The organism is Olsenella profusa DSM 13989 (assembly GCF_030811115.1).
GTDB classification, from domain to species: domain Bacteria; phylum Actinomycetota; class Coriobacteriia; order Coriobacteriales; family Atopobiaceae; genus Olsenella_F; species Olsenella_F profusa.
Window position 1 is genome coordinate 630,912 of the sequence record NZ_JAUSQK010000001.1, and the last position, 57,671, is coordinate 688,582.

The window sequence follows — 57,671 nt, forward strand, 5'->3', positions numbered from 1 at the left end:
CACGGCGTTCTCGGGGGCCGTGCCCAGCGACTCCTGCAGCGCGATGCCCTCGTCGGTGAGGCTCAGCTCCAGCGCCTCGCGTGCCGCGCGGTCGGGCACGGCAAAGACCACGGACGAGCCGTCCTGGGTAAGCTGCCGCACGCGACTCAGCAGCTTGGCGTCGGAGCCGGCGATGGAGGGCTGGCGCACCTCAAGCTCGGCCGTGGTCGCAGCGCCCGAGCGCATGAGGGACGAGAGGCTCAGGCGCTGCTGGTGGCCGAAGTCCAACGCGCGCGGGGGCGTGAACAGTCCGTCCGTGCGCTCGTGCGCCGCCGCAGCCGATGCCTCGATCTCGTCCGTGGCCCGCTGGCAGTCATCGAAGAGGGCGCGTGGCTCCGCAAGGATCACAAGCGCGTCCTGGGAGATGTGCTCGATGGGGCTCGCCGAGGAGCCATAGAGCTCGACCAGGTACTTGTCGAGCGATGGGGCCACGGACCCCTGCTCGATGAGCTCGAGATCCGCCGCGACCTTGGTGGAGTCCAGCGCACGATGGTAGAGCGCCTTGCGCGCGGCGCCGATGGTCTCGCTCATGAGGGCGATCTCGCGACAGGGCAGCACCGTGACGCCCTCGAGGTCGCCGATGGTCTGCCCCGTGGATGACACCATCCGGCGCACGCGGTCTATCTCGTCGCCGAAGAACTCGATACGCACCGGTGAGGTCGCCTGCGCGGGAAAGACGTCCACGGCATCGCCGTGGACGTGGAAGCTGCCGGGGGCGTTCACGCTGGCGCTGTCGCCAGCGTCCTCGTAGCCCATGCCCACCAGCAGGCGACTCATGTCCGCAAGCTCCAGCTCGTCACCCACAGAGAAGGTGCTGGAGGCAAAGTAGCCGGACCCGACGGGTGGCACGCGCCTCAGCAGGGCCGCCGCGCTGGCAACGACCAGGCACGCCTCGCCCGCCGCGAGGCGCATGATGGCACTCGTGCGGGCGCCAATGACGGCGTCGTCCGCCGGGACATCCGCCCATGGGCGATCCCTGCGCTGGGGATAGCGGGCGACCACATCCATGCCCAGCCATGCGGCAAGGGCGCGCGCGGTGCGCTCGGCCGCCTCCTCGCCCGAGACCACCATGAGGCAGGGACGGGGGCCGTATGCCCAGAGTGCCGCCGCCATGAGCGGACGGGCGCTCTGGGCCACGGCCAGTGTGGCATCGTGCCCCAAGGAGAGCTCATGGATGAGCGGCGCAAGCTCCGGTGCCGAGAGCAGCTGGTGTGCCACACGGTTTATGAACATCTCAACCCAATCGTACGATGCGGGGTGGCGCCCCCGACGTCGCCCCGCACAGGGTCCACGGAGGACGCCGCCCTGGCAGGACGCCCGCAGGACCCCGCCTAGGCACGGTCGTTCGACTTGGCAAGCTCGGACATCACATGACTTGCGTCAACGAGCGCATCCGGTCTCGCCTGCCAGCCCCAGTTGCCCGTCGCCACGCCCGGCACGTTCATGCGGGCGCTCGCACCCAGCATCAACAGGTCCTGGAGCGGCAGGATCACCACGTCCGCCGGACTCGTGAGGCATTCCCCCACCAGCCGTTCCGCCAGTTCGCACGCCTGACGCATGCCCTCGGGATCGCCCTTGTCGAAGCCAAAGTGCTCCTCCACCCAGCCAAGCAGGGTGTTGGTATCATGCGTGGAGCTATAGACCACCTTGTCTGGGGCCGGATGATACCCCGCACGCACGTCCTCATCGGCAAACTGGATGACGTCCATGCCGGGAAAGCCCGTCTGCTCCAGGAGCGCACGCACGGCAGGCGTGACGCTGCCCAGGTCCTCCGCCACCACGGGCAGGGGGCCGAACTTGCGGTAGGCCGTACGGAAGAGGTCCAGGCCACAGGCAAAGTTCCACTGTCCCGCCCGTGCTGATTGGCCCTTGGGAATGGCGTAGTACGACGAGAACCCCAGGAAGTGATCGAGGCGCACGTAGTCATAGAGCTCAAAGGCCCGCTCCAGGCGACGGAGCCACCACGAGTACCCATCGGCACGCATGAGCGACCAGTTGTAGGTGGGGTTGCCCCAAACCTGGCCCTCCTGGGCAAATGCGTCGGGCGGCGTGCCGGCCAGCACGGCAGGATAGCCCTTGGCGTCCAGCTCGAAGAGCTCGGGGTTGGCCCAGACGTCGGACGAGTCCGTCGAGACGTACATGGGCACGTCACCAATGATCTGAATGCCTCGCCTGTTGGCATAGGCACGGATCTGCAGCCACTGGCGCATGAAGAAGAACTGCAGGGCGCACTCATGCTCGACGGCACCCGCGAGGCGCCTGTCACTGGCGAGGGCGGGCTTCCAGGTACGAAACTTGTTGGGCCACTCCTGCCAGGGCCTGCCCTTCTCCACCTTCTTGATGGCCATGAAGGTGGCATAGGGCAGCAGCCATGACTCGTTCCCCTCCACAAAGCGACGATAGGGCACGGAGTGCTCAAGATCGGAGGGAAGCGATGTGGTGCCATCGGGACTCACGCCCCACATGAGCGAGACGTTGCCCGCAAAGGCGGAGGGGCCCGCATAGGGCGACCCAAAGCCATCCGTGGGGTTGACGGGCAGCACCTGCCAGTAGCGCATATGCCCCTCGGCCAGTCGGTCGACGAAGCGCCGGGCGGGCTCGCCTAGCGTTCCGGGCAGTGACGGTTGGTCCTCGTTGGGCAGCGACGTCACGTGGCAGAGCACCCCCATGCCGCGCCTCATGGGCCTCTGGAGCCGCCGCTCCTGATGGAGCGCGATCACGGAGGTTCCCAGCGGCCAGAGGAAGACCTCGGCCACGCCATCCCTGACCGTGACGACACGCCCGGAGATCACGTCCGTCGCCTCGAGCTCACCTGTGGGGATGCGTATCGTATGGCTCTCGGAGCGCGAGCCGTTGGCCAACACGCACACCTCATCGCTCTCGTCACGGCGCCAGAAGCAGAACACGTCATCATTGGGTGCGAACGGCTCGAAGTCACCATCCACCAGCACAGGAAGGGCCTTACGCAGCGCGATGGCATTGCGGTACACGTTGAAGCAGTCGGCATTCTCCCTGCCCCACGGGAAGGGCGCGCGGCAGTAGGGGTCGGCGTAGCCCTCCAGGCCGGCTTCGTCACCGTAGTAGACGCTCGGCACCCCAGGAAGGCACATCTGCAGGAACGCGGCGACCCACAGCCTGCTCACGGCAAGCCCGTGCGCCCCCTCGTCCAAGCGATAGGTGCGACGCTGGTCGTCCGAGAGACCGTCGGGCAGGGGGGCGCCCCCCAAAAGCGTCAGGAGTCGCATGCGGTCGTGGCTCCCCAGCAGGTTGAGCTCGCTCATGAAGTTCTCGCGTGGGTAGTTCTCGTAGAGTGACTCCAGCGTGTCTGCCAGCGTGTGCGCCGTCCCCTCTCCCCGGAGGAAGCTGATGATGGCATGGCGCAGCGGATAGTTCATGGTGCCATCGAGCTCGAGGCCCAGGAAGTAGCGACGCAGCCTGCCGTAGGCGCGCTTGTTGGAGGCGTCCTCCCACACCTCGCCAATGACCACGGCATCCTCGCGCTCGGCAAGGGCGGCAGCCTTGATGTCCTCGATGAAGCCGTCCGACAGCTCGTCGGCCACGTCGAGACGCCAGCCCCGGGCGCCCAGGCGCAGCCACTTGCGCACGACGCCGTCACGCCCGCAGATGAGCTCTCGAAACTCGGGGCAATCCTCCCGCACGGCAGGGAGGTCGGGATTGCCCCACCATGAGTCGTAGCTCCCGTCCTCGTGGAACGTAAACCAGCTGCGGTAGAGGGAGCCCTCACCCTGCGCGGCCCCCAGATCGGGGAAGAAGCCGGCACGGTTGAAGTAGAGGGAGTCGGCGCCCACGTGGTTGAAGACGCCGTCCAGGATGATCGATATGCCATGCGCCTTGGCATCCGCGCACAGACGCGAGAAGTCCCGCTCCGTGCCGAGCATGCCATCTATGCGCATATAGTCGACCGTGTCATAGCGATGGTTGGACGCCGCGGCAAAGATGGGGTTGAGGTAGATGACGGTGATGCCCAGCCCCTCGAGATAGCCCAGCTTCTCGCGAATGCCCTCGAGGTTGCCACCGTAGAAGTCCCAAGCGACGATGGCACCGTCACCGTCGCGCTCATAGCTGGGAGAGGCGTCCCAGTCCTTGACCAGGCGCCGCTTGGGGCCATTGTAGGATCTGGCCAAATCGTCACCGGAGAGCTTCTCCCAGCCCCTGCCTCGCGCAAAGCGGTCAGGGAAGATCTGGTAGACCACGCCATTCTTGTACCAGTCGGGCAGCACCTCGCGCCCGCGGTCGTACACCGTGATCTGGAAGGAGGCGGGATCGCCGAAGAAAAGGTCCCCCTCGCCACAGCTCACGTCCCCCCTGGCGCCGTAGCGCATCACGGCACCGTCGGAAGCCGTGATGCGAAAGCTGTACCAGATGATCTCAGGCTCTTCGGGCTCGAAGGTCACCGAGAAGTGGACGTGGTCCTCCTCGGGCGCGGCAGCCATGTCGAGCAGGATCTCGCCCTTCTCGTCCACCCAGAGACGCAGCTGTACCGAGGCATCAGGTTCATCCCAAACGTCGATGCCCAAAGTAACGGCGCTGCCAACTCGCACAGCGCCGAAGGGTACTCTATAGGCCGCATCAGACGTAACGTGTCTGGCCCTCAAACAGATCTCCCTCTCACTGCCGTCACCTGTACCGAATGACCTCGGGATGCAGGTCGTGGTAGATGCTCAAGTACTCGCCTGCGGCACGATCCCACGAAAAGTCGACCCGCATCGCCTGCTGCTGTAGCTTACCCCAAGCATCGGGATCGGTCCAAAAGACCTCACAAGCTCCAAGCAGACAGTCGGCCATCTCATCGGCATTCATGTTCGTGAAGCGGAAGCCGGTACCCTCACCCGTGAACTGGTTGTACGGTGTGACGCTGTCAAGCAGGCCACCCGTCTCACGCACCACCGGGAGCGTGCCGTAGCGCATGGCGATCATCTGCGAGAGGCCGCACGGCTCGAACTCCGACGGCATCAGCAGGATGTCTCCGCCCGCATACATGCGATGGCTGAGCGCATTGTCGAAGGCTATGCGCGCGCACATCATGTCACCATAGGTCCAGTCGAAGTAGGAGAACGCATCCTCCTGATCCTTGTCCCCCGTCCCCAGCACGGCCATCTGTATGCCATGCTCCATGAGCCCGCTCATGGCATAGCGCACCAGGCCCAGGCCCTTCTGGTTGGTCAGGCGACCGATCATCACGACGAGCGGGCATCCCGGATCGAGCTTGAGGCCCAGCTCCTGCTGGAGGGCGGCCTTGTTGGCGGCCTTGCCGTCCAGGGTGTCCGCGGAGTATGTCTGGGCGATGAGCCCATCGGTCGCAGGGTTCCAGACGTCGAGGTCGATGCCATTGAGGATGCCGCGCAGCACGTTGGAGCGATTGCGGAAGAGCCCGTCCAGCCCCTCCCCATAGAAGGGCATCTGCAGCTCGTTGGCATAGCTTGGACTCACCGTGGTGATGACGTCAGAGTAGCAGAGGGCCCCCTTCATGAAGTTGATGGTGTCGCGGTTGCAGTACAGCTGGTTGGCGGCGGTGGGGTTGTCCGCGAGGCCCAGCACGTCAGAGAGCACCTTCTCAGAGAACTGGCCCTGGAACTTGACGTTGTGCACGGTGAAGACGGTCTTCACGTTGCAGCAGGCCTTGGATGCCTGATAGAACTCGCGGATGAAGACGGGCGCCATGGCGCACTGCCAGTCGTTGCAGTGGAGGACGTCCACCTGCAGCTCCGGTAGGAGCTCGATGGCCTCGCAGATGGCCTTGGAGAAGAACGCGAAGCGCTCGCCGTCGTCGAAGTAGCCATAGGCGGCGTCACGCTTGAAGTAGGCCTCATTGTCCACGAAGTAGAAGCTCACGCCGTCGTACGTGAGCTTCTCGATGCCGCAGTAGACGCTGCGCCATGCCAGGGGCACGTAGAAGTCGGCGATATGCCGCATCTGCTCCCGGTACTCGGCGGGAATGAAGCCGTACTTGGGCAGAATGACGGAGACCTTGGCGCCAGCCTCCTTGAGCGCGACGGGCAGTGACCCCGCGACATCGCCCAGGCCACCCGTCTTCACAAAGGGCACGGCCTCGGATGCCGCAAAGAGGACCTTGATCTTCCTTCTGACCTTGTCTGCCATGGCCACCCCTATCTTTCTCTGGGATGAGCAAGGGGCCGCCCCTCACAGGGCGACCCCTCGCCATCCGGCCTTGAACTACTCCGCGCCCTTGCCCTTGATGAAGAGGGCGTCGGGCGTGCCCCTCAGCTCCGTGCGTGCAGGAATCCTGTTGTCACGGTCGACGATGGCGTTCTCTATGCGCGCACCGCTTTCGACGACGCAACCCTGCATGACGATGGCGTTGTTGATGGTGGCGCCACTCTCCACGATCACACTGCGCCCGAGAATGGAGTTGGTGACCGACCCGTAGATGCGACAGCTTCCTGAAATGCGGGCGTTGCTCGCACGGGAGCCGGCCTCGAACTTTGCCGGCGCGTTGTCGTGCGCCTTGGTGCGCACTGGACGCTCCACGGGGAAGAGCTCCGCCGAGACCCGGGGGTCGAGCAGGTCCATGTTTGCCGTGAAGTAAGAATCCTTGTTGAAGATGGCGGCAACGTAGCCGGGATAGTCGAGCGTGAGCACCTTGACACGGGCGTAGTCAGCAGCCAGGGCCTCAAAGAGATCGAGGTAGTCGGTCTGCGCATACCACTCCAGCATCTGGAGCAGAAGGTTACGCCCGACCACGAAGCAGTCGAGGAACGCCGTATCGCCGAACTCCACACCATGCTTGACGCCCGTCACGCGGCCCTCCTCCACGGAGAAGCCGGAGACGTCTACGTCCTTGTCCTCGACCCTCTTGGTGAGCACCGTGATGTCGGCGCCAGAGTTCTCGTGCGCCTCGATGATCCTGCGGTAGTCGGCGTTGTAGACGAAGCTCGCGGACGTCGCAACGACGTAATCGGCGCTGCTGCGCTCAAGGTAGGTTCTGTTGTGCGCGAAGTCGCGCAGCAGGAAGCGCGAACCCGTGCGCGAGGTGCCGAAGGCGGAGCCTGGCAGCACGAACAGACCGCCCTTCTTGCGGTTGAGGTCCCACTCGCGACCAGAGCCAACATGGTCGATGAGCGAGCGGTAGTTGTACGGCATGATGATGCCCACGGTCCTGATGCCGCAGTTGACCATGTTGGACAGAGCGAAGTCGACCACGCGGTACCGGCCGAGGAACGGCATGGAAGCCACTGGCCTGGCCTCGGAGAGGATGGTCGGGTACTTGGTGGAATAGTTCGCAGTGATGACGCCAATCGCCTTCATGGGCTACTCCTCCCCCTTTCCAACTACGACGTTGTTACCGATGACGGCCGTGTCCCGCGTCTGATCGACGCTGCCGAGGACGACGTCGTCCTCCACGACGGCGTTCTCGCCGAGGATGGCCCGCACCACATGGGCGCCCGCCTTGACGTAGGCGCCGGGCAGCAGGACGGAGTCCTCCACCACGGCACGCTCGCCGATGTAGGCGTCCGTCGAGATGACGGAGTGCTTGGCCCTGCCAAATATGTCGGCGCCGTTGCCCACGAGACAGTCCTCGATGGAACCATCGGGGCCCACGTACGCGGGCGGCCTCGTGGAGACGTTGCTCATGATGGGAACCCTGGTGTCAAACAGGTCGAAGTCGGGGTTGGTGCCCAGGAGATCCATGCTCGTCTCGTGATAGCTCGAGATGGTGCCCACGTCGCGCCAGAAGCCATTGTACTCGTAGGTGTACAGGCGCTTGCCGTCCGCCAGCAGCTTGGGGATGATGTCGTTGCCGAAGTCGTGCTCGGAGGTCTGGTCGATGGCATCGGCCCTGAGGGTGTCCACCAGCAGCTGAGTATTGAAGACATAGATGCCCATGGAGGCCAGGTTACTGTCGGGCTTGTTGGGCTTCTCAGTGAACTTGAGGATGCGCTCGTCATCGTCCTGCGTGATGATGCCAAAGCGCGAGGCCTCCTCCCAGGGTACGGGCATGACCGCAACCGTGAGGTCGGCGTTGTGACGCTTGTGGTTCTCGAGCATCTTCTGGTAGTCCATGCTATAGAGCTGATCACCCGACAGGATGAGCACATACTCGGGATCGTTCTGCTCGATGAAGCCGATGTTCTGGGTCACGGCGTCCGCCGTGCCGGCATACCACGCGCCACCCGCCTGCGTGGCATACGGCGGCAGGATGGACACGCCACCACCACTCTCGTTGAGGTTCCAGGCATCGCCCGTTCCCAGATAGGAGTGGAGGAGGTACGGACGATACTGCGTGAGCACACCCACCGTGTTGATATCGGAGTTGGCGCAGTTGGACAGTGCAAAGTCGATGATGCGGTACTTCCCGCCGAACGAGACGGCCGGCTTTGCGACGTCCTTGGTGAGCGCGCCGAGCCTGCTCCCCTGGCCGCCCGCAAGAAGCATTGCGATGCATTCCTTCTTGCTCATGACATCTCCCCTCTATCGAGAATACTAGGACCGTTCCTATGCGTGCCAAATCTCGGAGTTGTACTCGCGAACCGTACGATCGCTCGAGAAGAATCCCGATTGCGCCGTGTTATGGATTGATGCGCGAATCCAGCTCCTCCTGTCGCCATACGTCTGGACGAGCTCCTCCCATGCCTTGACATAGGAGTAGAAGTCCGCCAGGACGAGGTCGTGGTCATTGCTCATCATGAGCTCGTCGTGCACGCTCTGGAAGCTGCCCGAGAGCTCCGCGAACGTGCCGTCGTTGAGCTGGTCGATGATACGTCCCAGACGCTCGTGATCCTTGTTGTAGACGTCCCATGCGAACCAGGTGCCCGAGGCGCGCAGGGCGTCTACCTCCTCGGTGCGCAGACCAAAGATCTTGATGCTGTCCTCGCCCACCAGCTTGGCGATCTCGACGTTGGCACCGTCATAGGTGCCCAGCGTGATGGCACCGTTCATCATGAGCTTCATGTTCGAGGTGCCCGATGCCTCGGAGCCGGCCCAGCTGATCTGCTCGGAGATGTCCGCGGCCGGGTAGATGAGCTGGGCGCTGGATACCGCAAAGTTGGGCACGAAGGCGACGCGAATCCTGTCGTTGACGCGCCCGTCCTTGTTGACCACGTCGGCCACCGCGTTGATGAGGCGGATGACCTCCTTTGCGAACGTGTAGCTCTGGGCAGCCTTGCCCGAGAAGACGAAGGCCGTGGGGCGAACCTCGAGGCTGGGATCGTCAAGCAGACGGTTGCGCAGATCCATGACCTTCATGATGTTGAGCAGTTGGCGCTTGTAGGCATGGAAGCGCTTGACCTGCACGTCGAACACCATGGAGCAGTCCAGCTCGACACCCGAGGTCCTCTTGACATAAGAGGCCAGGCGCTCCTTGTTCCACTGGCGTGCCTTGGCGAACTCCTCCTGGAAGGAGGGGTCGTCCTCGTACTGCCCCAGCCTGGAGAGCTGTGTGGCATCCTTGAGCCAACCGTCGCCGATGGTGTCAGTGATGAGCTTGCCGTAGGGCGGGTTGGAGTTGCCCAAAAAGCGCCTGTGGCTGATGCCGTTGGTCTTGTTGTTGAACTTCTCGGGCGTAAGCTCATAGAAGCCATGCAACGTGGTGTCCTCGAGGATGCCCGTATGCAGTGCGGAGACGCCGTTGACGGAGTGGGCGAAGATGACGGAGAGGTTGGCCATGCGCACCTGGCCGTCCCACAGGATGGCCGTCTCTGCCAGGAGGTCCTGCCAGTTGTCCCTGTCATGCGGGAAGGTGTCACGGTAGCGGTGGTCGATCTCCTCAATGAGCATATACAGGCGCGGCAGCAGGTTGCGGAACATGTCGATGGGCCACTTCTCCAGGGCCTCGGGCATGATCGTGTGGTTGGTGTAGGAGATGCAGGCAGACGCTATCTGGAATGCCTCGTCGAAGTCGATGCCCCTCTCGTCGACGAGGATGCGCATGAGCTCGGGGCCGCACATGGCGGGATGCGTGTCGTTGGTGTGGATGGCAACGTAGGTGGGCAGCTCGGACCAGTCGTCCTTCCCGTGGGCGCGCTCGAAGTCACGCAGGACGGTCTGCAGGCCGGCGCTCACGAAGAGGTACTCCTGCTTGAGGCGCAGCAGCCTGCCGTGCTCGCCCGCGTCGTTGGGGTATAGAATCTGGCTGATCGCCTCGACGTCCGCGCGGAAGCGCATCGCCTGTGCGTAGTCGCCGTTGTTGAAGGCTTGGAGGTCAAAGTCCTCGCTCGCGGGCTCTGCGCTCCAGATACGCAGGTTGTTGACCTTGTCCCCGCCGTACCCAACGATGGGGACGTCATAGGGGACGGCCTTCACGATCTGGCCTCCCTCCGTCTCAAACCAGTAGCGGCCATCGTCCTCGTGGCGGACGACATTGCCCCCAAAGCGCACGAGCACGGATGACTCGCCCTTGCGCGCCTCCCAGGAGAAGCCGTTCTCCAGCCAGTTGTCCATCTTCTCGACCTGCCGCCCATGATCGATCTCCTGGCGGAAGAGGCCATAGCGGTAGCGCATGCCGTTGCCATGTCCATTGATGCCAACGGCGGCCATGGAGTCGAGGAAGCATGCGGCGAGACGGCCGAGACCTCCGTTGCCGAGGCCGGGATCGACCTCGCGCTGCTCCAGTTCGTCAAGTGGGGTGCCAAGCTCCCTGCACCCTGCCTTCACCACATCTCGGATGCCAAGGTTGAGCAGATAGTTGTCAAGCAGCGGCCCCAGCAGGAACTCGATGGAGAAGTAGTAGACCTGCTTCTCGTCCTTGAGGTCTGCCGCACTGCTGCGCAGGTCGCGTGCCTTGTGTGCAATCAGGCTCGCAAGCACGAAGTAGCGATCGCGCTCGTTGAGATCCTCGTACCTCTTGCCCAGCATCTTGCGACAGCTGTCGCGATACTGCGCGATGAAATCGTCTTTGTCCTTGAAGAAAGTCTCTGACATGTGCCAATGCCTCTCCGGTGTATGTAGCCAGAACAACCGCTGTGCACCGCTGATATCCTCGCCACTACAGCATCTCACATTGTGACATCAACCACCAGTAATGGTGACAACTTTTTGCCATCGGGTTTCCCCGATGTCATGCATGCCATCCGCGTGCGGGGACGGGCCACGCCTCACGCGCGGATGGCATGGTTTACCCCCTTGCCTTCCTGCGGCCCTTAGCCGACGGGCCGCCCTTGGTCCTTCGTGAGGCCGCTGACGCGGAGGAACTGGTCGTCGATGTCCCCTTGGCCACGGACTGCGCCTCGGTGGATGCCTTCGTGGGAGAGGTCGCCCCCTTGGCCCTAGGGGCCTTCTTGGCCGCAGATTTCGCCTTGGTGGCAGACGTCTTGGGCGTTGCAGCAGCCTCGGCCTTGGTGGCCACCTTCTGTGCGGAGGCAGTCCCCTTCGATGCGGCAGGCTTCTTTGCCCTGGTGACCTTCTTGGCCGCAGGCCGTGCGGTCGCCTTCCGCCTCTTGGCCCTCTTGGTGGGCAGCGGGCCGTCGTACGAGAGGATCAGGCCCGCCAGCGGCGGAACGCGCAGTTCGATCGAGGTGTCACGCATGTTCCACGACTTCTCCTGAGAGGCGAAGCGCACGCCCTCGTTGGTGACGCCCGAACCGCCGAACTCGATGGCATCCGAATTGAATGCCTCACGCCAATAGCCAGGCTTAGGAAGGCCGATGCGGAACTCCTCATGCGGGTTGACATCAAAGTTGATGAGGATGACCAGGTCATCCTTGGGATTGTCGCCCTTGCGCACGAAGCTGATCACCGACTGGTCGGCATTGTCCGCATCGATCCACTCGAAGCCCTCGGAGGAGTAGGCATGCTGCCACAGCGCGGGGTGCTCGTTGTAGAACCCGTTCATGGCCGCAACGAACTTCTGGATGTGGGCGTGGCTCTCGTACTGCTCGGTGAGGAAGTACTGGATGCCCTCGTAGTAGCGCCACTCGATGAACTGCGCGATCTCGTTGCCCATGAAGTTGAGCTTGCCGCCGGCGTGAGTCATCTGGTACAGGTTGAGCGTGCGCATGCCGGCAAACTGGCGCCAGTAGTCACCGGGCTGGCGCGTGATGAGCGAGCACTTGCCGTGCACCACCTCGTCGTGCGAGAGCGGTAGCACGAAGTTCTCGTTGAACTGATACATGGCGGAGAACGTGAGCAGCTTGTGGTTGCCCGGGCGCCACGGGAAGTCGGTCTGCATGTAGTGCAGGGTGTCGTTCATCCAGCCCATGTCCCACTTGAGGTGGAAGCCGAGGCCACCGTCCTTGGTGGGGTACGTCACGAGCGGCCACGCCGTGGACTCCTCGGCGATCATCATGACGTCGGGGTAGTACCTCCCCATCGTGTCGTTGCACTCCTGCACGAACTTGATGGAGACGAAGTCCTCCTCGGTACCCTTCTCGTTGAACTTCTTCTGGCTGGGATCGTCGACGCCAAAGTTGAGGTAGAGCATGGAGGTGACGCCGTCCATGCGCACGCCGTCGGCATGGTACTCGCCCACCCAGTACAGCAGGTTGGAGATGAGGAAGGTGCGCACCTGGGGACGGCTAAGGTCAAACTTGAAGGTGCCCCAGTTGGGGTGCACCTCCTTCTCGTAGAGCTTGCTGCCATTGAAGTGCACCAGGCCGTGCTCGTCCCTGCAGAAGCCGCCCGGCACCCAGTCGAGGATGACGCCGATACCCGCCTGATGGCAGGCGTCCACAAAGTGCTTGAACTGCTTGGCGTCACCATAGCGGCTCGTCGGCGCGTAGTAGCCCGTCACCTGATAGCCCCAGGAGCCATCGAACGGATGCTCCATGACCGGCAGGACCTCGATGTGCGAGTAGCCCATCCTCTTGACGTAGTCCACCAGTTCGACGGAGAGCTCGTCGTAGGTGAGATAGGAGCCGCTCGTATCGTCGCTGTCGGGGTCGCCGTTGCCGGCCAGGCCATCGTCGTGACGCCGCCAGCTGCCCAGATGCACCTCGAAGATGTTGAGGGGCCTCTTGAACATGTCTTGTCCGGCGCGCTCCCTGAGATAGGCGGCGTCCTTCCACTCGTAGCCGCTGATGTCCGCCGTGCGCGACGCGGTGCCGGGAGGACACTCGGCCTGGAAGGCATAGGGGTCTGCCTTGTAGAGGAAGTCCCCCTGGGCGGTCTCCACCAGATACTTGTAAAGCTGGCCGGTCTCGACATCGGCGATGTAACCATGCCAGATGTCCCCCGTCGAGCTGGGCTCAAGGTAGTTGGCATCCTGGTCCCACCCATTGAACTCACCGATGACGCGGACGCTCTTGGCCTTTGGCACCCAGACGGCAAAACGGTAGCCCGTCGTCCCCGCCGCGGACGCAGGGTGGGCGCCAAGCTTCTCGTAGCTCCGATACCAGCTCCCCTCCCCCATCATATAGAGATCATCGTTGGTAACGATCAGATCTTTTGTCGGGACACTCATTGAGCCCTCCCCTGACATGTCCGGAGCGTTGCCCGCCTTCTGGTAAGCACCGCGCAAGGGACAATGTGACGGTTGCATGGAGCAAGGCCTATTCTATTTCAAATCCACAAGAATGGCTGCAACTTATCGGCAGCGAATCGTGGGTGGCGGTCTTCCCGCCCCACGCGGAGGAGGGTGCCATGCCGCGCGAGTCGATGCGGTCAAAACGCGAGCGTGCCGTGGAGTTCTGCGGTCGCATGGAGGAGCGCTATGGGGACGTGGGCGGCGCGCTCGACTTTGGCAACCCCTTTGAACTGGTTATCAGCGTGCTGCTCTCGGCGCAGACCACCGATGTGGCCGTCAACGGCGTGACGCCCGAGCTCTTCGGACGCTGGCCCACGCCCCAGGCGCTGGCCGCGGCCGACCCCGCTGACGTAGGGGAGGTCATTCGCCGGCTGGGCTTCTGGCGGTCGAAGTCGAGGCACTGTGTGGAGGCCGCACGGATGATGGTCGGCGACTTTGGGGGCGAGGTCCCCCACACCATGGACGAGCTCACCCGCCTGCCCGGGGTGGGACGCAAGACCGCCAACATCGTGCTCGAGAAGGCCTTCGATACGGTCGATGGCATTGCCGTGGACACGCACGTGTACCGCATCGCCACACGGCTCAGGTTCACGAACGCCCCCACGCCGCTCGCCGCGGAGCAGGACCTGCTCAAGCTGCTGCCGCACGAGCTCTGGGGACACGTCAACGAGCAGTGGATTCACTTTGGGCGCGAGCTCTGCACCGCACAGCACCCTGCGTGTGAGCGGTGTCCCTGCCAGGATATCTGTCCGTCGGCCTTTCGGGTCAACGGAAACCCCAAGCGCAGGCGGAGGGCCCAAGGGTAGCGCGAGACCGTCGCGGGTACGCCTCGGCACGAGGGGGCGCCCGCAACGGCCTCGCGGCACGACGTCCTTGCTCCCTGTGCGCACCCGCAGCTGTCTTCTCGCCGCCGAGGAACGTTTGGGCCCCAAGTGCGTGATGGAATTCCTCGCGTCTGGGCGTCGAACGTGCCCTTGGGGACGGGACAGCCCCCAAAAGCGGCCCCACAGGGGCATGCGACCCCCTTCTGACCCACGAAACGGGCATCCCAGGGGGCGCATTCCGGCACCCCACCACGCACTTGGGGCCCAAACGCTCCTCGGAGGGCCGTGCGCATGCACGGGACGCCCCGACTGCGGCGACACCACAGGGACAACGCGGGGATGGGTGGCCGTCCGCCGGACCGCGTCGCCATCATCGGCCTCTGGCCTGCCCGCACGACCCTGGCCCAAGCGCGCGCAGTCCCTATGCCTTGGCCAACGCCTGGTCGAGGTCGGCGATGAGGTCACCCACATCCTCGATGCCCACGGAGAGGCGTACGAGGTCCTCGGAGAGGTGGGCGGCCGCAAGCTGCTCGTCCGTGAGCTGCGAGTGCGTGGTGGACGCCGGGTGGATGATGAGCGACTTCGCGTCGCCTACGTTGGCCAGGTGCGTGAACAGCTTGACGCTGTCCACCACCCTAAGGCCACCCGCACACCCGCCCCTGACGCCAAAGACCACCACGCCACCGAAGCCGTGGCGCAGCATGCGGCTGGCCACCTCGTGACTGGGGTCATCCTCGAGCCCAGAGTAGCGCACCCAGCTCACCTTGGGATGACCGGCAAGAAACTGGGCGACCGCCAGGGCGTTGTCGCAATGACGCTGGACGCGCAGGGACAGCGTCTCCAGACCGATACCGATGAGCTGCGCCGCATAGGGCGAGAGGGTCGGGCCAAAGTCGCGCAGCTTGTTGGCGAGCACGCGCGTGGAGAAGGGCGCCGCAGGAGCGACGTCGGCGAACACCACGCCATGGTAGGAGGGATCGGGCTGGGTGATGGTGGGAAACTTGTCCGCCTGGGCCTTCCAGTCATACACGCCCGTGTCCACGACGGCACCACCGAGCGTGGCACCATGGCCCCCCATCCACTTGGTGAGAGACTCGATGACCACGGCTGCGCCATCCTCGGCCGGCCGATAGAGATAGGGCGTCGCAAAGGTGTTGTCCACAAAGACCGGAACCGGTGAGGCAAGCGCGTTGGCCGCATCGACGAGGGCCGGCACGTCCGCCACGTCCACGAGGGGGTTGCCGATGGTCTCCACATACCAGAGCCTGGTGTTCTCCGTGGTAGCGGCCACGAAGGCGTCGATGTCGTTGTTCCGGACGAAGGTGGTCTTGACGCCGAGTTCGGTGAGGGTGTGCAAAAGGATGTTCCAGGTGCCGCCATAGAGCGAGTCGGAGGCCACGATGTGCCCACCGGCACCCACGATGTTGGTGATGGCCAGCATCTCGGCCGCATGGCCCGAGGCGACGGCCACGGCACCCGTGCCGCCCTCGACGGCGGCCACGCGGGCGGCGATGGCGTCGGTCGTGGTGTTGGTGAGACGCCCATAGACGTTGCCGGGCTTGGCGAGGGCGAACTTGGCCGCACCGTCCTCGGCATCATCAAACTGAAAGGCGGCGGAGGCATAGATGGGCAATGCCGCAGAGCCCGTCACGGGGTCTGGTGCCAAGCCCGCATGCACCTGCAGGGTGTCAAAGTGCCTCTCGGGATCCTGGGCAAAGGTGGGGTCAAGCTCGAAGGCCATGAGGTGTCCTCTCTGTACGATAACAACATGCCTTACCGTTCTGGTTTGTACGACTGACTATTAGAACAGTCTAGTGAGAGGAGTCAAAAATAGCAGGTAAAAAGCTATATATGGTTCATGACATCTGTTATCTTAAAATGAGATAACGGAAATGAAAACCGTCACGCAAAAGGCCCGCCTCCGTGGAGGCGGGCCTGGATGCGTGCGGTCAGGTGCCTAGTAGTTGAGCGCCTGCTCCTCGAAGAAGGACTGCGGGTGGTTGCATACGGGACAGACCTTGGGAGCGGTCTCGCCAACGTGCAAGTGGCCACAGTTGCGGCACTTCCACACCTTGACGCCCGGACGACTGAAGACCTCGCCCCTCTCGACGCGCTCGGCAAGCCGGTTGTAGCGCTCCTCGTGGTGCTTCTCGACCTCACCCACCAGACGGAACTTGGCGGCGATCTCCTTGAAGCCCTCCTCGTCGGCGGCCTTAGCGAAGCCCTTGTACATGTCGGTCCACTCGTAGTTCTCGCCGGCAGCGGCATCCTTGAGGTTGGTCAGGGTGTCGGGCACCTCGCCACCGTGGAGGTACTTGAACCAGAGCTTGGCGTGCTCCTTCTCGTTGCCCGAGGTCTCGGTGAAGATCTCGCCGAGCTGTTCGTAGCCCTCCTTCTTGGCCTTGCTGGCATAGTACTCGTACTTGGTGTGGGCCTGAGACTCGCCCGCAAAGGCCGCCTCAAGGTTCTTCTTCGTCTGAGAGCTCTCGAACGCCACTGCCATGACAAACTCCTCTCCCTTGGATATGCGCGCGGATGTCCTCCGCGCCCCGCAGTGGGCCACCCCCTTGATGGCCCGCCTCAACTCAGACCATGATAGGCCCTAGGCCCACCATTTGGTACCTTCTTTGTGACAAAAACCCTCTTTTTGCAACTCGCACAGCAGGGATCCCACCTCGCCATACGAGAGCCTGTCCCTGCCCGCATGCTCCTCCAACTGCGAGAGCTCCTCGGTCAGGGCTTCGCCGTCCACCGCGCCGTCCTCGTCCGCGGTTCGATGCGCCAACAGCAGGCGCACCAACTCCGCCCTCTTCTGGCGATGCGAGCCCTCGAAGCGTGACTGGCGCGTGTGCGTGGCCGAGCGCCGAGACGGGTTGGGCAGCGTCCGCTTGAGGTGGGCCCCATAGTCAAGAAGGGCGTAGTACCAGGTGCGGGGGTCATCGTCACCGTCATGGGCATCGGGTGGGCAGGTGCTCCTCACCAGGGGCACAAGCTCCCCGTCCGTCACCCCAACCGCATCGGGATAGAGCTCGTGCAGGAACACCGTGCGCACGTTGGTCTCCAGGTAGACGCCGGGAAGGTCGTAGGCAAACGCACGTATGCCCGCCGCTGTCGCGGGACCGATGCCGGGCAGGGACAGAAGCCCCTGGTAGTCCATGGGCATGACGCCGCCCGCATCGCTCACCTGGGTCGCCGCCCGCCAGAGCGAGAGCGCCCGGCGATTGTAGCCCATACCCTGCCACTCCTCCAACACGTCCGCGGCGTCGGCGGCAGCCAGCGCATCCGGTGTCGGAAAGCGCCCGAGCCAGCGCTGCCAGCGCCCATCGACACGCGCGACCTGGGTCTGCTGGAGCATGACCTCGCTGACCCAGATGGCATAGGGGTCACGCGTGCGCCTCCAGGGGAGGTCACGGTAGAGCGCACGTCCCTGCGCGAGCACGTGCCGGCGAAAGCCGTCGAGCCCTCGTGAGGACGCCACGGGGGCTCCGCCGCCATCTATGCGAGCGGACATGCTAGTCGTCCTCGCAAGGGCCGACGGTGACGAACGCCTCCCCCGGGGCCATGATGGGGTGCTTGTGCTCGCACACCACCTCGTAGATGGTGATGGAGTCGAAGTACCGCACGAGCATCTTCTGGGCCTCACACCAGACCGGATTGAAATGGCAGCTCTCGATGAAGGGGCAGGGGCCGTCGTCGACGCCGGCACGGTCGCAGTCAGCCAGGAGGATGGGTCCCTGGAGCGCCTCGACCACCGCGCGAATCGTCGTGTGGCGGGAGTCGGCGAGCAGACGCATGCCGCCCTTTGACCCCCTCAGGCTCTCGATGAGACCCGCGGCGGTAAGCTCGCGTTGGATGGATCGCGCGAACGAATAGGGGACGTCGCGCTTCTCTGCGGCCAGCCGCACGGACACGACCTCACCCTCGTGCTCGACGAGCTCCGCCAGCATGCGCAGCGCATAGTCGGTCTTCCTTGAGATTTCCATCGAGGTCCCTCCCTAGAGGCCCCAGAGACGGCTCGGTCAGCTCCAATCCAAGACGACCCAGTTCATCTGCTTGGCCTTGCGCCTGAGCGCCTTTCCGGGACTCACCGCGAACGCCTGCTTGGACACGCTGAGCAGATCCTCGTCGCTGTGATGATCGCCGTAGGAATAGGCGATCTCCCAGGTTCCCGGCCCCAAATGCTCGTTTGCCCAGCGCCGCACCGCACGCGTCTTCTCTGGCCCCGCCACCACCGCACCCTCCACATTGCCGGTGTAGTGGCCCTGGGCGTCGCGCTCCATGTCCGTTGCCACCAGGCCATCGACGCCCAACCGCCGTGCGGCCTGCTCGGCGATGTCCCTGAAGGTCGCGGACACCAGGAGCGTCACGCAGCCCTCCTCCTTCCGACGGCGCACCTCGTTGAGGGCCTTCTGCCGATAGCGCCGAGAAAGCACCTGGTCGTGGAAGTCGCACATGATCTCCTTGACCTCCTGGGACGAATGCTCACGCAGCGTGTCGAAGATCTGCTCGCGCGCCTCCCCCTGGCGGCAGGGGAGATGCAGCACATAGCGGATGCCCCACCACCCCAACCTGAGGGCGCGCAGCGGGCTGAGCAGGCCGCGCGCAAACAGGTAGCGGGCAAAGAGCGCCCCGGACTGGCCATTGATGGCCGTGCCGTCATAATCGAACACGGCAACCTGGATGATAGCTGGCATAGCCTGGGCGGCAGCTGGCGTAGCCCGACTGACGGCCACCGACATCTCCTGGCTAACGCTGGCTTCGCTCAACGCCACGCACCCTCTCGACCCGTTCCTGAGAGGCTCCGTCCATGCTGAATGGCCTCTTAAAATAGGCTACCAAAAGGAGCAGTTCTGACAGATCCCCTCCTATCGTACCCGTCTGGCCGCGCTCCCGGACGCCAGGATGCGGTCCGCCGCCCGATGGGGTGCCGACGGGTACGACGAACAAAAAAGAGGCCCCGAGCTACCGGAGCCCCAGACAATGCGATGGCGGGATGTAAGGGACTTGAACCCTCGACCTCCGACGTGACAGGCCGGCGCTCTAACCAGCTGAGCTAACACCCCGTTCCATGTGGTGCGGAAGCTATTCTAACCAGAAGCGCACTCCGTTGTCCAGCGCCAATCGCGAGAAATTTTGAGCGACTCAGAACGCCAGCGCGACGGTGGTCACGGTGCCGGCGTCGTCCGTCACGAGCATGGTGCCCTCGCTCTCCTTGAGCTCGACCGAGGAGATCGAGTGGCCCGTCCCGCCGACGGGCTCGCCATCGGCATCCACCACCTGGGCCCCAACCGAGCCACTGCCTATGGTGTAGGCCATGACGTCCCAGCCATCGCTGGTGTTCTCGGGGATGATGAACGCGCCGTTGTAGAGGACAAGCTGAATGGGCTCTCCGTCAAACTGCATGAAGACCGTGGCATCCGTGGCGCCTTCGGTGCGGCCGACCAGTGCATAGGCACCATCATCCTGCTTCTCGATGGAGTAGGTGGTGCCCCGGTACTCGATGGAGCCGGCCGGCGTGGTCTGGGTCTGCTCGACCTGAGCCTGCTCCGGCACATCTGTCTGCTTGGCGTCAAGGCAGCCGCGCAGCAGGAAGAACAGGATGACGAGCACCAGGACCGCCAAAGGGGCGACGATCCACCGCATCCTGCCGCCCATGGGCCTGCCGTCGGCCGCCTCCCTGCGGCGGAGGGGACGATGGGCCTTGCCCATGCGCTTCCGGGCGCCCATCCCCACATTGGACCAGGACGATGTGGAGTCCGCCGAAACACTGCCCACATTGTCGCGATTCTCGACCCGTGCCCCCTCACTCGCGGAGATGCGCTGGAGCGAACCGGTTTCGGAGGGGTTGACCCCAATGGGACGCGGGGCATCCTGCTCGTCCGTGGTGTCCACCATCGGTACGTTGGACGCACGCACGCCGCGGCCCCCCTGGTCAGCACCCTGTGCCGGGCGCTCCCGCGTCTGCGACGCCCGTGCGGGCCGTTGCGCACGCGCGGCGTGTCTTCCATGCGGCGCCGAGGGCGCTGTGTCCTGTGCCATGTCAGGCCTCCTATCGAATACCAGAAGTATAGCCCGCGTCGGCCGCCTGGCTCAACCAATGATGACGCCTACGCATGCGGGATGGCGCGCCGCTCCTCCATGGCGCGCCCAAGCGTGACCTCGTCCGCATACTCGAGGTCACCGCCCACGGGCAAGCCACTGGCCAGGCGCGAGACGGCCACACCCAGGGGCTGGATGATGCGCGAGAGGTAGGTTGCGGTCGTCTCCCCCTCCACGTCTGGGTTCGTGGCAAGGATGACCTCCTCCACACCGCCATCCGCCAAGCGCCCCAAGAGCTCGCGCACGTGCAGCTGGTCGGGGCCGATCCTGTCCATGGGAGAGATGACGCCGCCCAGCACGTGGTAGAGCCCATGATAGCTGTCCGTCCGCTCGATGGCGGACACGTCACGCGGCTCGGAGACCACGCAGATGCGGCTGTGGTCGCGCGTGGCATCGGCACATATGTCACAGGTGTCGCGCGTGGCATACGAGAAACAGATGGGACAGAAGTGCACCTGCCGCTTGACGTCCATGATGGCCGACGCAAGCCGGTGGGCCGTCTCGTCATCGGCCTCCAGGATCCAATAGGCGATGCGCTGTGCCGACTTGGGGCCAATGCCGGGCAGGCGACCAAGCTCGTCGAGCAGGCGTCGCAGGGCGTGGCCGTCCCCATATGAGGCGTCGCTGTCAGAAGCGTCACTCATGCGCGGCGGGCCTAGAAGAGGCCGGGGACGTCCATGCCACCGGTAATGGCCCCCAGCTGCTGGTTGGCGGCATCCTGTGCGCTCGAGAGGCACTCGTTGACGGCGGCAAGGACGGAATCCTGCAGGAGCTCGACGTCCTCGGGATCGACCGCCTCGGGGTCGATGGTGACGGAGGTGATCTTCATGTCGGCGGTACCGGTGACCTTGACCATCCCGCCACCCGCGGAGGCCGAGACCTCGATGTCGCCGAGCCTGTCCTGCGCATCCGCAAGCTGCTTCTGCATCTTCTGGGCCTGCTTCATCATCTGCTGCATGTTCATGCGCACACGTCTCCTTGTACGACGTCCAATGGGGGGTGCCAAAACGACACTACGAATCTTAGCCCATCACGAGGATGGGCGCAGGGCGGGCCGGCAGTACGCCTCATCCCTGGGGACCCTGGTCGGACTTGACCGTCACGCCATCGCCAAACACGTCCGTGAGCATGTCGAGGATGTCGCCGAGTTCGGAGGACTGCCCCTCTGCCGTAGGGGCCGTCTCTGGTGCAGAGGACGACGTGGGTTCGGGCTTGGGATCCGGGGCGGACGGGGGGACGGTCTCAGCCTGCGAGGTGGACGCGGAGTCGGACGGGGACGCCGGCTGTGACGCCGGTTCGGGTTCCCAAGGAGCCACCGGACCCTCCTCAGATGCCGGTTCGGGGTGCGCCTCGGACGGCGCGCTGGGGGCGGAGACGGGCTGCGGAGGCACGTCCGGGGCCGGTGCGGGAGCCGTGCCCACAGCCGGGACCGAAGCGTGCGTCGCTGCGTCGCTCGCCTCGACGTACCGAACCGCGCGCGTGCCAAACACCTCCTCGATGGCCGTCCCGACCGCAGAGCGCACGTCATCCTTCTCAAGCATCTTGGCGGCAAAGGTGGATCCCCTCGGCAGGCCCACCTGCAGGGTCGTGCCATCGTCATCAAGGGCGATGGCAGAGAGCAGCAAAGACCCGCGCGGGGGATCCCTGTGGACGAGTCCGTCGACCACCTGCTTCCATCGGCGCTGGAGCTCGCCGGGATCGCTGACGGCACCCGTGACCCCCGAAGCCGTGGGATCGGGCCGTTGCTTCCGTGTGGGGGCTGAGGACGGCACGGGCTGGGGTGTGGGGGCCGGAGTGGGTGTGGGCCGTGGGACCAGGTCGGACTGGGAGGCCGGGGGAGCCGGCTCCGGAATCGGCTCCGGAGCCGGCTGCCGCGCCGGGGTGGACTGTGCAGGCGGGACGGGTCGCGTTGCGGGCGCCGCGGGCGCGGCGCCCGCGCCATGGGGAGCCGTGGCGGGCGCCAGGCTGCGCTCGAGCTGGGCAACCCTGTCCGCAAGCGACTCGAGCGTGAGGTCCGCCTTGGGCCGGGCGATGCGCGTGAGGGCCACCTCCAGCACCAGGCGCTGGTTGGGAGCCGTACGCATCTCGCTTGATGCGTCGCTCAGCACGATGAGGGCGCGCGAGATGCGGTCGGGCGAGCCAAAGGCCAGTGCCTCGTCGCGCAGGCGTCGTCCCTCCTCGGCGCCCAGGTCGAGGACGCTCGCGGTCCCATCCCCCACCACGCTCGCAACATACACGTCGCGCAGGTGGGCGGCCAGCTCGCGCGAGAGGTGTAGCAGGTCGCGCCCGCCGTCCACGAGCTCCCCGACCGTGGCGAAGAGCGTCGGCACGTCACGCTGGGCAAGGGCGCAGGCCATCGTGGCCAGCGTGGAGCCCGAGACCTCGCCCAAGAGGTCGCGCGCCGCCTGCAGCGACACGTCCCCCCCGCCAAACGTCGAGAGCTGCTCCAGCGTGGAGAGGGCATCGCGCATGCCACCACGCGCATGGCGCACCACCAGGTCGAGGGCGGCCTCGTCAAACGTGAACCCCTCACGCTCGCACACCTGCTTGAGATGGGCCAGGATCTCGTCGTTTCCGATGGCGTGAAAGTCAAAGCGCTGCACGCGCGAGAGGATCGTCGCGGGAACCTTCTGCGGGTCGGTGGTGCAGAGCACGAAGACCACGTGGTCGGGCGGTTCCTCCAAGGTCTTGAGCAGCGCGTTGAACGCCGCCGTCGTGAGCATGTGCACCTCGTCGATGATGTAGACCTTGTAGTTGCCCCGCACGGGCGCATAGCTCACGCGATTGATGATCTCTTCGCGGACGTTGTCCACACCGGTGCGCGACGCGGCGTCGAGCTCGTAGACGTCGGGGTGCTCGCCCGCGGCGATGAGCCGACAGTTCTCGCAGCTGCCATCCGGCAGGTGGCCCGCACCCTGCTCGCACATGAGGGCCTTGGCCAGCAGGCGCGCCATGGTGGTCTTGCCGGTGCCACGAGGCCCGCAGAAGAGATAGGCATGGCTCGTACGGCCCTCGAGCACGGCATGCTCGAGGGTCGAGACCACGTGCTGCTGTCCGATGACATCCTCGAACCTCTGTGGGCGGTACGTTCTGTAGAGCGATTCCATGATGCCTCCTGGGGCGTTGCCTGAGACCTCAAGTATACCTGCGGCATGCACGCGACTTGAGTAACGCCACGGAACCAGGACAGGCGCGCGTACGCCCCGCCCCCATGCCTGGTATGCTGGGTAGGATGCATATCAGAGGGGAGCCATGCGCATGAGCCGGGCCATGCGCGTCCTCGAGCGCAACAGGGGGCAGACGCTCGTCATCTCGTCAGCAGACGAGGTGCACGTCGTGCCCCTGCGCGACATCCTCTATGTTGACCTCATCAAGCACGACCTGCAGTACCATCTGGAGCACAGGGTGCTCAGGCGGCACGGCAGCCTCACGAGCGCCGCATGGGAGCTGCCCGCGGCGCTCTTCGTAAAGCTCTCGCAGGGCTGCATCGTCAACATGTCTCACGTGCGCACCATCCGGGGCGACTCCATCGAGCTCGACGATGGAACGCAGCTGTACTTCAGCCGTTCGCGCCGCAAGCCCTGCCTCGAGGAGCTCTCCCGCTTCTTCGGGGGGACGATATGACGGGCTCGTCGTTCTGGGGGGCGCTGGGGTGGGCGAGCGCGGGCATGCTCTCCTGCATCGAGATCCTCGTGGCAGAGCTGGTGGTCATCGTCATCCTCGCCGTCATTGGCTTCGACCTGCTGCTGAAGGCGAGCGTGCTCGCGCTGCTCAGCCCCCTGGTGGCGCTCTGCCTGCGTGCCTTTCATGCCGTGGTGTGCCTCTTCGTGCTCCTCGTCGAGGTGGAGATGGTCATCAACCGGCAGCTGGAGGGCGAGGTGGAGACGACCGAGCGCCTCATGGCCAAGCGCGAACGCCAATACGCCCTCTCGCGCGAGAGCATCGAGGCCATCAACCTCAAATGCCACGACCTGCGCCACCAGATCCGCCACCTCTCCGACACCGGCGCGGCCGTCGTGGACAAGGGCGTCCTCGCCGACATCGCGCGCGAGGTGGCCGTGTACGACTCCAGCGTGCACACCGGCAATGACGCGCTCGACACCATCCTCACCGAGAAGAGCCTGCTCCGCGAGCGTCGGGGCGTCACGCTCACCTGCATGGCCGATGGCTCCGCACTGGCCGTCATGGCCGCGGTGGACATCTACTCGTTCTTCGGCAATGCGCTCGACAACGCCCTTGAGGCCGTCGGTGCCCTTCCCGACGACGCCATGCGCAGCATCTCGCTTCTCGTGCGCCGCCAGGCGGGCATGGCCTCCATCCACATGGAGAACTTCTGTGCGCCAGACGCCCACCTCGACTTCGAGGGCGGCCTGCCCCAGACCACCAAAAGCGACCGCATGAGCCACGGCTTCGGCACCCGATCCATGCGCGCCACCGCAGCGCGCTATGGGGGAACGATCGTGTTCTCCAACGACGGCGGCACCTTCTGCCTTGACGTTTTGCTGCCCCTCCCCCAGCTCGCCCACCACCTGGGCGAGCTGGGGCGGTTAGCTGGTAGCCGCCTTCCCATCGTTGCTGGGAACGGTGATCCAGAACTTGAGCGCCGGGAAGCTCACCACCACCGCGAGCAGCGTGTTGGCCACGGAGGCGATGGTGCCCGAGAGCCCCGCCTCCATACCAAAGGAGTTCTGGCAGAGCGCGGTGATATGACCCGGCAGGATGAGGTTGACCACCACGATGACCACGGCCAGCACCGCGAACTTCGGCGCCGCCTGAGAGAAGTCGGCCGTGGACCTGAAGACGAGCTTCATCTGCATGAAGAAGTTGACCACCTGGGCCGCCACCTCGGCGATGAGAAACGTGATGAAGCCGCCCAGGCCCGTGCCGCCACTGGCTGCACCAGGATAGTTGAAGATTAGGAAAGAGAACGGGGTCGTGAGCCCCATGGCACCAATGAAGACGGCCGTGCCGACCCAGGTGCACGCGAAGCGCGTGATGGTGGAGATGTTGCTCAGGACGTTGAACAGGATGAACTGCCACACGCCCTCGTGCTGCTGGGTCCACTCCTTGAACGACACGTCAGTTCCCCTTCCTCGCCAGGCGCCGCTCACCTGCGGCATTGCGCACGACATTCACCAGAAGCTCCCACACGGGAGGCAGAAGGAACCACGCCGTCCAGACGCCCCAGAAGATGACTATGTCGTGCCGTAGAAGGCCCACGACGGTCGCAGGCACGACACCCGCAAGGCCCCAGCCCCTGAGCTCGCCCACAAGGACGTCCACCATGCCCATCGAGATGAGCTGGCCCGCGTTCTTGGCGAGCGCGCGGATGGGCATGTTGTAGATGAACTCCACGTTGAGATCGGGCACGCCCGCCCTTTGCGAGCGCCTCTTGAGGACGCGCAGCACGGCACCCACGACCCAGAAGATCGGGCTGCGGCAGCGACCGAGGTCGCGGAAGCATACGTTGCGATCGATCCTGAAGCGCTCCGTGGGAACCTCGTGACCCAGAAGCGCTGCAAACTGCGCGTCGCTCACATGGCGGATGTCGGCCGTCTCGTAGGGAGTGACGTCACGTCCCTCGTAGGGGTTGGGGGCATCCGTGCCCTGCACGCTCACGCGCGCAGAAAGCCGGATGTCCTCCACCGAGGCGCCCACCTCCACGCGGTAGGTCCCGCCCTCCACCTCCCAGGCGTTGGTCCGGTCGTTGAAGTAGCTGAACGAGCGGTCGTCCAAGCCAACGCGCACGCGGCGTGTCTCGCCGGGATCCAGGTACACCTTGGCGAAGCCCTTGAGCTCGCGCACCGGGCGGAACACCGTGACGTCCGGCTTCGAGACGTAGACCTCGGCAACCTCGGCCCCTGCGACGGAGCCCGTGTTGGTGAGGTCGAAGGAGACCTCGAGCTCCGTGTCCGCGCCGAGGCAGCTCACCTGCACGTCGTCGTACCGGAACGTGGTGTAGGAGAGGCCGTACCCAAACGGGTATGCGACGGGCACCCGTGCCTTTTGGTAGTAGCGGTAGCCCACGTAGATGCCCTCGCGATACGTGGCGACCATCTCGCCGCTCGGGAAGGTGCCATAGGTCGGGGTGTCTCCCAGGCTGGCGGCCCAGGTCTCGGCCAGCTTGCCCGAGGGATTCACCGCACCTGTCAGCACGTCGACGGCAGCGGACGCACCCGCCTGACCGCCCAGGGCCAGGTACAGCACGGAGCGCGCACGATCCGTCCATCCCGTCTCCACGGAGCTGCCCGCACTCAGCAGCACGACCACCTGGGAATTTGCCGCGCTCACGGCGGCAAGCAGGTCGATCTGGTTCTGGTTGAGGCGCATGTCCGCGCGGTCGATGCCCTCGCTCTCGGCGAGCTCGTCCAGGCCCAGGCACACGAGGGTCACATCGGCCTGCCGTGCCAGGCCCACGGCCTCGTCGTGCAGCGCCACGTCCGTACCGCCGGCCACCCCCGTTGCGTAGCCCGTGCGCACGAAGCCCTGGGCAAACCCCACGCAGTCAAGGTCTGACGCCTTGACGGCGTCCCGCAGCGTGTCGAGCCTGGTGCAGTTGACCAGCGAGGAGCCAGCTCCTTGGTAGCGCGGCGTCTGGGCAAAGTCGCCAATGAGGGCGACACGCGCACCGGGCGCCAGGGGCAGCAGCGGGCGCGCCCCCTCGGGTGCGTCGTTCTTGAGCAACACGATGCCCTGGGAGGCGATGTCGCGCGCCAGGGCATGATGCGCGTCCTCGTCAAAGGGCAGACCCGTGGATGCCTGGACGGCAGGCGCCGTCTTGAGGATGAGCTCGAGGGCCTCGTCCACGCGGGCGTCGATCTCGTCCTGCGTGATCGTGCCCATCTTGACCGACCTCATGAGATCGCGCACGGGATCGAGACCCGGTGCGGGCATCTCAAACGTGGAGCCCGCGCGCACGCCCGCCGTATGGTCGTTCGACCCACCCCAGTCGGTGACGACGGCGCCCTCGTAGCCCCATTCCGTGCGCAGAATCTGCTTGAGCAGGTGATCGTTCTCGTTGGTATAGACGCCGTTGACCATGTTGTAGCTGCTCATGACGAGCCAGGGCCTGGCCTCGCGCACCACGATCTCGAACCCCTGCAGGTAGATCTCGCGCAGGGTGCGCTCGTCCATCACGGAGTCGGATGCCTGGCGGCGCGTCTCCTGGCTGTTGGCGGCAAAGTGCTTGGGGCAGGCCGCCACGCCATTGGCCTGGATGCCCCGCACGTACCCTGCGGCCATCCGTCCCGCCAGAAACGGGTCCTCTGAGAGGTACTCGAAGTCGCGACCGCAGAGCGGGCTGCGCTTGATGCAGAGCCCCGGCCCCAACACGGCACCCACGCCCTGGTCAGCCGCCTCCTCGCCCAGCGCCCTGCCCAGGCACTCCGCTAGCGACGGGTCCCAGCTGTTGGCAACCGTTACCGCCGTGGGGAAGCACGTGGCGGGCAGGGAGCCACCAATGCCCAGGTGGTTGGCCAGCTTCGGGTCCTGGTGGCGTATGCCATGCGGCCCGTCGGAGAACTGTAGCTCGGGAATCCCCAGCTTTGGATAGGCGCGCGTGCCAAAGGCGGACTTGCCTGAGAGCAGGGCGCACTTCTGCTCGAGGTCCATGCGATCGATGAGGTCCTGATGCGTGTGTTTCATCGAAGGAGTCCCTTCAGATGTGCGGGCCAGGCAGCTTGCGTGCCTGGCCCGCACGGTTCACTCGTCTGGGTGGCCACCCGCCGGGGCACCCGTGACGGGTGCACCTGGGCCAGACCTTACGCCTTGTGGGCCTGCACGGCGCCTGAGGAACCTGCGGATGGCGAGAACAAGGAGCAGGGCGAGGATCACGCCTCCACCGATGGCGACGATGCGGAACGCGATCTCCCAGGGAGCCGTGGCAAGCTGAGGGGTTCCGTTGGCATAGAGCCAGCTGTTGGCCGCGGTGTAGAGGATGTTGTGCGCCGCGGTGCGCATGGCCTGCTGCGTGGTGGCGTTGTCCGTGTCGGTGATGACGTTGGTGGCGTCACCCTGCACCTGCGTGGTCGCGAGCATGGCATCGTTGCCGTTGCGGATGGCGAGGTTGGCGTTCTGGTAGCCGTAGCCGCTATAGTAGTCGGTCTCCACGAAGCCCCGGAAGCCCCACTCGCCGCGCAGGACGTCGTTGAGCAGGTGGCTGTTGCGGCAATTGGCCTGCGTACCGATATAGTTGAACGAGCTCATGACGGCCGTGGCGTGGCCATCGGTGACGGACATCTGGAAGGGCTTGAGGTAGACCTCGCGAATGGCCTGCTCGCTCGCCCAGGTGCACAGCATGTTGGTACGGTTGGTCTCCTGGTCGTTGAGGGCAAAGTGCTTCATGAACGGATACACGCCGTTGTCAGAGGCACCCTTGCACTCCTGGGCGGCGATGATGCCGGACAGGTAACCGTCCTCGGAGAAGTACTCGAAGTTGCGTCCTGCATAGGGGGAGCGATGGATGTTCATGGCGGGGGCATACCAACCCGTCACGTTGAGCTCCTTGGCCATCTGGGCGATGTACTCGCCGTACTGATAGGCGATCTGGGGATTGAACGTGTTGGCGATGGCGACGGAGGCGGGAAAGCCGATGGATCCGGCGCCCGTGAAGTTGTTGTTGAGGGCCGCGGGACCGTCGACGTCGGACTGGCGCGGCTTGCCGATGGCGTTCACGGCAGCGTTGTTGTAGCCGGCGAACGAGATGAGGTCGCCCATGTCCTGGAGCGTGAGCTCGTCGAGGAGCTGGTCCCACGGCGGGTCGTCGTAGTCCTTGCCATAGAGCTGGTAGAGCTGGACGCCGTTGTGCGCACCCGTCGTGATGGCGGTGGCGTTGGGATCGTCCTGCATGCCCTGCCGGTAGTTGGAGGCGTTCACGAAGCCGGCCTTGTACTGCTCGTTGAGCGCCGTGTCACCAGGGGCTGCAAGGGCCTGGTCGCGGTTGGCAAAGTGGTCCGCGCGGGACAGGTAGGTGATGGAGCCGTCGCCCTCACCGTACTCGCCCTGGAACTCGTTGGTCGCAGCCGTCTGGTCCACGGAGCGCTTGTTGTCTCCGGAGTAGGTGATGGTGGACGGAATGGTAACCGTCGCACTCTGGATGGCGGTGTGGGAGTCGGAGTTGATGGACACCGCATAGTCGCCCTGCTCGAGCACGTACGCCTGCGCGCCCTTGGAGTCGTAGGAGGCCATGTCCTCCTTGTCGAAGGTCACCTTGATGACCTGGGACTCACCGGGGCCGAGCACCTTGGTCTTGTCAATGTGCACGAGGTTGGCCGTTGCCTTCTCGATGCCGCCATTGGTGTAGGGCGGGTTGTGGTAGACTTCGACAACATTCTTGCCGGCCACGTCGCCGATGTTGGTGACCGTGACGTCGAAGCTCACGCTGTCCCCGTCAGCGGTGACGGGACCCATCTCCTGTGAGAACGTGGTGTAGGAGAGACCGTAGCCAAACGGGTACTGCACGGCAGCGTCGTAGTCGAGGACGCCCTCGGCCGCGGCGGTCTCGTAGTACTTGTAGCCCACGTAGATGCCCTCGACGTAGTTGACGTACGTGGGGTCCGAGGAGCCGAACATCTGGTCCGCATGGTAGTCGGACATGTTGGTGTACTGGTATGAGCCAATGTTGTTGTGCCACGGCGCCTGCGAGAAGTCACGCAGGAAGGTGTCGGTGGCCCTGCCGGAGGGGTTCACGTCGCCCTTGAGGATGGAGCCCAGCGCATCGAAGCCGGTCTGTCCCGCAGGAGGCGCCCAGACGACACTCTTGATCTGGGGATAGTCCTCCACGAAGCTCAGGTTGAGAGCGTTGGCGCCGTTGTACACGAGCACGACGTTGTCGAAGTTGCTGCAGACGAGGTCGATCATGTCCCGCTCGGACTTCGTCGCGTCAAGATAGCCCTGGCCAGGAGTCCAGTCGGAGTACTCGTCGCTGTTCTCGTTGTAGTAGACCTCGGTGGAGCCGAAGCGCGAGCTGGAGGCGTCGGGTGCGTAGTCGCGCTCGTGCTTGATGATGGTGCTCATGTCGTTGGGGAGGTCGGCACCCTCGCCTCCGGAGCGGGCAATCACGATGACGGCGGTGTCGGAATACTCCTTGGCATCGTTGATGAGGTCATCGCCATAGGTTGACGCGGGAGGCTCGGGAAGCGTCCAGTCCTGCCCCATCATGCCAACCTTCGGCCGCGTCGAGCAGTACTGGGTGTAGAAGTCGGTAAGCTCGGAGTTGGTCTCGATCCCGGCGTCGTTGAGGCCCTGGATGAGGCTCGTGGTAGGATACTGGGCGTTCATGGAGCCGGAACCGGTGCCTCCGTAGACGGGGTTGGAGGACGCCCAGCCAAAGACGTTGACCTTGTTCGACCGCAGCGGCAGCGTGGAGCCGTCGTTCTTGAGCAGGACGATGCCCTCGCCCTCGGCATCGATGGCAAACTGCTTGGTCTGGCTGACGGTCTCGTCGGAGAGCTGGTACCTCACACCGCCCACCTGGGCGACCAGCGTGTTGAGCGGGCCATAGAGCATGGTGCCCACCGAGATGATCAGCGCGGCGCATGCCGCAATCCATCCGGTGGAGTGAACGAGCTTGCGCACGGCCCCATCCTTGACGGTCCTCTTGTTCACCGCAATGGTGAGCACGAGGGCGAGGACGAGAAACGCACCGATGACCACAAGCTGTGGGACGATCGACTGAATGACCGCCATGACGTCGGACCAGTTGATGCTGAGCATGCTGCCGCTCCCTCCCTGGGCGCTCTCAGGCGACCTCCTCCAAGGTCACCGACCCTGACGGGCGATGGGCCGGACGCCCCACACCGAGGCATGGCCCCGCCCTCACGCCTTTGCCCCCTCACTGTAGGAAGGCCCCCACGGGAACGAGGGGGCCTGACGGATTCGGTAGCGCAGACGGCAGGTTTGGTGAGGCAGGTGCCGTTCGTCCACCGCGAACGGCAGGGAGGTGCCGACACCCGACCTAGGTGCGACGGGGCCTGAGCCGTGCGCGCACGAGCCCCACAACCGTGGGCACGAGCGAGACGACAACGATGCCCACGATGAGCAGCTCGAAGTGCTCCTGGACCACGGGTATGCCGCCAAAGAAGAAGCCCAACAAGGTGAACAGCGTGGACCACGTGATGCCGCCCAGCACGTTCCACACGACGAAGTTGCGCCAGTGCATGCCGCCCATGCCAGCGATGAAGGGCACGAAGGTGCGGATGAACGGGAAGAAGCGCCCGAGGAAGATGGCCAGGTGGCCCCACTTGTCCAGGAACGCCCGGCTCTTCTCGATGCGTTCGGGCGTCATGGCCTTGACCTTGCCCGATGCGATAATGCGACGCCCAAAGAAGTGGCCGATCATGAAGTTGCACTGGTCACCCAGGATGGCCGCCGACCACGCGACGGCAAGCAGCGCGATGATGTTGAACCCGCCACCCTGAGCGAAGAAGCCCGAGGCAAAGAGGAGGGAGTCCCCCGGCAGGAAGGGGAAGAACACCACGCCCGTCTCGATGAACACGATGACGAAGACCAGACCGTACGCCGCAAGGGGTCCCATGGCTATGGCACCGGCGATGGCACCGCGCGGATCCTTGAGAAGCTCGGCGATGAAGTTGAAGAATCCCATGCGGCGCAGCTCCCCCTCGCTTGGCCCTCTTGGCAGGCAACGCGCGGCAATGCGCGCAAAAAAGTGCACTCGATGGGAACGGGCGCCCGCCAGAGGCCCCTTATGGCTGCTGCCTTCCGACCCTGACCAGGTTCGAGGTGTAGCGTCGCCCGCACCCATCGAGCGCACTCGCAGCTACACTTTACCAAAGCTCCGCCTCGTCTGCCAAAACTGCATGAATGGGCAGGCCACGCCTGGGCCACCATCCCCGAGCACAGGGGACGGGGATACCGCGCGCATGCGCTACCCTATCCATGGATGGCCACGTTGATGGGGGGATCCATGATCAACAGCTACTGCAAGAAGCCGCTCTGGGAATGCAATGGGACGCTCGTGAGGGTGGCCCAGGGCCAACAGGCCGCCGACACCGTCATCAAGGACGTCCGCCTCGTGAGCGTGACCACCCATGAGGTGCTCGAGCGCACCGACATCGCTCTCTCCTGTGGACGCGTGGCCTATCTGGGCATCGATGGTCACAGCGCCGACCACTGCATCGGAGCGGGCACCACGGTCGTCGACGCCCATGGGCTCTACGCCACGCCGGGCCTGCTCGACAGCCACATCCACATCGAGTCGTCCATGGTGGGACCCTCCGAGTATGCGCGCGCCGTGGTCCCCCATGGGACCACGGGCCTCTACGCCGATCCCCACGAGGTGGCCAACGTACGCGGCCTCGAGGGCGTCAGGGCCATGTGGGCAGACGCCGCCCGCACGCCCCTCAAGGCCATGCTCACCACGCCATCGTGCGTGCCCGCCGTCACGGGGGTGGAGGACACCGGTGCCGACATCGGAGCCGCCGATGTGGCCCAGACCATGGCCTGGAGCGAGACCTGCGCCTTGGGCGAGATGATGAACTTCCCCGGGGTGCTCTCGTGCGAGGAGCGCCCCCTTGACGAGATTCGCGAGACCCTCAGGGCCGACCGCGTGGTGACGGGCCACTACGTGAGCGCAGACACCGATCGTGGGCTCAATGCCTACGTCGCCTCGGGCGTCTCGAGCTGCCACGAGTCCGGCAGCTTCGACGAGGTGCTGGCGAAGCTGCGCCTGGGGATGCATGCCCAGCTGCGCCAGGGCTCCGCCTGGCTCAACCTGCCCGGCTACCTCCCTCGACTCATCGAGAGCGGCGTGGACACGCGCCTCTGCATGCTCTGCACAGACGATTCCCATCCTCACACCATCGTGGGGGACGGCCACATGGACCGCGTGCTGCGCACGGCCGTCGGCCTGGGGCTCGATCCCGTGACCGCCGTGCAGATGGCGACCACCAACACCGCCACCTACTTTGGGGTGGGACGGGACATGGGTGCCGTCGTCCCCGGCGCGTGCGCCGACATCGTGCTGTGGGACGACCTCAAGGACTTCCGTGCGCGGACGGTCTGGATCGATGGCGTGCTCGTGGCCCAGGATGGGCACGCCCTCTTCGAGGTGGAACCCTTTGCGTGGCCCATGTTCATGACGAACACGATGGAGCTCGGTGACCTCCTGACGCCCGAGGCGTTCCAGTTTGCCTGCGATCGCCCAGACGGCCACTGCATGGTGCATGTCATCGAGGTCAACGCTGGCGACACCATCACCCGGGACGCCATCGTGGAGGTGCCCGTGCACGATGGCCTCCTGCAGGCCGACCCCGCCCATGACATTCTCAAGCTCTGCGTCTTCGACCGCCACCATGGCAGTGCGGGCACCTACTCCCATGGCTTCGCCACCGGCTTTGGCGTGCACGGCGCCCTCGCCCAGACGGTGAGCCACGATGCCCACAACCTCCTGGTGATGGGCGACAACGACGCCGACATGCTGCTGGCGGCACGCACGCTCGAGGCGTGTGGCGGTGGTGAGGTGGCCGTGCAGGAGGGCAGGGTCTTGGCCCTGGTGGAGCTCCCCGTCTGCGGCCTCATGAGCGACAAGCCCGTCGAGGTGGTCTCCGACGAGGTGTCCCGCATCGAGGAGGCCTGGCGGCAGATGGGCTGCAGGCTGCCGTCACCGTTCATGACCATGGGCGTCATGTCGCTGGCCTGCGTGCCCGTGCTGCGCCAGACCAACCGCGGCTACGTGAACTGCACGACCTTCGAGACGGAGCCCCTCATCGCGGACTAGCCGATGGTTTGGCCAGATCCTATGCGTTCCGCCTGCCCCGGTTGAGGTACTCGCCCAGCCACGGCACGGCATAGGCCACCTCACCCTTCCTGGTGGCGCGCACCACGTGCCCGTCGATGAGGCTCGACCGGTACTTGCTCCCCCAGCTGTGGCTCTTGCCGCAGCGTTCCGCGACCTCCGTCACCCTGCTGGATGCGGGGTAGTCTTGCGCCATGGCCTCCACGAACATCCGCTGCGCCCCGGTGAGCCCCCTCACGAGCGGCGCGCACACGGCCTCCTGGAAGGCCAGGGAGGCATCCTCCCGCGCGTTGCACAGGTCAAGCTCCCCTATGATGCTCGCATGGCGGCGCTCGGCAGACTGCCACAGGTAGTAGCCCATCAGCTGGACCATGTAGGGATAGCCTCCCGAGGCCTCGGCGGCCTCAAGCGCGAGATCACCCGAGATGCGCTTGCCCGACGCGGCCATCGTCTGCAGGTAGGCCCGGCGCACGTCCGCAATGAGCACATCCCCCAGGCTGTAGTGCACGCAGCGGCGCAGGAAGGTAAGGACCTCGTCGTTGGTCAGGTCATCCACGAGCGCCGGAAGCCCCGCAAAGACGAAGGCGATGCCGTGCTTCTCCGTGTCGGGGACGTCGCGCATGTCCTCGTCGCGGATGACATGCTGGACGGCCGTGGCGATCGCGATCAGCTCGTTACGGGATGCTGCCTGTGTCTCGTCGACGGTGAAGGCGATGCCCTTGCCCGCCGGCATGCCTGCCAGGCGCTGCTCGATCGCACGGCGGAGGGTCACCGGCGCCGCGGCGGCCGAGAGGCGCACGCTGCCCAGGCGTGCCGAGACCTGTCCCACCGTAAGCTCCGGCGCGAGATCGACCCCCGTGAGGCTCAGGCCATCGTCCGCGAGGGCGCTCACGATGCGCTCGGCCATGCCCTTCGACGCCGTCTCGGAGACGACCAGCCACCCGTTGGCCTGGGCGACGCGGCCGAGCTCCGTGAGCAGGACGGTCTTGCCATATCCCCGCTGCCCAGTGATGAGCATGAGACGCTCCGGTGCCCCGGCACCGTTGCGCAGACCGTCCTGGAAGTCCGCAATCACGTTGTCGCGGCCGATGAGGATGGGCGGCATCTTGCCTGCCGTGGGCTTGAAGGGGTTGACCTGCAGCGCTGCTGACATACGATTCACCGTTCTTACCTGTCCCGCATATAGATTCCACACCACCTTATACTATTACATACCGTTTTCTACTCTATGCCTCAGGGGATCACACGCGGCGGCCGGAGGCAAGGAGGCCCGACCACACCACCGTGTGGCCGGGCCTCCCCATGCGACTGTCACATGGCCACGATATGGCCTTTCACCTGCGCACCTTGCGGTAGAACGCGATGAGCGCCCTGGTGCTCTCGTCCTGGGCGGACAGCGCCTCGTCGTCGTGGAAGGCGGGCGTGATCTGCTTGGCCAACTGCTTGCCCAGCTCGACGCCCCACTGGTCAAAGGAGTCGATCCCCCACACCGTACCCTCCACGAACGTGATGTGCTCATAGAGCGCCACGAGCATGCCCAGCGCATGGGCGTTCAGCTCGTCGCCAAAGATGGAGGTCGTGGGCCTGTTGCCCTCGAACACGCGGGCGGGCACCATCCACTCGGCCGTGCCCTCGGCGCGCACCTCCTCGGCCGTCTTGCCAAACGCCAGCGCCTTGGTCTGCGCAAGGAAGTTGGCCAAGAGCAGCTCGTGGACGTCCTGCTCCCCATCCCTGTTGGGGTTGGCCGTGTTCGCAAAGGCGATGAAGTCGGCGGGGATCAGGTGCGTGCCCTGATGGATGAGCTGGTAGAACGAGTGCTGGCCATTGGTGCCCGCCTCGCCCCAGAAGATCTCGCCCGTCTTGGTGGTGACGGCCGTGCCGTCCCAGCGCGTGGACTTGCCGTTGGACTCCATCGTGAGCTGCTGCAGATAGGCGGGGAAGCGGTGCAGATACTGGTTGTACGGGAGCACGGCGTGGCTCTCGGCTCCCCAGAAGTTCGCATACCACACGTTCATGAGACCCATGAGCGCAACGACGTTCTGCTCGAGCGGCGTCTCGCAGAAGTAGGTGTCCACCTCATGGAAGCCCGCCAGAAGCTCGTCGAACACCTCGGGGCCATAGGCCAGGATCACCGAGAGGCCCACCGCCGCGTCGACCGAGTAGCGGCCACCGACCCAGCTCCAGAAGCCGAAGGCGTTCTGGGGGTCGATGCCGAACTCCTCCACCAGCTTGAGATTGGTGGACACGGCCACGAAGTGGCTCGCGATGGCCTTGGCCACAGACTCGTCCCCGCCGTCGATGGCGCCCTGTGACGTCAGGCCACCAAGCAGCCAGGTGCGCACCTCACGCGCGTTGGTCATGGTCTCGAGCGTGGTGAACGTCTTGGAGACGACCACCACGAGCGTGGTCTCGGGATCGAGCCCCTTGACCTTCTCGGACATGTCGTTGGGGTCGATGTTGGAGACGTAGTGCACCCTGACGGCGCGCGGCAGGGCCCCCAGGGCCTCGTACACCATGACGGGGCCAAGATCGGACCCGCCGATGCCGATCGACACGACGTCGGTGATGGCCCTGCCCGTGACGCCCTTCCATACCCCCGAGCGCACGTCGTTCGCAAACGCATACATGCGGTCGAGCACCTCATGGACGTCCGCCACGCAATCCTGGCCGTCCACGATGAGGGCGCCCGCGTCAGAGGCGGGACGCCGCAGCGCCGTGTGCAGCACGGCACGATCCTCGGTGGTGTTGATGTGCGCGCCGGAGAACATGGCATCGCGCCGCGGCTCGATGCCCACTGCCCTGCCCAGCGCGACGAGCAGCTTGACGGTCTCGTCCGTCACGAGGTTCTTGGACAGGTCGATGTGCAGCTCCCCCAGATCGAACGAGAGCTTCCTCACGCGCTGGGGATCAGTGGCAAAGCACTGCTTGAGAGAGAATTCCCTCGTCTGCAGCCGTTCATGGTGATCCCTGAGCGCGGTCCACTCGCTGGTATGAGTGACATCGATGGGTGCTACAACCTCTGCCATGGTGCTGCTCCTTCTCCCGCATCCGACCCCTGCGACACGGCTCCCCTAGGCATGAACCGCCCCGTTAGCCATATGCTCATCTTAGCGCACGGAACGTCCGGCGACCGACAAAACGGCCCGCGATCCCGGCGCCGGAGTCGTTCGCAGTCGCCAGCGGAGCCTCCTCGAGTCGTTCGCAAAACGCCGTAACCCGCTCATCGTAGACATGCAGGCACATGTGTTATTGATAAGGCTATAAGCAGAGAATGGGGGGTAAGGTTTGCATACGACCCAAGGCGACTGCACCGCACATTGCGTACGACTCCCACGGCGATGACGGGGGGGTGGCTAGTAGGGCTCGCCAAGAGGCGGCAGCTGCTTGAGGCGGGCCCACATCAGCTGCTTCTGTGCCTCCTCGCCCAGCGCCGCCGCAAATCCACCCAGGTTGAGCACGCGCATGCCCAGCACGTCGACAACCAGACCCGCCTCGAGCATGCTCTGGTGAATGTCTGGCAGCCCCACCAGTTCGTCCGCTAACGCCTCCCTCAGGGCGGCGGCAGCCGTCTCGTCGCACACGATGAGCGTGTCCGGATCGAGCGTCACCACTGCGAGGCGCAGCAGCTCCGCATCGAGTGCGCGTCCCCCCTCATCCACTGCGGCAAGGCCGCACCAGTCCTCCGGTGCATAGCCCAGCGCCGTCAGCGACGCCCGGAGCGCCGTGCCGTCCGGGCCGCCCAGCAGCGGGGCTCCCGTGCGCTCGGCGTCGGAGAGATCCCCCTTGACCAGGCAAACGCTCGAGAGGGCGTTGCCCACCATGCGCACGCCGCGCTCGACAAGCGCGACAATCTCCCTGCGCGTCTTGGCGAGATATGCTGCGCGGCGGTCTTCCTGCATCTGCGCCACGACCCTTCCTCATCGGACCTGTATGCGCACCGATTCTACAACTGAAGCCCATCTCTTCTGAATATCCCCGCGCGTCTGGGTATAAGGCAGGCAGTGCCAAACCGTGCGCTAGCCGCGCACGAACAAGAAGGAGAACCATATGGCTAACGCGCTTACCGCCGCAGAGTTCGACACCCTGGTCGCAAAGTCCGACAAGCCCGTCCTCGTGGACTTCTGGGCGTCCTGGTGCGGCCCCTGCCGCGCCCTTGGTCCCGTCATCGAACAGGTGGGCGACGAGATGGCAGACAGGCTCACCGTCCTCAAGTGCAACGTGGACGACGAGGGCGAGCTTGCCCAGCAGTTCCAGATCGTGTCCATCCCCACGCTCATCCTGTTCAAGGACGGCAAGCCCGCCCACACCATGGTGGGCAACATGCCCAAGGCCGATCTCGTCAAGGAGCTCGAGGCCAACCTGTAGGCTCCTCATGCAGTCCTTCGCTGATGGCGGCAGTGGTATATCCTAGTCGCCAACAGCCAGGGCGGATGCCACACGGCATCCGCCCTCCTGCTTTCTGCAGGGCATGACGATGGGGGCGCTCTTCCATGGATAGGGGCACAAGGGCACACATACGCGCAGTGCATCGCACGTTCAGGGGGCTCGTGCGGGATAACGTGCACACCATCGTGATGGTCATCGCAATCATCGTGTTCGTCTGGCTGCTCCAGGAGGTGCTCGAGGGCGAGGCCATCAGGCTGGACACCCTGGCATATCAGGTCATTGTCCTGCACATGCGTCGACCCTGGCTCACCCCCATCATGCAATCCGTCTCGGAGCTGGCTCTGCCCGTGGTGTTGGTGGTGGTCATGCTCACCGTCGAGGCCTTTGCCCCCGGCAGGTGGCCGGGACTCTGTGCCGCGGTCAACCTCGTCTGCGTCGTCATCCTCAACACGCTGCTCAAGGCCATCATCCACCGACCTCGCCCGGATGGCTTCCGCCTCATTGCCGAGACGGGCTACAGCTTCCCTTCGGGCCACTCCATGATTGCGATGGCGTTCTATGGGCTGCTGGCATGGATGGTGTGGCACTATGAGCGCGACCGCCTTGTGAGGTACCTCTGCGTGATCGGCTTTGGCGTCGTGGTGGTAGCCGTGGGATTCAGCCGTATCTACCTGGGCGTCCACTACTTTACCGACGTGCTCGCCGGCTTCGCCGTCTCGCTGGCGTGGCTCTGCCTCTACGTGAGGCTCTTCGTGCCGCTCTTCATGCCATGCGAGTTGGCATGGCGCCGCCCGAGCAAACGCGCACGCGGCGAACCGCGGCAGGGCTAGAACCAGGACCTGTTCTTGAGGCGCCCGTCATCGAGCTTGATGATCTCGGCCGAGATCACGCGCTCGTCGTCCACCATGATGCGACCGATGGTGGGGCCACCCGCGCGCGGCGAGGTGGGACTGCCCGGATTCATCACCAGCGTACCGGTGCGCCGGTCACGCCCCACGAGGGGTCGATGCGTATGGCCGCAGATGGCGATGTCACAGGTCTGGAGGTCAAGTCGCTCGCGATAGTGGCAGATCTGCCACCGCAGCCCCTCCGAGAAGAAGTGAACGTCCCGGCGTACCAGCGGGCCATAGTCGTGGCCATGGTCGTTGTTGCCAAGACAGGCCTTGACCGTGGCAATCCGGCACAGACGCTCATAGTTCGAAATGGAGCAGATGTCCCCTGCGTGCACGATGAGGTCGGCGCCCTCGAGAGCATGCAGCAGCTGGTCGGTGAGGACGCCATGGGTGTCAGAGACGATGTCGTACCTCATGCGGCCCCGCTAGATGCCCAGAGCTCGCTTCAGCGAGACGACGCGCCTGCGCGACACGGGAATCTTCTTCTCCTCGACGCCCTTGAGACCAAGCTGGAGAATACCGCTTGAGATGACCTCGACGTCCTCGATGTGCTCGAGGTTGACGATGTAGCCGCGGTGCACGCGGAAGAACCCATGGGGCACCAGACGATCCTCGAGCTTGGCAAGCGAGATGGTGGAGAGGAAGCGGTCATCGGCCGTGTAGATGCAGGAATAGTCATCCTTGGCCTCGATGTAGCGAATCTGGTCGATGGGGACGAGCACCTTGCGGCCACCCTTCTCCACGGGAATGCGCTCGGTGGCCGGATCCGTCGCCGTGGCGGTGCGCTGCTCGCGGGCCTCCACCTTGTCCAGCGCACGCTCCAGGCGAATGGTCTCGACGGGCTTCATGAGGTAGTCGACCGCATCGACGTTGAAGGCCTCCACGGCATACTCGCCGTACGCCGTGACAAAGATGACGTCGGGAGGGTTCTTGAGCTTGTGAAGCGCCTCGGCAAGCTGCATGCCGGACGTCTTGGGCATATGGATATCCAGGAAGAGCACATCCGTCCCACGGTGGTGAGCCGCATCCTCCTTGTAGCGCACCAGCAGCTCCACGGCCTCACGCGCGTTGGAGGCCTCCTCGATGGTATCCACACGCCCCGTCTCCTCGAGGAGAAAGCGCAGCTCAGAGCGTGCCGGAGCCTCGTCATCAATTATCAGTGCGTTAAGCATGCAGAACCCACCATCCCTGCGCAACGACCCGTCGCATGACGCTGACGGGAGGAGCCAAGACAAGTCAAACGGAAGACTATGCCACCTGTAATGATACACAATTGTCGGCCATACACCATTTCTGACGTCTGTGCAGCTAGACGGGGTTATTCTCATGACGGCCGATGCGCAGGGCGACCCGTGCGAGACGCAGTGTGACCACCGTTCCCTCTCCCTGCTTGGACATGATCTCTACGCCGGAGTGCTCGCCGTAGAAGTGACGCACGCGGTCGGCCACGTTGCGCAGGGCGACACCGGTGCCACGCGCGCCCCCCCGAGAGGCATCGGCATCCATCAGGCGGCGTTCGGCATCGACGTCCATGCCGACACCGTCATCGGCAACGGCAAGCAGCACATCATCGCCATCCGTCGTAACCTGTATGTCTATGTGCAGCATCCCCTCGTCACGCATGCCGTGGCGCACCGAGTTCTCCACGATGGGCTGCACGATGAACCCGGGCACCATCACGTTCTCGCACCCCTCGCCCACCATCTCGGACTCCACGATGCGATCGTCGCCAAAGCGCGCCTTCTCTATCTTGAGGTAGCGCCTGGTCTGCGCAAGTTCCTCCTGCAGGGGGATGAGCGACTCGGTGCTCTCGAGCTGACAGCGGTAGTACACGGCAAACTCACGCAGGAGGTCACGCGCCCGTGCCGGATCGGTGCGCGTGAGGGCCGCCATCGTATTGAGCGCGTTGAAGAGGAAGTGTGGGTTGATCTGCGCCTGCAGCGCCTTGACCTCCGCGCGGGCCGTAAGCTCTGCCTGCCGCTCCAGCTCGTGGGTGGAGAGCTGCGTCGAGAGCAGCTCGGCAAAGCCACGGACGATGGTGAGTTGCGTGCGATCAAGCTCATGGCTGTGTCGGTAGTAGAACTTGATGGTGCCCACGCAGTGGTCGGCTACCTTGAGCGGCGCGAACACGGCCGCGCGCAGGCGCGGTGCATCCTTCCCCGTCGAGGAACCAGCCATGCCGTCAGAGGCGGTGGCAGGGTTGGTGAAGGTGAGCACGCGTCCACTCTTCAGCACCTCGCGAGTCGCATCCGAGAGGGGACCACCACCGCCCACGCCCAAGGTGCCCTCGCCAACGTAGGCAAGCACTGCCCGCGTGTTGGTGATGGCGATGGCCGTCGCGCCTGTCTCGGCCAACAGCAGCTGGCACACCGCGACAGAGCCCTCGCGCGTGAGACCGGAGGACATGTGGCCCAGCGTTGCCGAGGCAAGGCTCAGGGTGCGACGCATGGCCTGAGAGCGTAGGTCATCCGGGGCCAGGAACACGGACCCCTCCAGCACGATGAGCACGGCCAGCGTGCCGCCAGCCACGGCCGCCGCGGCCAGATTGTCTCGGATGATGCCCCGGGCCAGCAGACACAGCATGCCGACGGTGGCAACGGCGAGCACCAGGCGGATGAGAAGCGCCGAGCGAGACGACGGCCCGAGTGCGAGCCTACTCACGGTGACCTCCCCAGCTCACGGCAGAGGACGCCAGGCCCGTGGATGGCCCATGGGCCGCGCCAGGGCGAACGCACGCGCCATAGTCGTTGGGAGTGCCCATGTTCACCACGCGACGCGCAATGAGCATGTTGTCCCACAGGAACGACATGATCTGGGGCCAATAGGTCAACAGTTCGAAGTAGGTGCCCGCGACACTTGCGGCCCATCCCTGCGCCTCGTGGCGACGCCTGAACAGTATGCTGGCATAGCGCCCGCGCTCGGGGCCGGCGAGCATGCGGATGAGGGACGTGAGCAGCACGCGTCGCCGCACGTTCCCCCCATCCAACCAGTCCGCAGGATAGGGCCGAAGGGACTCGGGGCGTACCTGACGCATGCCGATGGTGGCATTGGCGCGCCCGAGCTTGGCGATCTCGTACTCCCAGCGATAGACGTCCTGCAGGAAGCGCGTGGCGTGGGAGGAGTCGTCCGGGGGGACGTGCCGCACGCACCAGGCATTGTCGAACCACACGTCGTACCCCATCATGCGCATGTTGAGCAGGTAGTCAAGGTCCTCCCCGCGCGTGATGGTGGGATCGAAGGCCACGTGCGTGAATGCCTCCCCCGCGAGGGCGAAGCAGCCGCCGCACACGTAGTTCGACCGGGAGATGCGCGTGGTCGAGAGGGCCCGGTGCATCCACTGGTTGAAGCTTACGCGCTTGGACCAAAAGCGGTCACGCAGCGGCAGATCCCCCTGCGGGGCATAGGGAGAGCCATCCGTATCGAGGAAGTAACCGCTCTTGGCCAGGATGGGTAGATTCTGGCGCGTCTTCATGCCCAGGCCATAGAGCGCGTCTATGAGAAAGTCCCCATTGGGCACCACCTGATCATCATCGAGGAACACCACCACGTCATGGCCGAGCACCGAGGCGACGGCCAGGCCCATGTTGCGGATGGCGCCATAGCCGCGCAGTGCGATGGCCGAGCCACCCAGCCTGGGGACGCAGCGCTCCACGGCGCCCGCGATGACCTCAGCCTCGGCCGACCCAATGACCAGCGGGTTGAGGTCGCGATGTGCGCGGCAGATGCCGTCCACGCGCGCACGGGCATCCGCCTCGCAGTCCGCAGGGGCAACCAACAGCACAATCACGCGCAGGATCCCACGAACGTCCTCGAGCGAATCGAGACACACCTCCAGCTCGGGAACTGGCTTGAGCACGGGTGTGGCATGGTCGTAGGCGCATACGTCACCAAACTCCACGGCATCCTCTCCGCGATTCCAGTAGCTGGGAATGACGATGACAGGGTTCAAGGGGGGATTAGTTCCTCTCTGACATGCGGAGTGCGACGCGCTCGTCCGATGCCGCACGGGCGACGCCCGTGGGCGCGGCGGGGCCTCGCCCCATGATGTTGGCAGAGGCAGACGACGTGGCAGACTCCCGGAAGGACGGTGGGGTACGGGCATCGGACGTTCGGGCCATGCGACCCATGATAGTCTACCGTATGTCCCTCCATGTCAGGCGAGCTGCAATCTCCTGGCCACACGGGGCGCGCGGGCGGGGCCCACCGGACCTCTCGGCCCCTAGTGCGTACGCGCAAGCAGCGTGCGGTAGGCGTCACGCAGACGATGCCCCTCCTCGCCAGCATCGTCGCAGGCCAGCACCACGCCGTGCTCGTCAGAGACGAGGAAGGCCTCGTCGGCATCGAGCTCACCGGCGTGCGCGTCATCCAGCAGATGTGCGCTGCGCTCCACCGGCGTCCCCAGCGTCCGTGCGAGATCCTCGATGAGGGACGCCGCGCCGGACGCATGGGCGTCCTCATCGATGCCCCAGTAGAGGCATTCGTCATGCCAGACCCACAGGGACTCCGGCGCCACACCCGTCTCCCACGCCTCGGTCCGTGCCGTCCGGGCACGCCCCACCAGGTGCGCCAGCTTGGTGGCATGCAGCTCCTCATAGGGGCCAACCGTCATGGCCGCCTGGCCAGCATCGTCCACGACGAGCATGAGCACGCCATCCGGATGTGCAACGGCCCCATCCGCGAGCGTCCACTCTATGTGCTGCTTGGCCCAGGAGATGAGCCCCGCGTTCAGGGGCCGCTCGTCCAGGCGACGCCAGGAGAGGGAGCGCAAGTGCCGATTCTCGAGGGGCAACTTGCGGTTGGAGAGGCGCCAGCGGCACACGAGCGCGGGCGTCCCCAGGCGAAACGAGTCGCTGGTCTCAAGGGGCATGTCCATGGCATCGACCTCCTTTGGAAGCGTGGTTTACCATGGTAGCAGGCAAGCAGGGGACAGGAGGGCCAGCGTGGGGCGGAAGATCTCGACACGGGTGACGTATCGCCCGTTTGCGCACGGGGACGAGCGTGCCCTGGCACGACTGTATGCACGGATCTGGCTTGCGGGCGAGGACGCCGACCGTGCCCGCACTACCAGCAGGTTCCTCGTCTCCCACTATCTGGCGGAGTCCACGCACGGCGTTGTGGCCGAGGCTGGTGGCACTGCGGTGGGCGCCGCGCTGCTGCGTGCGGGCGATGGGGCACGCCTGGGCAGCGGCGAGGACGCGCCGACGCGGCCCACCGATGCTTGTGCCATGGACCTCGACCTGGACGAGCTGCGCATGGCGCAGGACGTCTGGGACACCCATGCCCTGCGCGGAGCTGCACAGCTCACGCTGCTGATGGTCGATCCGGGGACGCATGGCCTGGGCGTGGGCCGCGAGCTTCTGGCCCGCGCACGCACGGTGATGCATGACGCCGGTGCCACCGACCTCTTCCTCATGACGGACGACAGCTGCGACACGGGGTTCTATGATCACATGGGACTCACGCGGCAGGTCATGCGCACGGGACCCCCCTCCATCTACCTCTATGACGGCAAGGTGGGGACGAAGCCCGTGGGGCGCCTTGCCCCCACGCCATCCGGTCGCATGCACCTGGGCAATGCCTTCTCCGCGCTCATGGCCTGGCTTGCCGCAAGGAGCCAGGGTGGCCGCATGGTCCTGCGCATAGAGGACCTCGACCCCCGTGCGCGGGATCCCCACGCCGCCGACCTCATCATGCGGGATCTCGACTGGCTGGGGCTCTCGTGGGACGAGGGCCCCTACCATCAGAGCCGGCGGGGCGACCTCTATCGCGACGCCATCGATCGCCTGCGGTCTCAGGGCCTCACCTATCCCTGCTTCTGCACCAGAAGCGAGCTCCATGCCGCAAGCGCCCCACATGCCTCCGACGGCACCTATGTGTACCAGGGAACCTGCAGGAAGCTCACGCCCAGGCAGGTCGCCGAGAGACGCAGGGTCCGTCCGCCCGCCGTACGCCTGCGCGTGCCGGATGAGGATGACCCCACCGGCACCATAGCCCTTGACGACCTCTGCTATGGGCCGCATGAGGAGACGCTCGCGCACGACTGCGGGGACTTCCTCGTCGAGCGTAGCGACGGTGTGATTGCCTACCAGCTTGCCGTGGTGGTCGATGACGGGCTCATGGGCGTGACGCAGGTCGTGCGTGGCAACGACCTTCTGGGGTCAAGCGCCCGCCAGGCCCATCTGGCGCGACTACTGGGCTTCGCTCCGCCCGCATATGGCCATGTTCCCCTGCTCATGGGCGCGGACGGGCGGCGGCTCTCCAAGCGCGACCATGACCTCGACCTGGGTGCCCTGCGCGCAGCGGGCGTCTCGCCGCGGCGCGTCGTGGGGCGCCTGGCCGCGCTGGTGGGACTTGCCGAGCCGGACGAGGAGGTCGACCCCGAGAAGCTGGTGGGACGCTTCTCATGGGAGACGCTGCGTGCTCACCGCACTAACGCGACGGTTGGGGATACGTTTCTGTTGTGAGCGGCGGGGTTATGGGGTATCATGCATGGGCACTACCTTGGAGAGCTGACCGAGAGGCCGAAGGTGCTCGCCTGCTAAGCGAGTATAGTCCCAAAGACTATCTGGGGTTCGAATCCCCAGCTCTCCGCCAGAGCATACTGCCCGGCTGGCTTGCCCGACCGGGTTTTACTTTCTGCTTGACAGTCCCCCTCGACACGTGGCACTATACCTTTTGCACGCGGCGTTACCTCAGCTGGATAGAGGGTCTGACTACGAATCAGAACGTCACAGGTTCGAATCCTGTACGCCGCACCATCTGCCGCAACGAGCCCCGCAAGGGGCTCTTCCTGTCTCTAGCTGTACCTGGCCACAACCTGTGGCCCAGCCTGATCCAGCCTTCGCTGTGGGCGCGATGCTTCTGGCATGTGGGTGCCTTTTGCGACATGTGGGTGCGATTCTCCCACGATGGCTTCCAGCGACCTGCGATTTTGTCGATGTCATCCGGGAGATTCGCACCCACATGCATCGATTGACACCCACAGGAAGCAAAAGGCACCCACACGAATGCAGTGACACCCACAGGCGTGACTCCGCACGCAGGACGGCACGCACGAAACCTTGCCCTATGATGGGGCGATCAGGTAGAAGGCCCATACGGCGACGGTCCGCCTGAGGACGGCAGGTTCCCGCTCGAGCTCCATGATGCGGCGCTCGTACTCCTGTCGCTCGCGGCAACGAATCTCGCGCTGTTTGACGATGGCCTCGCACTTCTCCCTCTTGAGGCGCTCCACCTGATTCCTATGTCACACCTGAGGGCATCAGTTCCCACGAGGCATCCCCTGCACTTGGCCTCTTTCCAGTGATCATGACATGCCCGATGCGCTTATGGCCACTGAGGCTCGAGGGCAGGCCCACCGAGGCAAGGGTGGCGCTTGGCGTCTCGCCCGCCTCGTATCAGCGCATGGCCCCTTCCTTGAACGCCTTGGAATAGGTGATGTACCGGGCCGAGACGTCATCGACCGCATCGAGTTCGATGAGCTCGACACGCTCTTCCGGCGTGAGCCGTCCATCCTTCATTGCCACCCCTGGGGTCGTTTGAGCCACGAGAAATCATATGGGGAAGACTGGGGAAGACGTTTCCCCCGGCCGCACACAGGGGTCATATGGGCATATCGAATGGTACTGGCGGCGTTCCACCTGCGCTCCCTCCCATCGGGGTGCCCATGGGACACGAGCGGATGGCATGCGCATGATCAGAACTGTGTCTATCGACCCTGGTGGTTGTAGAGAAGCTCCGCGAGATAGTCCTCGGCCCAACTGTACTCAGACATGTACCGGCCCTTGAACAGGCTCGTATGGCCCTCCCATAGGTAGCTATACAGGTCGCAGTCCACAAGGGAGGGGTTGATGCGACGCGAGCCACCATCCTTCTCGAGAATCGCCTGCACGCCATACTGCTCCAGCGTGCGGCTGAGGCGCATCGCCGCCTTGCGATAGCGCGCCATCGTGGTCTTGTTGACAGGCTCTTCGGGCCAGAGCGTGGAGGTTGCCTTGCGAGAGGTCACGAAGCCGCCGCGCCGGTTGACGATGAGGGCCAGCAGCTCTTTGGCAGACTCGTTCTTGAATGACACGGGCACGCCATCCACAAAGATGTCAAACAGCCCAAACGTATGGATGGAGACGTGCCTGCCCCCCAGTGGGTCATCCTCGCCAGATTCGAACGACAGAGGGGGTGACCCCAGTACGCCGGGGCGCACGGCAGGGACAAGCGACGCAGGAGGCTTCCCCGTCGTGGCAAGCGTCTTCAGCACATCAGCCACGATCGTGGGGTCGACGGACTCCATCCCGGGCACGGTGGCAAGAAACCTCTCCACCTGGCCCGCGTCCACGGTGGGAGGATCCGACGCATCGGTGGCAGCCGCACCAGCCTCTCGGCCCCGTGTCACGTCGGAGCTGACTTCGCCATCCGCCTTCCTGCCAGGGCAATCCTCGGGATCGGCAGAGCTTGAGGCAAGGCTGTCACACTCGACGTCCGTGACGGGCGCCTCGTTCCGGTCACGCACCACAAAGTACAGGCCGCCATCACCGACGGTGAGGAAGTTGCCACTGAACTTGCGAGAAAAGTCGCTCACCTTCCACTCGAAGTCGACGGGCTCCTCGAGGTCGGGCACGACCTTGCCATCACGGAAGTCGTGATACCGACGCGCCATGTCCGCCCGCGCCCCCAGGGGCCTGACGGACTCCCAATGCGCGGTACCATCGTCCAGATTGAGGTTGACGGATACGCTGGCGAAGACGCCCAGCTCGCTGGGCATACGCGTCCAGAGGCAGCGCAGGAAGGTGAGGTCCTTCTCGAACGAGAAGACCGCGAGCGCCTCTGAGGAGGCGTCGACGAGTCTGGCGAGCTCCCCGGTGCGCAGGGACTGCTCATCATCCGAGAAGAGGGAGCCCACGAAGCGATAGATGTCTTGGCCAGGCACCTCTCCCCTGATCTTGATGACCTTGCCGTCGAGGTCGACGCCAGTGGAGCCGATGCCGTACAGGTAGCCGCTCGCATGCGCCGTGCGGCTGGATTCGGTCACGTTGGCAAACGCGCGCCGCGTCATGCGCGCGATGGTATCAACGGGAAAGATGGAGAACAGGGGGCTGTGCATGCCAGGCGCACGCTCAGGCATGGTGCCCGTAAAGCCAAGGCTCTCGAGAACGTACTTGTTGAGGAAGATGAAGTGTCCGTTCTCGCCGATGGTGTACTCGGCAACCGCATAGGGAACAAGCCAGTCGATGAACTGGCGCACTCCGCCGAAGTATTCGTCATAGGTGGCTTGGCCCTTATAGTCGATGGTGTGAAAGTCCACGTGCAGAAGCATTGCCATGCGACCGTCGTGTGACGCTCTGGAGAGCCCACACACCATTGAGATGGAACGCAGGCCACCGTCATGGGTACGCAGACGGAGCTGCATGAGTTCGGATGCACCGGGTTCCATCGTGTCCAGCACACGGTTGACGTAGCTGCGGTCATCGACATGCACAAGCTCGTTCAGGGTGTGTCCACCATCTCGATATATGTCATGAAATTCGCCTTGTGAATACCCAAGGAGGGCGCAGAACGCCTCGTTCGCGTAGAGCACGCTCTTGGGTCCATCAAGACGCACGCACGCGACGGGCGTAGAGCAGTCATCCACCATCGATGGGGGAATATCCATACGAGCTGTCAGGCTCCCATCCTGTTCGCCAGTTGGCAAGATGCTCACTTCCCCTACATGTCCGGACGTGCACATACACATAACTAAATGAATTTATTAAAATCATAGGTATGAATGACTGTATCGATTATCGGTGGCACATGCCATTGGAAATGCAACTGCCACCACAACCAGGTATGAAAAATATTTGTCATACCTGGTTCATCCTTGAAGAAGCGCTGGACCTCGTGCCCGACAGACACCCGCAGCGCCCCATGATCGCCCACCTGACGCACCCTCCCAAGCGGAACGGCCCCACAGATGGCTCCTGTACGGTAGGAGACGCCTAGCGGTAGAGGCCCCTAAGCCGCTCCCAGGCGGGCATGGAGCTCACGATCGTCTCGTGGCTGACGCAATACCCCACGCGCACCCATCCCGAACAGCCAAAGCTGTCGGATGGAACGGGCAGCAGCTCCAGCTTCCGCGCCTGCTGGAAGAAGGCCTCCGCATCGGGCTCCAGCGCCTTGACCCACAGATAGAAGGCGCCCTGGGGCTCGATGTACTCGTAGCCCAGGCGAGAGAGCCCCTCCGTGAGGGTCGCGCGATTCCGGGCATAGGCCTCCACGTTGCCGGACACGCCCACGCAATCGGCCACGACGCGCTGAAAGAGCGCCGGGGCACACACAAAGCCCAGCTTGCGACCGGATCCCGCGACGGCAGGCAGCAGCTCGTCATGATCAGGGTTGGTTGTGGGAATCAGGATCCAGCCAATGCGCTCGCCCGGCAGGCTCAGGCTCTTGGAGTAGGAGTAGCACACGATGGTGCGCTCGTAGACGTCGGGCACCCAAGGAACCTCGGCACCATAGGTGATCTCGCGGTACGGCTCGTCGGCAATCAGATGCACCTGCGTGCCCAGGGCTCGTCCGCGCTTCTCGAGCACGGCGGCGAGCCGTGCCAGGTTGGCGGGCGAATACACGGAACCCACCGGGTTGTTGGGCGAGTTGATGAGCACGGCCTTGGTGCGGGGCGTCATGGCCGCGCGCACGGCCTCGCAGTCGATCTGGAACGTCACCTCATCTGCCATGACCTCGATGCAGGCAGCCCCTGCCATCTCGATCCACACGCGGTACTCCGGGAAGTACGGCGCGATCACGATGACCTCGTCACCGGGGTTGACGATGGCGTTGAGCGTGATGGAGAGCGACGCGGCGGCCCCACAGGTGAGGTAGAGGTCATCGGCGCCATAGCTTGTTCCAAAGCGACCGTTGAGCGAGCTGGCCACCGCATCGCGCACGAAGGGCAGGCCGTTTGCCGGGGTGTAGCCATGCAGCTCGACGGGCGGCAGCGCAAGGGAGCGCTCGATGGATGCGCGGACGGCATCGGGAGCGGGAATGGAGGGGTTGCCCAACGAGAAGTCGAAGACGTTCTGGGCGCCGATCTCCGCCTTGCGGGCGCTGCCATAGGCCGCGATCTCGCGAATGGATGACCTTGATGCGCCATAGGCGTAGCTCTGCCGGTTAATCCCGCTCGTCGTCATGGTCCGAGCTCCCTTCCGCGTTCTGATCCGACGTCGAGGGGGCCACGGCCGCCTCGGGATGCCGCAGGACGTACTCGTCCCAGGTGTCATCCAGCAGGGCGTCCACGACCTCACCCTCGACGGTCTCGTTTGCCAGCAGCACGCGCGCCATGGTGTCCATCTGGGCACGCCGCTCGCTCAGCACCCTGCGCGCCCGTCCGTGGGCCTCGCGCATGATGCGCTCCACCTCGTCATCGATGCGCTTGGCGGTCTCGGCTGACAGGTCGCGATGGTTGGTGTAGTCGCGTCCCAGGAAGACCTCGTGCTGCGCCTCGGCGAACACCTGGGCACCCAGCTCGTCGCTCATGCCATAGCGCGTGACCATCTCGCGCGCCATCTTGGTGGCGCGCTCGAGGTCGTTGCTCGCGCCGGTAGTGACGTCATCGCAGAAGAGCTCCTCGGCCGTACGGCCGCCCAGGAGCACGGAGATCTGGTCGAGCATGCCATCGCGCGTCTCCAGGAAGTGATCCTCCTCGGGAAGCTGCAGCGTATAGCCGAGCGCCTGCCCACGGCTGATGATCGAGATCTTGTGCACCGGGTCGCTGTTCTCCAGGATGTGGCCCACCAGGGCATGGCCGCTCTCGTGGTAGGCGATGGTGGTGCGCTCGCCCTCGGTCATCACGCGCGCCTTCTTCTGCGGGCCGGCGATGATGCGCTCCATGGCCTCCTCGACCTCGGCCATGGAGATGCTGTCCCTCTTGCGACGCGCTGCGAGCAGGGCCGCCTCGTTCATGAGATTGGCGAGCTCGGCGCCCGTAAAGCCGGGCGTGAGCTTGGCGATGCGCGCATAGTCGATATCGTCGCCCATACGCTTGCCCTTGGCATGCACGTACAGAATCCTCTCGCGCCCCCTGACGTCGGGACGGTCGACGGTGACGGTTCGATCGAAGCGACCGGGACGCAGAAGCGCCGGGTCGAGGATGTCCGGGCGGTTGGTGGCCGCGATGAGAATGACGGCCGAGTTGTCATCAAAGCCATCCATCTCCACCAGCAGCTGGTTGAGGGTCTGCTCGCGCTCGTCATGGCCACCACCGAGGCCGGCGCCACGCTGGCGCCCCACGGCATCGATCTCGTCGATGAAGACGATGGAGGGTGCGGACTCCTTGGCCTGCTTGAAGAGGTCGCGCACGCGGCTGGCACCAACGCCCACGAACATCTCCACGAAGTCGGAGCCCGAGATGGAGAAGAAGGGTACGCTCGCTTCGCCGGCAACGGCCTTGGCCAGCAGCGTCTTGCCTGTGCCCGGAGGGCCCACGAGCAGCACGCCGCGTGGGATGCGGGCACCCATGCGCTGGTAGCGGCTTGGCTCGCGCAGGAAGTCGCGAACCTCCTTGAGCTCCTCGACGGCTTCGTCCACACCAGCGACGTCCGCGAACTTTACCTTGGGGCGGCTCTCCTCGCTCGTGCGGGCCTTGGTGGCGCGGCCAAAGTTCATCGTTCGTCCGTTCTGCGCCTGCATCTGTCGCAGGAAGTACACCATCACGGCAACGACGATGAGCATGGGGATGGTGGTAGAGAGCAGGGAGCTCCAGAGGTCGGGCGACGTGTCCACCCTGAAGGTCACGGACGGGTTGGCGACCATGAGCGCCTGGAGGCTGTCGTCACCCACATAGGTGCTCTCGAAGTTGACGAGGGCCGCATCGTTACCCCGCGACTCATCGTCGCGCCAGTACGTGCCCGCAAGGCCGCCCGTCGAGACCCTATAGGTCACGTCATGCACGCGCCTATCGCGCGCTGCAGCAACAAACTCGCTGGTAGCAAGATTGTCGGTAGGCCGGTCGTTGGCAATGAGGCGCTGGGCCGCAGGCCACACGACGAGGGCGACAAGAAGGAGCGCCACGATGATGCCGACGGCAGGCCCGTGTGGGCCGCCCGATCCAGGGCCGTCCCCCAGCGCATCGTGCAGAGGCCGCCCGTTCCCCTTGCTGCTCTCGTTCTTATCCTGTGCGTTCTTGTCCTTTGACACCTAGCGAACTCCTCGTGCCGACCGGCGGCCTGCGCCGGTTCCTATTCGTATACCTCGGTCTTGAGCACGCCGACATAGGGTAGGTTGCGATAGCGCTCCGCATAGTCGAGCCCATAGCCCACGATGAACTCATTGGGCACGTGCGTTCCCACGTACCGCGGGCGCACGGCGGGCCTCTTGCCCTCAATGTCCTTGACCGCAAAGGTGGCGACATCGATGGAGGCGGGCCTGCGCGCCTGGAGCATGCCGATGAGGTAGCTGAGCGTGAGGCCCGAGTCCAGGATGTCCTCGGCGATGAGGACGTGACGGCCCTCGACCTTGGTGTCGAGGTCCTTCACGATGCGTACGACGCCGGAGCTCTTGACGCCGTCCCCATAGCTGCTCACGGCCATGAAATCCACGGAACAGGGGATGGTGATGGCGCGCACGAGGTCTGCCGTGAACACAAAGGCGCCGCGCAACACGGCAACGATCAGGGGGTTCTTGTCTGCGTAGTCCGCAGAGATCTGCACGCCGAGGCGCGTGACGATCCCCCTGATGTCGTCCTCGGAGAGGATGATCCTCTTGATGTCCGGATGAAGCTTCTCCATACGATGCCCCCATCAGCGTCCGTCGTGCCCCCGTGGGGGCGTCACCCCGTTTTCTGATCCCACTATCGTTAATTCTAGCAGCAGCTTTGTATGCGACTGACAACGAAAGCGCTCGTCTGCACGCACGCCCGCAACCCACACGACCGCCCCGGTGGGCGCCGTGCGCACCACGGGCACCAACGCCCTGCCCATCGCGGGAATCTGTGCCTCGCCCAGCAGGTCGGAGAGCTTCTTGGACTGTCCGTGCATGCCCAGGGGGCAGAACACGTCGCCCGGTGCGGGTCCGTCCACCCAGAGCCTTCCGGTACCGCCCTGGTCGAGGCCACAGGCAACGGCATCCAGCAGCACGGAGGCGCCACCCCATTCCAGTCCATGGGCCCTGGCGACGTCTGGCGCCTGGCCGCCCTGGGGAGGGGCCGCCAGGCGAGCCTGGAGCGTGCGGCCGTCCGCAAGCTCGAGCGACCCCGGAACGGGCAGCCACGCCGCAGGGGGCGCGGCGACCCCATCGTCCGCGCACGCATGCAGAAAGAGCAGGCCGTACTCCACGCGCGCATCCAGGCCCCGCGGCATGGATGCCGAGCCATGGCCGGCCCCCACCAGGGCGAGCACTCGCTCGATGTGGCGCGCCTCGAGACGAGCGTCCGGCACCAGCTCCAGCAGGGCACGCCGCACCACGCGCCGAGCAATGGCCACCTCACAGGCCCCCAGCCTGCGTGCGTCAAGCGCACGCAGGCCCTCGCCCTGGCGACGCACAAGCTCGCGATAGGCCTGGGCGGCAACGTGGGTGAGGTAGGCATCCTCCTCGGAGAGGATGTCCGACGTCGTGGACAGGGCGGAGACGACGGCGGGGTTCCTGCCACGCAGCAACGGCAGTATCTCATGACGGACATAGGAGCGCAGGTAGCGCGTGTCCTCGTTCGTGGCGTCCTCGCGCCAGGCGATTCCGCGCAGGCGCAGGATGCCACACAGCTCCTCGTGCGTGCTGTCAAGCAGGGGCCGCACGACACGGTTGCGCCGGCGGGGGATGGAGGACAGCCCCGCAGCGCCGGTGCCGCGTATGACGTTCATGAGAAACGTCTCCGCCCGATCGTCCGCCGTATGGGCCGTGAGGATGCGGGCGGCGGCGCGTGGCGTGCCCGCCTGGCATGAGAGCCCGTTGGCGAGCGCGGTGGCGGCACGATAGCGCACCTCGCGGCCCATGCTCTCCACGTTGGCGTTGCCGTCCTTGGCACGACGAGCCAGCTCGGGGACATTCACCCGCCGCACGGTGCAGGGGATGCCCAGCCGGGCGGCAAGGTCGCGCACGAAGCGCTCGTCACCGTCGGCCTCCTCCCCACGAATGCGGTGGTTGACGTGGAGCACGTGCAGGCGCTCGCGAGCGATGCGAGCGGGCCCACGGCCATCGTCTATGTCCAAGGTGGATGTGGCGGCCAGCACCAGGAGTGCCGTGGAATCGGCGCCGCCGGACACCATGAGCACCACGGGGGCACGACTCGTTGTGCCCCCGCGGCCGGACGCCCGCCCAAGGCGCTGCCTGCCCACGGCATATCTGCTCGTCACGCTTGTCATCCGCAGCCTCCCCTCACGATTCCGCCCCACAGCGCACCCGACGGGTGCGTCCGCGGCCTAGCGCTTGGCATGGATCCTCACGAGCTCCACGCACATGCTGGTGGCCAGGTCCATGCCCCCCACCGTTATGTGCTCGAGGGGCCCGTGGAAGCCATGGCCGCCGGCGCCCACGTTGGGGCAGGGCGGCCCACGGTCTGACAGCTGGCAGCCATCGGTGTCGCCGCGGATGACGGAGACCCCCCAGCTCGATGACGGCGCGGCACGCCGCCTCCTTGGCGTAGTCGATCGCATACGGGCAGTCCCTGATGACGGACTCCATGTTCTTGTGCTCGTCTCGGATGGTGAGGGTCACCATGCCGGCACCCCACCGCTCTCTCATGCACTTCTCGATGTGGCGCACCATGTCCACGTGCGCAACGACCCCCCGCTTGGGCTTGCCCTCCCTGCCCGGCGTCGCGGGAACCTTCGCGTAGACGAAGCAGTCATCGCCCAGCGTGACGTCCGTGACGCCCAGTCCCCCAAGCCCGTCCACCAGCTGGCGGGCGAGGTCGAACTGCTCGGGCGAGCTGGGGAAGCGGCCGGTGCTCTCCGCGTTGCTCGGCGTGCGAACGGTGACATACCTGAGTAGGCGCTCGTATGCTCGCAAGGATGCTCCTCGTCGTATGTGTCGTGCCGGAAGGGCACGGGTGGCGCGATCCCGGTTTCCATCGTAGGGTAGCATGTGGATGCCCGCGACGGCGGACGTCGGATCGACCCATTCGAGGGGAGCGGTGCCATGCAGCCTCGCATACACCTCTTTGTGCTGGCCAGTGGCTCCAAGGGCAACGCCGCCATCGTGGAGGGGCCCGGGGGCGGCGTACTGGTGGACTGTGGCATATCGTTCAGGGAGCTGGAACGCCGGGCCCAGCTGGTCGGGTGCGACCTGGGACGTGTGCGCGCCGTGCTCGTGACGCATGAGCATACCGACCACGTGTCGGGATTGCCGGTGCTGAGCAGGCGGCTCGATGCGGGACTCTTTGCCACGGCAGGCACGGTGGGGGGCAGGAAGTCCCTCGCAGGGGTGCCCTTCTCCCTCGTGAGGCACGACGAGACGCTCGCGCTTGCTGGCATGCAGCTGCGGCTCTTTCCCACCTCGCATGATGTGGCCGACCCGTTTGGCGTGCGCTTCTCGGTGCTGGACACGGAAGGCGCGACGGTGGATGCGGTGGGCTGGTGCACGGACACGGGCATGCTGACGGCCGAGGCGCTCGAGGCACTGCGAGGCACGCGCATCCTGGGACTTGAGGCGAACCACGACGTCGGCATGCTCGCCCATGGGCCCTATCCACCATTCCTACGGGAGCGCGTCGGCGGCGAGCGTGGGCACCTCTCTAACCGGCAGTGCGCCGAGGCGCTTCCGCTCCTGGTGGGAGACGAGACCGAGTCCGTGGTGGCACTGCACGTCTCACAGAGGAACAACACGCCCGGGACGTGCATCCGCACGCTGGCCGGCGCGCTTGATGCCGATGCCGTCGAGCCGGACGGTGGGGCGCTGGCAGAGGCCCACACGCGGGATGGCCACCTCTCGGTGTGCGTCGCCAGTCAGGACGCCCCGCTCGCCGTGTGGTAGCGAGCGGGGCGTCAGACGCAGAGGGGCCGCCCGCCATAGCGAACGACCCCGAGTCATAGCCAACCCCTCCGTGCGTCCGCACGGGTGCGAGTGACTAGTCGATGGAGATCTTGGTGACATTGACCTTCTCCTCCTGCTTGGGGACGGTAACCGTCAAAACACCGCCATCAAGCTTTGCGCTCAGTCCCGTGCTGGCCGCATCCTTGAGGTACACGCCGCGGGCCGCCTGCCACTCGCTGGTCTCCTTGTGCAGATAGTTCTTGTCCTTCTCCTCCGAGGATTCCTTCTTGTCCACCGAGATGGAGAGACGGCCCTCATTGAGCTCGACGTCCACCTGATCCTTGGTCACACCCGGAAGCTCGGCAGAGATCGCATAGTGATCCCCCGCGTCCTCGACGTCCATCTTGAAGGTGTCGGCGTCGCTCAGCACCGAGAGCGGAGAGCCAAAGAACGAGTCAAACGGATCGAACGCCCTGCGAAGGGCCCTCTCGTACCTGTCATAGGGAACCATGCCTGCCATAACGACCACTCCTTTGCAATCTGAGGCGCCCTTGCCCCGGGTGCTCCGACGCCTTGTCCGTACATTCTCATTTGTTCCCAGGATGGTCCTTTTTATACGTGAGGGCGCTCATTTCTTAGTTATTTGGACATAGCTAATCTAAGTTGGCATCACATAGATATTCCCACCGGGCGTCATTTGTTCTTTATGCTGCGACCGAATAAACCTATCGTGGTGGGCTATGATGGGGACGCGTTGAGAAGGACTGCGGCGATTCTGTCACATGCACTGGGGAGGTCTCATGGTCGAGGAGAAACCTGCAGGAAATGGGACATTCGAGACCCCTAACCCAGACCCTGCGCCCACGAGCGAGAGCCGCGCGCACGCCCGGCCATCCGCACCACCGAACACTCCCCCTCAAGAGGTGACTCGTTCGCGCGTGCAACCGGACTTCATGCGCCAGAGGGCTCCTCACGTCACACAAAGCGCCATCGATGACCTCGCCCAGGATGGCGCCTCCGTGGGTGAGTACACGCACGACTCCAACGTGGCCGTTCGGGGCGGCGCCTTCTCGGGAAGGCCCTACCGGAAGGCGCGCGGCGGCATGGGGCAGGTCAAGGGCAATCGCTACGGTCGCTATCTGGAGGTCCCCAAGGGCAAGCGCTCTATTTTCGAGTCGCCTGAGCGGGCCAGGCGCCGCCGCTCCCTCATCTCCACGGTCGCCGTCATCGTCTTCCTCGTGGCGGTGGTGCTCATCGTGTGGGTGCTCACGCACTCGGCCATGTAGCGTCACGTCACGCGCGGA

At 65.0% G+C, this 57,671-nt stretch carries 46 protein-coding genes, 3 tRNA genes and 1 other RNA gene (1 of these 50 only partly in view); 11 read left to right on the forward strand and 39 right to left on the reverse strand.

Annotation, left to right across the window (positions count from 1 at the left end; all coding sequences use genetic code 11):
- The 7 genes from mfd to glgB all read right to left on the reverse strand — a co-directional run.
- On the reverse strand, window positions 1–1,272 hold the 5' end (the start) of the coding sequence (mfd, locus tag J2S71_RS02895; RefSeq protein WP_307388654.1) for a transcription-repair coupling factor. Its footprint begins 2,187 nt before the window's first position; only the first 1,272 of its 3,459 coding nucleotides appear in the window; the start codon lies at window positions 1,270–1,272; its stop codon lies off the left edge, out of view.
- A gap of 98 nt (window positions 1,273–1,370) precedes the next feature.
- Window positions 1,371–4,577 carry a 4-alpha-glucanotransferase gene (locus J2S71_RS02900; RefSeq protein WP_307388656.1) on the reverse strand — a complete coding sequence of 1,069 codons (3,207 nt, stop codon included), beginning with the start codon at window positions 4,575–4,577 and terminating at the stop codon, window positions 1,371–1,373.
- A gap of 100 nt (window positions 4,578–4,677) precedes the next feature.
- Window positions 4,678–6,159, reverse strand: coding sequence for a glycogen synthase GlgA (gene glgA, locus J2S71_RS02905; protein WP_021725130.1), 1,482 nt, complete (start codon window positions 6,157–6,159; stop codon window positions 4,678–4,680).
- A 75-nt stretch (window positions 6,160–6,234) separates the two neighbouring features.
- The gene (gene glgD, locus J2S71_RS02910) at window positions 6,235–7,326 is read right to left on the reverse strand and encodes a glucose-1-phosphate adenylyltransferase subunit GlgD (RefSeq protein WP_021725132.1); all 1,092 of its coding nucleotides are present in this window, start codon (window positions 7,324–7,326) and stop codon (window positions 6,235–6,237) included.
- Window positions 7,327–7,329: 3 nt separating this feature from the next.
- Window positions 7,330–8,478 carry a glucose-1-phosphate adenylyltransferase gene (locus tag J2S71_RS02915; RefSeq protein WP_307388658.1) on the reverse strand — a complete coding sequence of 383 codons (1,149 nt, stop codon included), beginning with the start codon at window positions 8,476–8,478 and terminating at the stop codon, window positions 7,330–7,332.
- A gap of 36 nt (window positions 8,479–8,514) precedes the next feature.
- Window positions 8,515–10,938, reverse strand: coding sequence for a glycogen/starch/alpha-glucan phosphorylase (locus J2S71_RS02920; protein ID WP_021725137.1), 2,424 nt, complete (start codon window positions 10,936–10,938; stop codon window positions 8,515–8,517).
- A 193-nt stretch (window positions 10,939–11,131) separates the two neighbouring features.
- A complete protein-coding gene (gene glgB / locus J2S71_RS02925) occupies window positions 11,132–13,414 on the reverse strand; it encodes a 1,4-alpha-glucan branching protein GlgB (protein WP_307388661.1) in 2,283 nt (760 codons plus the stop codon).
- A gap of 179 nt (window positions 13,415–13,593) precedes the next feature.
- Here glgB and nth point away from each other — a divergent pair, with 179 nt between their 5' ends.
- A complete protein-coding gene (nth, locus tag J2S71_RS02930) occupies window positions 13,594–14,283 on the forward strand; it encodes an endonuclease III (RefSeq protein WP_021725117.1) in 690 nt (229 codons plus the stop codon).
- A gap of 439 nt (window positions 14,284–14,722) precedes the next feature.
- Here nth and J2S71_RS02935 read toward each other — a convergent pair whose 3' ends face one another.
- From J2S71_RS02935 to dnaX, 10 genes are all read right to left on the reverse strand, one after another.
- The gene (locus J2S71_RS02935) at window positions 14,723–16,042 is read right to left on the reverse strand and encodes an O-acetylhomoserine aminocarboxypropyltransferase/cysteine synthase family protein (RefSeq protein ID WP_307388663.1); all 1,320 of its coding nucleotides are present in this window, start codon (window positions 16,040–16,042) and stop codon (window positions 14,723–14,725) included.
- A gap of 216 nt (window positions 16,043–16,258) precedes the next feature.
- Window positions 16,259–16,804, reverse strand: a complete 546-nt coding sequence (gene rbr / locus J2S71_RS02940; RefSeq protein WP_307388665.1) for a rubrerythrin — start codon at window positions 16,802–16,804, stop codon at window positions 16,259–16,261.
- A gap of 99 nt (window positions 16,805–16,903) precedes the next feature.
- Window positions 16,904–17,812, reverse strand: coding sequence for an HhH-GPD family protein (locus tag J2S71_RS02945; protein ID WP_021725116.1), 909 nt, complete (start codon window positions 17,810–17,812; stop codon window positions 16,904–16,906).
- Between the two features lies 1 nt (window position 17,813).
- Window positions 17,814–18,284, reverse strand: coding sequence for an RrF2 family transcriptional regulator (locus J2S71_RS02950; RefSeq protein ID WP_021725167.1), 471 nt, complete (start codon window positions 18,282–18,284; stop codon window positions 17,814–17,816).
- Window positions 18,285–18,320: 36 nt separating this feature from the next.
- Complete coding sequence (locus J2S71_RS02955; protein WP_307388669.1) at window positions 18,321–18,995, reverse strand: HAD family hydrolase; 675 nt, start codon at window positions 18,993–18,995, stop codon at window positions 18,321–18,323.
- Between the two features lie 292 nt (window positions 18,996–19,287).
- Window positions 19,288–19,364 (reverse strand) — tRNA-Asp (locus J2S71_RS02960).
- Between the two features lie 79 nt (window positions 19,365–19,443).
- Complete coding sequence (locus J2S71_RS02965; protein WP_307388671.1) at window positions 19,444–20,340, reverse strand: hypothetical protein; 897 nt, start codon at window positions 20,338–20,340, stop codon at window positions 19,444–19,446.
- Window positions 20,341–20,408: 68 nt separating this feature from the next.
- The gene (recR, locus tag J2S71_RS02970; protein ID WP_021725122.1) at window positions 20,409–21,044 is read right to left on the reverse strand and encodes a recombination mediator RecR; all 636 of its coding nucleotides are present in this window, start codon (window positions 21,042–21,044) and stop codon (window positions 20,409–20,411) included.
- Window positions 21,045–21,055: 11 nt separating this feature from the next.
- Window positions 21,056–21,364, reverse strand: a complete 309-nt coding sequence (locus J2S71_RS02975) for a YbaB/EbfC family nucleoid-associated protein (protein WP_021725154.1) — start codon at window positions 21,362–21,364, stop codon at window positions 21,056–21,058.
- 103 nt (window positions 21,365–21,467) lie between these two features.
- On the reverse strand, window positions 21,468–23,507 hold the full coding sequence (dnaX, locus tag J2S71_RS02980; protein ID WP_307388674.1) for a DNA polymerase III subunit gamma/tau: 2,040 nt from the start codon (window positions 23,505–23,507) through the stop codon (window positions 21,468–21,470).
- A gap of 145 nt (window positions 23,508–23,652) precedes the next feature.
- Between dnaX and J2S71_RS02985 the strand changes: the two genes are divergently transcribed.
- Window positions 23,653–24,024, forward strand: coding sequence for a LytTR family DNA-binding domain-containing protein (locus tag J2S71_RS02985; RefSeq protein WP_307388676.1), 372 nt, complete (start codon window positions 23,653–23,655; stop codon window positions 24,022–24,024).
- The gene (locus J2S71_RS02990; protein ID WP_307388677.1) at window positions 24,021–25,319 is read left to right on the forward strand and encodes an ATP-binding protein; all 1,299 of its coding nucleotides are present in this window, start codon (window positions 24,021–24,023) and stop codon (window positions 25,317–25,319) included. The genes J2S71_RS02985 and J2S71_RS02990 overlap by 4 nt, the downstream gene beginning before the upstream one ends.
- 160 nt (window positions 25,320–25,479) lie before the next feature.
- Here the strand turns inward: J2S71_RS02990 and J2S71_RS02995 are convergent, their stop codons facing one another.
- The 4 genes from J2S71_RS02995 to ffs form a co-directional block, all read right to left on the reverse strand.
- The gene (locus J2S71_RS02995) at window positions 25,480–28,044 is read right to left on the reverse strand and encodes a beta-glucosidase family protein (protein ID WP_307388679.1); all 2,565 of its coding nucleotides are present in this window, start codon (window positions 28,042–28,044) and stop codon (window positions 25,480–25,482) included.
- Window positions 28,045–28,101: 57 nt separating this feature from the next.
- Window positions 28,102–31,113, reverse strand: a complete 3,012-nt coding sequence (locus J2S71_RS03000) for a glycoside hydrolase family 3 N-terminal domain-containing protein (RefSeq protein WP_307388680.1) — start codon at window positions 31,111–31,113, stop codon at window positions 28,102–28,104.
- 241 nt (window positions 31,114–31,354) lie between these two features.
- Window positions 31,355–32,002, reverse strand: coding sequence for a DedA family protein (locus J2S71_RS03005; protein WP_021725146.1), 648 nt, complete (start codon window positions 32,000–32,002; stop codon window positions 31,355–31,357).
- A gap of 66 nt (window positions 32,003–32,068) precedes the next feature.
- An RNA gene (gene ffs / locus J2S71_RS03010) (signal recognition particle sRNA small type) lies at window positions 32,069–32,164 on the reverse strand.
- Between the two features lie 159 nt (window positions 32,165–32,323).
- Between ffs and J2S71_RS03015 the strand changes: the two genes are divergently transcribed.
- A complete protein-coding gene (locus J2S71_RS03015) occupies window positions 32,324–34,135 on the forward strand; it encodes an adenine deaminase (RefSeq protein WP_307388682.1) in 1,812 nt (603 codons plus the stop codon).
- Between the two features lie 19 nt (window positions 34,136–34,154).
- Here J2S71_RS03015 and J2S71_RS03020 read toward each other — a convergent pair whose 3' ends face one another.
- From J2S71_RS03020 to J2S71_RS03030, 3 genes are all read right to left on the reverse strand, one after another.
- Entirely contained in the window at window positions 34,155–35,306 is a 1,152-nt protein-coding gene (locus J2S71_RS03020; protein ID WP_307388684.1) for an ATP-binding protein, read from the reverse strand.
- Window positions 35,307–35,487: 181 nt separating this feature from the next.
- Window positions 35,488–37,179: a glucose-6-phosphate isomerase gene (pgi, locus tag J2S71_RS03025; protein WP_307388686.1), complete on the reverse strand. Its 1,692-nt coding sequence runs from the start codon at window positions 37,177–37,179 to the stop codon at window positions 35,488–35,490.
- 327 nt (window positions 37,180–37,506) lie between these two features.
- The gene (locus J2S71_RS03030; protein WP_040650856.1) at window positions 37,507–38,052 is read right to left on the reverse strand and encodes a hypothetical protein; all 546 of its coding nucleotides are present in this window, start codon (window positions 38,050–38,052) and stop codon (window positions 37,507–37,509) included.
- A gap of 148 nt (window positions 38,053–38,200) precedes the next feature.
- On the opposite strand from J2S71_RS03030, the gene trxA reads away from it, so the two are divergent.
- Window positions 38,201–38,518, forward strand: coding sequence for a thioredoxin (trxA, locus tag J2S71_RS03035; protein WP_307388688.1), 318 nt, complete (start codon window positions 38,201–38,203; stop codon window positions 38,516–38,518).
- Window positions 38,519–38,676: 158 nt separating this feature from the next.
- Entirely contained in the window at window positions 38,677–39,369 is a 693-nt protein-coding gene (locus J2S71_RS03040) for a phosphatase PAP2 family protein (RefSeq protein WP_307388690.1), read from the forward strand.
- Here the strand turns inward: J2S71_RS03040 and J2S71_RS03045 are convergent.
- The 6 genes from J2S71_RS03045 to J2S71_RS03070 all read right to left on the reverse strand — a co-directional run bounded on the left by J2S71_RS03045 (window position 39,366) and on the right by J2S71_RS03070 (window position 44,305).
- Complete coding sequence (locus J2S71_RS03045) at window positions 39,366–39,848, reverse strand: metallophosphoesterase family protein (protein ID WP_021725115.1); 483 nt, start codon at window positions 39,846–39,848, stop codon at window positions 39,366–39,368. The genes J2S71_RS03040 and J2S71_RS03045 overlap by 4 nt on opposite strands.
- A gap of 9 nt (window positions 39,849–39,857) precedes the next feature.
- Window positions 39,858–40,604 (reverse strand): LytR/AlgR family response regulator transcription factor, encoded by a 747-nt coding sequence (locus tag J2S71_RS03050; RefSeq protein ID WP_040650824.1) that lies wholly within the window; start codon window positions 40,602–40,604, stop codon window positions 39,858–39,860.
- 136 nt (window positions 40,605–40,740) lie between these two features.
- A complete protein-coding gene (locus tag J2S71_RS03055) occupies window positions 40,741–42,093 on the reverse strand; it encodes a sensor histidine kinase (protein ID WP_307388693.1) in 1,353 nt (450 codons plus the stop codon).
- Window positions 42,086–43,381 (reverse strand): glycosyltransferase family protein, encoded by a 1,296-nt coding sequence (locus J2S71_RS03060; RefSeq protein WP_021725157.1) that lies wholly within the window; start codon window positions 43,379–43,381, stop codon window positions 42,086–42,088. Before J2S71_RS03060 ends, J2S71_RS03055 begins: the two co-directional genes overlap by 8 nt.
- A gap of 7 nt (window positions 43,382–43,388) precedes the next feature.
- The gene (locus J2S71_RS03065; protein WP_198009542.1) at window positions 43,389–43,550 is read right to left on the reverse strand and encodes a hypothetical protein; all 162 of its coding nucleotides are present in this window, start codon (window positions 43,548–43,550) and stop codon (window positions 43,389–43,391) included.
- A 101-nt stretch (window positions 43,551–43,651) separates the two neighbouring features.
- Window positions 43,652–44,305: a hypothetical protein gene (locus J2S71_RS03070; protein ID WP_021725148.1), complete on the reverse strand. Its 654-nt coding sequence runs from the start codon at window positions 44,303–44,305 to the stop codon at window positions 43,652–43,654.
- A 67-nt stretch (window positions 44,306–44,372) separates the two neighbouring features.
- Here J2S71_RS03070 and gluQRS point away from each other — a divergent pair, with 67 nt between their 5' ends.
- From gluQRS to J2S71_RS03085, 3 genes are all read left to right on the forward strand, one after another.
- Complete coding sequence (gene gluQRS / locus J2S71_RS03075) at window positions 44,373–45,896, forward strand: tRNA glutamyl-Q(34) synthetase GluQRS (RefSeq protein WP_307388697.1); 1,524 nt, start codon at window positions 44,373–44,375, stop codon at window positions 45,894–45,896.
- A 39-nt stretch (window positions 45,897–45,935) separates the two neighbouring features.
- Window positions 45,936–46,026, forward strand: a tRNA-Ser gene (locus J2S71_RS03080).
- An 87-nt stretch (window positions 46,027–46,113) separates the two neighbouring features.
- Window positions 46,114–46,190, forward strand: a tRNA-Arg gene (locus tag J2S71_RS03085).
- Between the two features lie 308 nt (window positions 46,191–46,498).
- On the opposite strand, the gene J2S71_RS03090 is transcribed toward J2S71_RS03085, so the two are convergent.
- The 8 genes from J2S71_RS03090 to J2S71_RS03125 form a co-directional block, all read right to left on the reverse strand.
- The gene (locus J2S71_RS03090) at window positions 46,499–46,666 is read right to left on the reverse strand and encodes a hypothetical protein (protein ID WP_307388699.1); all 168 of its coding nucleotides are present in this window, start codon (window positions 46,664–46,666) and stop codon (window positions 46,499–46,501) included.
- 163 nt (window positions 46,667–46,829) lie between these two features.
- Window positions 46,830–46,952 carry a hypothetical protein gene (locus J2S71_RS03095; protein WP_307388700.1) on the reverse strand — a complete coding sequence of 41 codons (123 nt, stop codon included), beginning with the start codon at window positions 46,950–46,952 and terminating at the stop codon, window positions 46,830–46,832.
- Between the two features lie 188 nt (window positions 46,953–47,140).
- The gene (locus tag J2S71_RS03100) at window positions 47,141–49,159 is read right to left on the reverse strand and encodes a PAS domain-containing protein (RefSeq protein WP_307388701.1); all 2,019 of its coding nucleotides are present in this window, start codon (window positions 49,157–49,159) and stop codon (window positions 47,141–47,143) included.
- A gap of 244 nt (window positions 49,160–49,403) precedes the next feature.
- A complete protein-coding gene (locus J2S71_RS03105) occupies window positions 49,404–50,594 on the reverse strand; it encodes a pyridoxal phosphate-dependent aminotransferase (protein WP_307388702.1) in 1,191 nt (396 codons plus the stop codon).
- Window positions 50,575–52,599, reverse strand: coding sequence for an ATP-dependent zinc metalloprotease FtsH (gene ftsH, locus J2S71_RS03110; protein WP_021727331.1), 2,025 nt, complete (start codon window positions 52,597–52,599; stop codon window positions 50,575–50,577). Before ftsH ends, J2S71_RS03105 begins: the two co-directional genes overlap by 20 nt.
- Before the next feature lie 41 nt (window positions 52,600–52,640).
- Window positions 52,641–53,189 carry a hypoxanthine phosphoribosyltransferase gene (gene hpt / locus J2S71_RS03115; RefSeq protein WP_307388706.1) on the reverse strand — a complete coding sequence of 183 codons (549 nt, stop codon included), beginning with the start codon at window positions 53,187–53,189 and terminating at the stop codon, window positions 52,641–52,643.
- A gap of 12 nt (window positions 53,190–53,201) precedes the next feature.
- Window positions 53,202–54,758 carry a tRNA lysidine(34) synthetase TilS gene (gene tilS / locus J2S71_RS03120; protein ID WP_307388707.1) on the reverse strand — a complete coding sequence of 519 codons (1,557 nt, stop codon included), beginning with the start codon at window positions 54,756–54,758 and terminating at the stop codon, window positions 53,202–53,204.
- A gap of 13 nt (window positions 54,759–54,771) precedes the next feature.
- A complete protein-coding gene (locus tag J2S71_RS03125; protein WP_307388709.1) occupies window positions 54,772–55,404 on the reverse strand; it encodes a hypothetical protein in 633 nt (210 codons plus the stop codon).
- Between the two features lie 129 nt (window positions 55,405–55,533).
- Between J2S71_RS03125 and J2S71_RS03130 the strand changes: the two genes are divergently transcribed.
- Window positions 55,534–56,367, forward strand: coding sequence for an MBL fold metallo-hydrolase (locus tag J2S71_RS03130; protein WP_307388711.1), 834 nt, complete (start codon window positions 55,534–55,536; stop codon window positions 56,365–56,367).
- Between the two features lie 94 nt (window positions 56,368–56,461).
- Here the strand turns inward: J2S71_RS03130 and J2S71_RS03135 are convergent, their stop codons facing one another.
- Window positions 56,462–56,887 carry an Hsp20/alpha crystallin family protein gene (locus tag J2S71_RS03135; protein ID WP_307388712.1) on the reverse strand — a complete coding sequence of 142 codons (426 nt, stop codon included), beginning with the start codon at window positions 56,885–56,887 and terminating at the stop codon, window positions 56,462–56,464.
- A gap of 433 nt (window positions 56,888–57,320) precedes the next feature.
- On the opposite strand from J2S71_RS03135, the gene J2S71_RS03140 reads away from it, so the two are divergent.
- Window positions 57,321–57,653 (forward strand): hypothetical protein, encoded by a 333-nt coding sequence (locus J2S71_RS03140; RefSeq protein WP_307388714.1) that lies wholly within the window; start codon window positions 57,321–57,323, stop codon window positions 57,651–57,653.
- Window positions 57,654–57,671 lie beyond the last annotated feature (18 nt).

Bases quoted from the DNA above. Each gene is read 5' to 3' on its own strand.
- glgA (WP_021725130.1), bottom strand. From the start codon at position 6,159: ATGGCAGACAAGGTCAGAAGGAAGATCAAGGTCCTCTTTGCGGCATCC.
- glgD (WP_021725132.1), bottom strand. From the start codon at position 7,326: ATGAAGGCGATTGGCGTCATCACTGCGAACTATTCCACCAAGTACCCG.
- J2S71_RS02915 (WP_307388658.1), bottom strand. From the start codon at position 8,478: ATGAGCAAGAAGGAATGCATCGCAATGCTTCTTGCGGGCGGCCAGGGG.
- J2S71_RS02920 (WP_021725137.1), bottom strand. From the start codon at position 10,938: ATGTCAGAGACTTTCTTCAAGGACAAAGACGATTTCATCGCGCAGTAT.
- glgB (WP_307388661.1), bottom strand. From the start codon at position 13,414: ATGAGTGTCCCGACAAAAGATCTGATCGTTACCAACGATGATCTCTAT.
- nth (WP_021725117.1), top strand. From the start codon at position 13,594: ATGCCGCGCGAGTCGATGCGGTCAAAACGCGAGCGTGCCGTGGAGTTC.
- J2S71_RS02935 (WP_307388663.1), bottom strand. From the start codon at position 16,042: ATGGCCTTCGAGCTTGACCCCACCTTTGCCCAGGATCCCGAGAGGCAC.
- rbr (WP_307388665.1), bottom strand. From the start codon at position 16,804: ATGGCAGTGGCGTTCGAGAGCTCTCAGACGAAGAAGAACCTTGAGGCG.
- J2S71_RS02945 (WP_021725116.1), bottom strand. From the start codon at position 17,812: ATGTCCGCTCGCATAGATGGCGGCGGAGCCCCCGTGGCGTCCTCACGA.
- J2S71_RS02950 (WP_021725167.1), bottom strand. From the start codon at position 18,284: ATGGAAATCTCAAGGAAGACCGACTATGCGCTGCGCATGCTGGCGGAG.
- J2S71_RS02955 (WP_307388669.1), bottom strand. From the start codon at position 18,995: ATGCCAGCTATCATCCAGGTTGCCGTGTTCGATTATGACGGCACGGCC.
- J2S71_RS02965 (WP_307388671.1), bottom strand. From the start codon at position 20,340: ATGGCACAGGACACAGCGCCCTCGGCGCCGCATGGAAGACACGCCGCG.
- recR (WP_021725122.1), bottom strand. From the start codon at position 21,044: ATGAGTGACGCTTCTGACAGCGACGCCTCATATGGGGACGGCCACGCC.
- J2S71_RS02975 (WP_021725154.1), bottom strand. From the start codon at position 21,364: ATGAACATGCAGCAGATGATGAAGCAGGCCCAGAAGATGCAGAAGCAG.
- dnaX (WP_307388674.1), bottom strand. From the start codon at position 23,507: ATGGAATCGCTCTACAGAACGTACCGCCCACAGAGGTTCGAGGATGTC.
- J2S71_RS02985 (WP_307388676.1), top strand. From the start codon at position 23,653: ATGCGCATGAGCCGGGCCATGCGCGTCCTCGAGCGCAACAGGGGGCAG.
- J2S71_RS02990 (WP_307388677.1), top strand. From the start codon at position 24,021: ATGACGGGCTCGTCGTTCTGGGGGGCGCTGGGGTGGGCGAGCGCGGGC.
- J2S71_RS02995 (WP_307388679.1), bottom strand. From the start codon at position 28,044: ATGAAACACACGCATCAGGACCTCATCGATCGCATGGACCTCGAGCAG.
- J2S71_RS03000 (WP_307388680.1), bottom strand. From the start codon at position 31,113: ATGCTCAGCATCAACTGGTCCGACGTCATGGCGGTCATTCAGTCGATC.
- J2S71_RS03005 (WP_021725146.1), bottom strand. From the start codon at position 32,002: ATGGGATTCTTCAACTTCATCGCCGAGCTTCTCAAGGATCCGCGCGGT.
- J2S71_RS03015 (WP_307388682.1), top strand. From the start codon at position 32,324: ATGATCAACAGCTACTGCAAGAAGCCGCTCTGGGAATGCAATGGGACG.
- J2S71_RS03020 (WP_307388684.1), bottom strand. From the start codon at position 35,306: ATGTCAGCAGCGCTGCAGGTCAACCCCTTCAAGCCCACGGCAGGCAAG.
- pgi (WP_307388686.1), bottom strand. From the start codon at position 37,179: ATGGCAGAGGTTGTAGCACCCATCGATGTCACTCATACCAGCGAGTGG.
- J2S71_RS03030 (WP_040650856.1), bottom strand. From the start codon at position 38,052: ATGCAGGAAGACCGCCGCGCAGCATATCTCGCCAAGACGCGCAGGGAG.
- trxA (WP_307388688.1), top strand. From the start codon at position 38,201: ATGGCTAACGCGCTTACCGCCGCAGAGTTCGACACCCTGGTCGCAAAG.
- J2S71_RS03045 (WP_021725115.1), bottom strand. From the start codon at position 39,848: ATGAGGTACGACATCGTCTCTGACACCCATGGCGTCCTCACCGACCAG.
- J2S71_RS03050 (WP_040650824.1), bottom strand. From the start codon at position 40,604: ATGCTTAACGCACTGATAATTGATGACGAGGCTCCGGCACGCTCTGAG.
- J2S71_RS03065 (WP_198009542.1), bottom strand. From the start codon at position 43,550: ATGGCCCGAACGTCCGATGCCCGTACCCCACCGTCCTTCCGGGAGTCT.
- J2S71_RS03070 (WP_021725148.1), bottom strand. From the start codon at position 44,305: ATGGACATGCCCCTTGAGACCAGCGACTCGTTTCGCCTGGGGACGCCC.
- J2S71_RS03095 (WP_307388700.1), bottom strand. From the start codon at position 46,952: ATGAAGGATGGACGGCTCACGCCGGAAGAGCGTGTCGAGCTCATCGAA.
- J2S71_RS03100 (WP_307388701.1), bottom strand. From the start codon at position 49,159: ATGTGTATGTGCACGTCCGGACATGTAGGGGAAGTGAGCATCTTGCCA.
- J2S71_RS03105 (WP_307388702.1), bottom strand. From the start codon at position 50,594: ATGACGACGAGCGGGATTAACCGGCAGAGCTACGCCTATGGCGCATCA.
- hpt (WP_307388706.1), bottom strand. From the start codon at position 53,189: ATGGAGAAGCTTCATCCGGACATCAAGAGGATCATCCTCTCCGAGGAC.
- tilS (WP_307388707.1), bottom strand. From the start codon at position 54,758: ATGACAAGCGTGACGAGCAGATATGCCGTGGGCAGGCAGCGCCTTGGG.
- J2S71_RS03130 (WP_307388711.1), top strand. From the start codon at position 55,534: ATGCAGCCTCGCATACACCTCTTTGTGCTGGCCAGTGGCTCCAAGGGC.
- J2S71_RS03135 (WP_307388712.1), bottom strand. From the start codon at position 56,887: ATGGCAGGCATGGTTCCCTATGACAGGTACGAGAGGGCCCTTCGCAGG.
- J2S71_RS03140 (WP_307388714.1), top strand. From the start codon at position 57,321: ATGCGCCAGAGGGCTCCTCACGTCACACAAAGCGCCATCGATGACCTC.